Raw genomic sequence first — 56815 nt, forward strand, 5'->3', positions numbered from 1 at the left:
CTGGTCGTTTCTGACTCCGCAAAAGCTACGTTGCTTTCCATGTCTCAGCAACAGATTCGTTGCGCTGAATCTTCATCAGTGCAGGTCAGAGCCTAGATATCGTTGCGAAGGCCTGGAATCAAATGCAATGATGGTCACCTTGTTCGTTGCAATGGATGGGAGTGAACGCTCTGCGGGAGATGCCGCCCGGGATGACTCGCTCCGCTCACCCGGGTGATCCGACGGCCCCGCGCCGCCGCCCGGGGCGTGCTGCCGGATGGCTGGGGATGGCTGGGAAGCCGCTGGGAGTTCGGCCAACGGCTGACCGCGTGGCGGGCAAGGTGAGGGCCCTGAACGGGCGGACCGTGCGGGAATGCCCGGGTTCGGCCGGTCAGGCTTCTCCCAGGCGGCGCCCAGGATGCCGAAAGAGCGTCCGGCGAAGCTGTGCGCCATGAAGGTGCTCCCGCGACGGCGTGGTGCCGTCCTCCTGAACTCCGCGCTCGGCGTGGCCCTGGTGGGCGCCGCGGCCCTGGCGTACACGACGCTGGACAGCGGTACCGGGAAGGCGGCCGGCAAGACCCAGGTCCGTACCGCGACCGTGGCCAAGGGCACGGTCCTGGCCACCGTGTCCGGAACCGGCACGCTCGCCTCGCCGACCGACGCGGCCCAGGACTTCACCACCGGCGGCAAGCTGACCGCCGTCAAGGTGGCGGTGGGTGACACCGTGACCAAGGGGCAGGTGCTGGCCACCGTCGACACCACGGCCGCCCAGCAGCAGGTGGACGCGGCGCAGTCGGCGCTCACCACGGCCAAGGCCAACCTCACCAAGGCCCAGGCGGGGGTCACCACCACGACCACCCAGCAGATCCCGGGGAGCTCGGGCAACGGCTCCACGGGCAGCGGCTCCACCGGCGGCGGCTCCGGCGGCTCCGGTGGCGGGGAACGGGGAGCGGGCGCGAGCAGTGCGCCCGCTCCCCAGGCCACCGTCCCGGTTCCGCAGACCACCACCATCACCACCACCAAGGTGGACGATGCGGCCGTCGCCCAGGCCCAGCAGCAGGTCGCCACCGCGCAGACCAACCTCGCCAACGCCCAGGCGGCGCTGGCCGGGACGACGCTCACCGCCTCGGTGGACGGCACGGTCGCGTCGATCGCCGGCAAGGTCGGCGACACGATGGGCGGTGGCACCGGGAGCGGCACGGGCAGCACGAAGTCCACCGGCAGCACGTCCGGTGCGGGCGCCCCGAGCGGCTTCATCGTGCTGACCAATCCGACCGGGATGCAGGTCACCGCCAACTTCTCCGAGCTGGACTCGCTCAAGCTCAAGAAGGGCGAGTCGGCCACCGTCGCGCTGAACGCGCAGTCCGACAACAAGCTCAACGCCACGGTGCTGTCCGTCAGTTCGCTGCCGGTGAGCAGCGGCGGCAGCGGTGGCGCGGCCGCCGTCCAGTACGCGGCGACGCTGCAGATCGCCGGGGACACCAGCAAGCTGCGCACCGGTCTCAGCGCGACCGTCTCGGTGGTCACCGGCGAGGCCGACAACGCGCTCTCGCTGCCCACCGCCGCCCTGGCCGGCACCGGGGCCAGCCGGACGGCGACCCTGGTGCAGCCGGACGGCACCGGCGAACGGGTCACCGTGGAGGTGGGCGTCGAGGGTGACACCACCGTGCAGGTGCTCTCCGGGCTGAAGGAGGGCGACAAGGTCGAACTCGCCACCACCAGCGGCACCAACGGCTTCCCGAACGGCTCCTTCCCGGGCCTGAACGGCGGCCAGGGCGGCCAGGGCGGCCAGGGCGGTCGTACCGGTGGCGGTGCCGGTGCCGGTGGCGTGGCAGGCGTCGGCGCGGCCGGCGGTGCGGGAGCCGGTCGGGGCGGTAGTCGCTGATGGCGGGTCAGATCATCCCGGGATCAGAGGGATCGGCGCCACCGCCGGTCATCCAGATCCGCCGGCTCACCAAGTCCTACGGCCACGGCGATGCCACCGTGCACGCGCTGCGGGGCCCGTCCGACCCGGGCACCGGCGAGCCGCTGGGCGTCACCCTGGACATCGACCAGGGCGACTACGTGGCGGTGATGGGCAGTTCGGGCTCCGGCAAGTCCACCCTGATGAACATCCTCGGCTGCCTGGACGTGCCCACCGCCGGCCGGTACCTGCTGGACGGCATCGACGTCGGCCACCTGGACGAGCAGCAGCTCTCGCTGGTCCGCAACCGCAAGATCGGTTTCATCTTCCAGTCCTTCAACCTCGTCCCCCGCACCACCGCGCTCGCCCAGGTCGAGCTGCCGCTCGCCTACGCGGGCGTGCGCAGCGCCGAGCGGCGCCGCCGGGCGCTGGCCGCGCTCTCGCTGGTCGGCCTCGCCGAGCGGGCCGGGCACCGGCCCAACGAGCTCTCCGGCGGTCAGCAGCAGCGCGTCGCGGTGGCCCGGGCCCTGGTCACCGCGCCCGCGATGCTGCTCGCCGACGAGCCCACCGGCAACCTGGACAGCCGCTCCACCGGCGAGGTGCTGGCCCTCATCGACGGCCTCAACGCGACCGGGCGCACGGTGGTGCTGATCACCCACGAGGACGAGGTGGCACGGCACGCGAAGCGGGTCATCCGGCTGGTCGACGGTGCGATCGTCGACGACGTCCGGCAGGCCCCGGTGGACGGGCCACCGCCCGCCCTGCTCCCGGCCACCGACTTCCAGGGGGTGCCCGCGTGATCCTCTGGCAGATGCTCCGCTTCGCCGTCGGCGGCCTGGCCGCCAACAAGGTGCGCTCCGGCCTCACCATGCTGGGCGTGCTGATCGGTGTCGCCTCGGTGATCCTGCTGCTCGCCGTCGGCAACGGCTCCTCGGTGGCGGTCAAGGAGTCGATCACCTCGCTCGGCACCAACTCGCTGACCGTCACCGCCGGTTCGTCCTTCGGCGGCTCGCGCGCCGCCTCCACCGCCAAGAAGCTCACGATCGCCGACGCCAAGGCGTTGGCGAGCGACCCGGACGCGACGTCGATCAAGTCCGTCGCGCCGGTGGTCACCACCAGCGGCACCGCGCTGTACGGGGACATCTCGTACAGCCCCGGCTCGATCGTCGGCACCTACCCCGCGTACTTCGAGACCGCCAACCTGAAGGTCGGCCGTGGCGAGTACTTCACGGCCGACGACGTGCTCGGCTCCCGCAAGGTCGCGGTGCTCGGCGCCACCACCGCCAAGCAGCTGTTCGCCACCACCGACCCGGTCGGCCGGCAGATCACCGTCGGCGGCACCCCGCTGACCGTGGTCGGCGTGCTCCGGGCCAAGGGCGGCACCGGCTTCACCGACCCGGACGACGTGGTGATCGCGCCGCTGCCGACCGTGCAGAACGCCTTCACCGGCTTCGGCCCGGTCAGCCAGATCCTGGTGCAGGCCACCTCCGCCGAGAGCACCACCGCCGCGCAGGCCGAGATCACCCGGGTACTGCTCGCCGCCCACGCGATCGCCGACCCGAGCAAGGCGGACTTCCGGATCGGCAACCAGGCCTCGCTGCTCACGGCCCGGGAGTCCACCACCAAGACCTTCACCGTGCTGCTCGGCGCGGTGGCCGCGATCTCGCTGCTGGTCGGCGGGATCGGCATCACCAACATCATGCTGGTCACCGTCACCGAGCGGACCAGGGAGATCGGCATCCGCAAGGCGCTCGGTGCCCCGCGCAGGGCGATCCTCGGGCAGTTCCTCGTCGAGTCCACCCTGCTGTCGGTGATCGGGGCCGGGCTCGGGGTGCTGGCCGGCCTCGCCGGGTCGCACTTCTCCGTCGTCGGCATCAAGCCGGTGGTGATCCCCGAGTCGGTGCTCGGCGCGTTCGGCATCGCCGTCGCCATCGGCCTGTTCTTCGGCAGCTACCCCGCCAACCGGGCCGCCTCGCTGCGCCCGATCGACGCCCTCCGCCACGAGTGACCAAGGACCCGCAGACATGAGCGACGAGATCGAGCCGCGTACCCCCGCCGAGCAGGTCGTCCTGCTCTCCACCGCGCCGGACGCCCGGGACGTCACCGCCGAGCTGGCCGCGCCACCGCGTCGCCGGCTGCCGTGGCCGACCCTGGTGCTGGCCGGCGCCGTGATCGCCACGGCGGCGTTCGCGGGCGGCGTCCGGTACCAGCAGGACCACGGCTCCACCGGCTCCGGCAAGGCGGCGGCCGCCGGGCAGCAGCCCAGGGCGGCGGCTTCCGGCTTCGGCGGCGGACAGAACGGCACGCGCCGGGGCGGCCAGGGGACGGGCCAGGGTGGTCAGGGCGCCGGCCCGGGGGCCCAGGGCGGCTTCACCCGGGGCACCGTCAAGGCCGTCGACGGCACCACCGTCTACCTGACCGACGCCAACGGGAACACCGTCAAGGTGACCACCGGCGATGCCACCAAGATCCAGCTCAACAAGGAGGGCAAGGTCACCGACCTCCAGCCCGGCCAGAGCGTCACCGTGGTCGGCACCCCGGCCGCCGACGGCGGCTACGCCGCCACCCAGCTCGTCGAGGGCGGTACCGGCTTCGGGGCCGGCGGTGCGGGCGGCTTCGGCGGCGGTGTGCCCGGCGGCGCCCGGGGCACCCAGAGCCCGTCCGGCGGCTGACCCCGCAGCCCCGGACGACCGCGCGGCCCGGCCGAACCTCCTCCGGCGGCCGGGCCGCGCGCTGTCCGCACCCGGGTAGCGGGACGATCGTGACCGGGGCGCACGCCGTACGTACGTACCCCGCCCTGATCCCGCCCTGATCCCGGTCCGATCCGGGTCCGATCCTGCCCTGATCCCGGTCCGATCCGGGTCCGATCCTGCCCTGATCCCGGTCCGATCCCGGTCCGATCCCGGTCCGATCCCGGTCCGATCCCGCCCTGATCCCGCCCCCTGATCCCGCCCCCGGAACCCGGTCGGGAGCCGGTCCGATCCCGGTCCGGAGCCGGGCGCGCCGGGGCCCGGCAGCCCGTGCGCACACCATCCAGCCCGACCGTGCGGGCTTGTTCGCCTAAATCCGCCCGATAAGGTGTTAATCCAACATTCATCGATGGCGCATAGCCTCCCCGGGCTAGCCTCAGCTGAACGCCATCGTCCGACCGGGAGGCGGAACCCCCGTGCAAGGCACTGTGTCCACACCTGGCAGCTCCGCCGTGGCCGGCGGCCCGGGCGAGGCGTTCCTCCTCGTCGTCGACGACGAACCCAACATCCGGGAGCTGCTCTCCGCCTCCCTGCGCTTCTCCGGCTTCCGGGTCGCCTCCGCCGCCAGTGGCACCGAGGCACTCGAACTGATCGCCGCGGAGCGGCCGGACCTGGTCGTCCTCGACGTGATGCTCCCCGACCTCGACGGCTTCACCGTGGTCGAGCGGCTGCGCGAGCAGACCAGCCGGGGCCAGATCGCCGGCTCCGCCCACGGCCACCCCGCCGACCACCTGCCGGTGCTCTTCCTGACCGCCAAGGACGGCGTCGGCGACAAGGTCCAGGGCCTGGCCGCCGGTGCGGACGACTACGTCACCAAGCCGTTCAGCCTGGAGGAGCTGATCGCCCGGATCCGGGCCATCCTGCGCCGGGCCGGCGGCCCCGCCGAGGACGGCCGGCTGCTCGTCGCCGACCTCACCCTCGACCCGGTCGCCCACGAGGTCACCCGCGGCGGCACCCCGGTCGCACTCTCCCCGACCGAGTTCAAGCTGCTGCACTACCTGATGGCCAACGTCGGCCGGGTGGTCTCCAAGGCGCAGATCCTCGACCACGTCTGGGCCTACGACTTCGGCGGCGACCTCTCCATCGTCGAGTCCTACATCTCCTACCTGCGCCGCAAGCTCGACTCCGGCCCCGTGCACGGCCCCAAGCTGATCCACACCGTCCGCGGCATCGGCTACGCGCTGCGCCGACCGCCGCAGAACTGACCGCCCCCCGTGTTCCCCCGGTTCTCGCTGCGCGTCCGGCTGCTCGTCCTCGTCCTCGTCCTGGTCACCACCGGCCTCGCGGTCAGCGACGCCGTCGTCCTCGGCACCGTCCGGGTGCAGCTGGTGCAGCGGCTCGACGACCAGCTGCAGCGGTTCGCCGAGCCGCTCTCGCACCGCGTGCCGGGCCGGGTGACCTGGCCGGACAACAAGCAGCCGTCGGTCAGCGGCAAGCGCGCCGCCCCCAACTACCTGGCGGCGCTGCCCAGCCAGTACCTGGTCCAGTACCTCTCGGTGGACGGCAAGGTCCAGCAGGTCGTGCGCCAGCCGGTCTCCGAGAACGACCCGGCTCCGCAGCTGGCCGGCCTCGACCCCGCGGCCGCCGCCCCGGCCACCCCCTTCGACCTGCCCGACCAGCGCGGCCAGCGCAACTGGCGCACGCTCGTCCTGCCGCTCCAGCGGCCGCCCGCCCCCACCAGCGCCTTCGCCGTGCCGGCCCCCACCCCCGCCTACCTGATGGTCGCGGTCTCCCGCGAGGACATCGACGCCACCGTCGGCCGGCTGCGCACCTCGTTCCTGGCGATCGGCGGCGCGGTGCTGGTGCTGATCGCGGCCCTCGGCTTCTTCGCCGTCCGGGCCGGGCTGCGGCCGCTGCGCCGGATCGAGGAGGGCGCCGAGCGGATCGCCTCCGGTGAGCTGTCCCACCGGATGCCCGAGCTCTCCACGCGCACCGAGGTCGGCCGGCTCTCCGCCGCCCTCAACGCGATGCTCACCCAGATCGAGGCCGCGTTCGCCGACCGGGCCGAGTCCGAGGCGCGGATGCGGCGGTTCGTCGCCGACGCCTCGCACGAGCTGCGCACCCCGCTGGCCGGCATCCGCGGCTTCGCCGAGCTGTACCGGATGGGGGCGCTGCCCACCGAGGGGGACGTCCAGCGGACCATGTCCCGGATCGAGAGCGAGGCCGTCCGGATGGGCACCCTGGTCGAGGACCTGCTGGTGCTCGCCCGGCTCGACGAGGAGCGCCCGCTCGACCTCGCGCCGATGGACCTGCGGACCCTCGCCGCGGACGCGCTGCACGACCTCACCGCCCTCGACCCGTCCCGGCCGGTCGCCCTCACCGGCCCGTCCGGCACCGGGGCCCCGGGCCCCGCACCCGTGCTCGGCGACGAGGCACGGTTGCGCCAGGTGGTCACCAACCTGGTCGGCAACGCCGTCAAGCACACCCCGCCCGGTACCCCGGTCCGGATCGGCGTCGGCACCGCCGAGGGCCTCTGCCTGCTCGAAGTCGCCGACTCCGGCCCCGGCCTCACCGAGGAGCAGGCCGTCCGGGTCTTCCACCGCTTCTACCGCGTGGACGCCTCCCGCAGCCGTCACGACGGCGGCGGCGCCGGTCTGGGCCTCGCCATCGCCACCGCGCTCACCCACGCCCACGGCGGCACCCTCACCCTCCACACCGCCCCCGGCACCGGCGCCACATTCCGCGTGGAACTCCCCCACCAGCGCTGAAACCCCCCGTTCGGGTGAGCCGGTGATCGTTCCTCCCGTCGGCTCCTCGGTCGTGTGCGACCGTACGGCTGCTCGGCCCGGACGCCGTACGGCGAGGAGGCCGTGATCCCGGAGCGACCGGACAGGGGGTTCGTGATCGGCCCGGAGATCACCGGTGGGCGGCGGGGGTGACCGCCTCGTCCAGCAGGCCCTGCGCCAGCAGGCCGGCCTGGAAGCGGGAGGTGGCGCCGAGGGTCGTCAGCAGGTCGGCGACCCGGCGGCGGTAGGTGCGCAGCGAGAGGCCGAGCACGCGGGCGCCGGTCTCGTCGGTGTGGCCGGCCGCGAGGGAGCGGAGGATCTGCCGGGCCTGCTCGGTGAGGAGCGGCGGGGTGGCGCAGTCGGCGAGCCCGGTGGCGCTCTCCCAGGCGGCGCGGAACAGTGAGCGCACGCCGTCGACGACCTCCGGCGACTGCACCACGGTGTACGTCCGCACACCGCGCACGGGAGCGCCGGCCAGGATCGCGGTGCGCCGGTCGATGATGATCGCCTCACGCGCCAGCGGTCCGTCGCTGATCCGGACCTCGATGCCGGAGGCGGCGATCCGCAGCAGCCGCCGTTCGGACTCCGGGTCGGCCAGCGCGCGCCGGGTGTACAGCTTGCGCATGGTGAGCCCGGGGACGAGGTGCGGTCGCTTGCCCTCCGCGAAGGCGGCGTTGACGCCGGTGGACCAGGTCAGCAGGTCGGTGGCGGCGACCAGGAACTCCTCACGCGACGCGACGAAGAGGTGGCCGGCCCGCCGGACGAGCTCCTGCTCGCCGTGCAGGGTGATGATCGGGTCGGTGCTCATGGCAGTAACCTGCCAGATCGGTCGGGCGGCGGGCGAGCCGGGCGGAGGCTACCACCATGACGATCACCTCCCCCGCCTCCGCAGACGCCTCCGCGCACGCCTCCGCCTCCGCACACGCCGCCGCGCACGCCTCCGCCGCCGGCTCGCTCCTGCTCGGCGGGGACCTGCCCGTCTCCCGGATGGGCTTCGGCGCGATGAAGCTGCCCGCCCGTGACTGGGACGGCCCGGCCTGCGACCCCGTGCAGAGCGTCGCGGTGCTGCGCCGGGCGGTCGAGCTCGGCGTCGACCACATCGACACCGCCTGGTTCTACTTCCACCAGGACGTCTCCGCGAACGGGCTGATCCGCGAGGCGCTGCACCCGTACCGCGACGGCCTGGTGATCGCCACCAAGGTCGGGCCCGGCCGCAACCCCGACGGCAGCTGGCAGGAGCCGGCCGGCCCGGCGGAGGTGCGCGCGGCCGTCCACCGCAACCTGCGCGAGCTCGGGGTGGACCGCCTCGACCTGGTCTACCTGCGGCGGATGCCCACCCAGGGGTCCGTCGCGGAGGGCTTCGCCGCGCTGGCCGAGCTGCGCGAGGAGGGGCTGATCCGCCACCTCGGGGTCAGCAACGTCGACGCGGCCCAGCTCGCCGAGGCGGAGGCGATCGCGCCGGTGACCGCCGTGCAGAACCGGTTCAGCGTGCTGGAGCACTCCGCGGACGGCGCGGCGCTGCTGGCGGACTGCACCGCCCGGGGCATCGCCTTCGTCCCGTTCTTCCCGCTCGGCGGCTCGGGGGTGCCCGACGAGGCGGGGCTCCGGCGGGTGGCCGAGCGTCACGGTGCCACCCCGGCCCAGGTGATGGTGGCCTGGCTGCTGGCGCTCTCCCCGGCGATCCTGGCCATCCCGGGCACCTCCTCGCCGGTCCACCTGGAGGAGAACGTCGCCGCCGCCGCACTGCGGCTGGGCCCCGAGGACCTCGCGGAGCTGGAGGCGTTGGCCCGGGCGTGACCCCCCTGCCGGGACGGCGGTGTGACGCTCCGGCGGATCCGGCGGGGTGTTCACGCCCCGGTCGGTGGCCCGGCCCGCCGCCGCCCCGGCCCGCGCCCCGGCCCGCGCCGCCGTCCGCCCGCGCCGTCCGCCCGCACCGCCGTCCGCCGCAGGCCGGCAGCCGGTCAGCGGCCCCCGGCGGGCGTCCGCAGGGCGGCGACGGTGTCGGCGACCAGGAGCCGGGCGTCCGCGACGGTCGCGGCCAGCTCCTCCGGGGTGCCGCCCGGGGCGGCGAGCAGTCGGCGGGCCCGGGAGCCGAATCCGGCCGGTGCGCCGGGCAGGCTCTCGGCGACGGCGAACGCGCCCTTCTCGTTGAGGCACCAGCGACGGGCGTGCGCGAAGAGGGCCTGGACCAGGACGCCGACGGCGCGGGAGAGGCAGAGCGCGACGTACAGGACGTCGGCCCGGGCCACGCCCTTGGCGGCCCCGTCGACCAGGAACTCCGCCTCCCAGGCGGCCGCGACCAGCGCCGTCCGCAAGGCCTCGGGGTACTGCGCCAGTTCGACCCGAAGCTCCGTCAGCTCGCCGGTCGGGTCCGCCATGACCTGCCCGAGCGCCAGCTCGCCCGGGTAGCAGGGCGACCAGAAGCCGAGCGGGTGCCCGGCCTGCACGCCCACCTCGTAGCGGCCGGCGCGGCAGTCCGCCCAGATCCGTTCGACCCGGTCGAGGTCGCGCAGGATCCAGTCCACCGCCACGCCGTCGACGGTGAGCCAGGCCCCGCCGTCGACCCATGGGCCCCAGCCGCCCGGGCCCGCGACCTCGACCCCGGGCCCGGCGAGGCCCCGCAGCGCGTCGAGGTCGAGTCCGCCCCGGTAGTAGATGCCGAGGTCCCAGTCCGAATCGGGCCGGTGCTCGCCGCGGGCCCGGCTGCCGCCGAGCACCACGCCGACCACGCCCGGGACCTCCGCCAGCCGTCGCGGCATCGACTCGGTGATCGCTCGTTCCGTCTCCACGGGGCGAGTCTGGCACGGGCCCCGCGCCCGCTCGTCGGGTCGTCGGGGGCTGGCCCGTCGGTACCGGTACGACCTAGGATCCCGGGTACGGCATCGCGTGTCGGTCACCGACCGGGTGAGGCATGGAGGTAGCCCGTGAGTGCCTTACGGAGGCATTCGAATCATGGCAGTCCAGTTCAATCACACCATCGTGCAAGCCCGGGACAACCGGGAATCCGCCGCGTTCCTGGCGGCCATCCTCGGCCTTGAGGTCGGTACGGCCTGGGGCCCGTTCGTCCCCCTCGCCACGGACAACGGCGTCACCCTCGACTTCGTGTCCGTCCCGGCGGAGGCGATCGCCCCGCAGCACTACGCCTTCCTCATCTCCGACGAGGAGTTCGACGCCGCCTTCGCCCGGATCGAGGCGGACGGCATCGACTACTACGCCGACCCGCAGCTGAAGCTGGCCGGCGAGATCAACCACCACCACGGCGGCCGGGGTCTGTACTTCTTCGACCCGGCCGGCCACGGCATGGAGATCATCACCCGCCCCTACGGCAGCCACTAGTGCGGCACTAGGCGCCCAGGCGCCCCGGGCCGGCGCCCGGCTGAGTCGCTCGTGAGCCACTCGTGAGCCACTCGGCCGGGGTCTGAGCCGGGGCCCCGCTGCTCATCGGACGATCCGGCGCCTGTCAAGCGCCGGATCGTCCAAGATCATTTCGCCACCGGCCCGGCCGCTCGTTGTGGCAGGCCAGGGCCGGTGCGCAGACTGTGCGCACGGCATCGCCGATCAATCCCACCCCGCCTGCGAATCACTCGTAAGCATGATGGATACTGGCCCTTGTGAACGTGTTCACGTTCACAAGCGGACAAGCTTGCGTGGGTGTGCAGCGGTCTGCGGATGTAGATGAAGTTTGTCCGGAAAGTGACCTTCGGGGTCGGGTCGGAGAGAGGGCGACGTGGAACTGGCAATCGCTCACGAAACCATCGCGCGATGGCAATTCGGCATCACCACCGTCTACCACTTCCTCTTCGTACCGCTCACCATCAGCCTGGCCGCCGTCGTGGCCGGGCTGGAGACCGCCTGGGTGCGGACGGACAAGGAGAAGTACTTCCACGCCACGAAGTTCTGGGGGAAGCTCTTCCTGATCAACATCGCGATGGGCGTGGTCACCGGCATCGTCCAGGAGTTCCAGTTCGGGATGAACTGGTCCGACTACTCCCGCTTCGTCGGCGACGTCTTCGGGGCCCCGCTCGCGATGGAGGCGCTGATCGCCTTCTTCTTCGAGTCGACCTTCATCGGGCTCTGGATCTTCGGCTGGGACAAGCTGCCGAGGAAGCTGCACTGCGCCTGCATGTGGATGGTGTCGATCGGCACCGTGCTCTCCGCCTACTTCATCCTGGCCGCCAACTCCTGGATGCAGCACCCCGTCGGCTACTCGATCGACCCGGCCACCGGGAAGGCGCAGCTCACCGACATCACGCGGGTGCTCTTCCAGGACACCACCGTCACCGTCGTCCTGCACACCCTGACCGCGGCCTTCCTCACCGGCGCGGCCTTCATGGTCGGCATCGCCTCCTTCCACCTCTGGAAGGCCAAGCGCCGGCCGGAGACCGCCGACCCCAAGCGGGTCGCCGTGATGCGGACCTCGCTCCGGCTCGGGCTGGTCCTCGCCGTGATCTTCGGCCTCGGCACCGCGCTCAGCGGCGACTCGCTCGCCAAGGTGATGTTCCGCCAGCAGCCGATGAAGATGGCCGCCGCCGAGGCGCTCTGGGACAGCCAGGCGCCGGCGCCGTTCTCGGTCTTCGCCGTCGGTGACGTCTCCAAGGGCCACAACTCGGTGGAGCTGGAGATTCCCGGGATACTGTCCTTCCTCGCCAACAGCGACTTCAGCTCCTCCGTGCCCGGCATCAACGACACCGCCAACGCCGAGGCCGCCAAGTACGGCGGCGACCCGAAGGACTACATCCCGAGCATCTTCGTCACCTACTGGGGCTTCCGCCTCATGATCGGCTTCGGGATGACCTCCTTCGTGGCCGGGGTGATCGGGCTCTGGACCACCCGCAGGAAGTGGCTGCTGGCACCGGAGTTCCGCACCGGCGACACCGAAGTGCCCCGGCTGATGCTGACCCCCCGGCGCGAGCTCGGCCCGTTCCTCACCCAGTGGAGCTGGCGGATCGGCATCCTCACCATGGGCTTCCCGCTGATCGCCAACAGCTTCGGCTGGATCTTCACCGAGATGGGCCGTCAGCCGTGGGCCGTCTTCGGGCTGATGACCACCGCGAGCGCGGTGTCGCCGACCGTCGGCGTCGGCACCCAGATCGGCGCCCTGACCACCTTCACCCTGCTGTACGCGATCCTCGCCGTGATCGAGGTGCGGCTGCTGGTCAAGTACGCCAAGGCCGGGCCGGTCACCTCCGAGCGGCCGCCCACCGAGGACCCGACGCTGCGCGGCCCGTCCCCGGACGACGACGCCGCCGACAAGCCCCTCGCCTTCGCCTACTGAGCCCCCACCGAGCACCACCGGCGCACCGGGCTCATCGAGCCCCACCCGCGGACTACCGAGGACTACTGAGGATCCGACATGCAACTCCACGACGTCTGGTTCGTCCTGATCGCCGTCCTGTGGATCGGCTACTTCTTCCTTGAGGGCTTCGACTTCGGCATCGGCATCCTCACCAAGCCGCTGGCCCGCTCCACCGCCGAACGGCGGGTGCTGATCAACACCATCGGCCCGGTCTGGGACGGCAACGAGGTCTGGCTGCTCACCGCCGGCGGCGCCACCTTCGCGGCCTTCCCGGACTGGTACGCGACGCTGTTCAGCGGCTTCTACATCCCGCTGCTGGCGATCCTGGTCTGCCTGATCGTGCGCGGGGTCGCCTTCGAGTACCGGGCGAAGCGCTCGGAGCCGCGCTGGCAGCGGAACTGGGAGGAGGCGATCTTCTGGACGTCGCTGATCCCGGCCTTCCTGTGGGGCGTGGCCTTCGCCAACATCGTCCGCGGTGTCGACATCGACCAGCAGAAGAACTACGCCGGCACCTTCTGGGACCTGCTGAACCCGTACGCCGTCCTCGGCGGCCTGGTCACCCTCACCCTCTTCACCTTCCACGGCGCGGTGTTCGCCGCGCTCAAGACGGTCGGGGAGATCCGCGACCGGGCCCGCGCCACGGCGCTGCGGCTCGGCCTGGTGACGGCCGTACTGGCCCTCGCCTTCCTGCTCTGGACCCAGGCCGACAACGGCAACGGGTGGAGCCTCGCGGCCCTGGTCGTCGCGGTGCTGGCCCTGGTCGGCGCCTTGGTCGCCAACCAACTGGCCCGCGAGGGCTGGGCGTTCACCCTCTCCGGGGCGACCATCGTGGCCGCGGTCGCGATGCTCTTCCTGGCGCTGTTCCCGGACGTGATGCCGTCCAGCCTGAACCCGGACTGGAGCCTGACCGTCACCAACGCCGCCTCCTCGCCCTACACGCTGAAGCTGATGACGATCGTCGCGGCGGTCTTCACCCCGCTCGTGCTGCTCTACCAGGGCTGGACGTACTGGGTGTTCCGCAAGCGGATCGGCGTCCAGCACATCCCCGGGCACGACCCGGCCGCCGCGCTCGACCAGGGCTGAGCCGTGCAGCCCGTCGACCCCCGACTGCTCGGGTACGCCCGCACCACCCGCGCCTTCCTCACCGGCTCGGTCCTCCTCGGCGGCGCGGGGGCGGTCCTGGTGGTCGCCCAGGCGAGCCTGATCGCGGAGATCGTCGTCCGCGCCTTCCAGCAGCGCGCCGGACTCGGCGAGCTGACCGCACCGCTGGTCTGGCTGGCGCTGACGGCGGTCGGGCGCGGGCTGGTCGGCTGGCTCACCGAGCTCACCGCGCACCGCTCCGTCGCCCGGGTGAAGTCCACCCTGCGGCGCCGGCTGCTCGACCACGCCACCGCGCTCGGCCCGGCCTACCTGGCGGGCCGGCGCACCGGCGAACTCACCACCCTCGCCACCCGCGGCGTCGACGCGCTCGACGACTACTTCGCCCGCTACCTGCCGCAGCTGGCGCTCGCCGTGGTCGTCCCGGTGATCGTGCTGCTGCGGGTCGTCGGCGCGGACTTCACCTCGGCGGCGATCATCGCCGGGACGCTGCCGCTGATCCCGCTCTTCATGGTGCTGATCGGGATGGCCACCCGGACCAGGATGGACCGGCAGTGGGAGACCCTCTCCCGGCTCTCGCACCACTTCCTGGACGTGGTCGCCGGCCTGCCCACGCTCAAGGTGTTCGGCCGGGCCCGTGCCCAGGCGGCCGGCATCGCCCGGATCACCGCCGACTACCGCCGCGCCACCCTGCGCACCCTGCGGATCGCCTTCATCTCCTCCTTCGCCCTGGAGCTGCTCTCCACCCTGTCGGTGGCGCTGGTCGCGGTCTCGATCGGCTTCCGGCTGGTGGACGGCACGCTCGACCTGGAGACCGGGCTGCTGATCCTGATCCTGGCACCCGAGGTCTACTTCCCGATCCGCCAGGTCGGCGCGCTCTACCACTCCAGCGTGGAGGGGCTGACCGCGGCCGACGAGCTCTTCCGGGTGCTGGAGACCCCGCTGCCGCCCGCCGGGACCGTCCCCGCCCCCGCCCTGGCCGGCGCCGTCGTCGAGGTCGCGGACCTCACCGTGGTGCCCCCCGGCCGGACCGCGCCCGCGCTGGACGGCGCCGCGCTGACCCTGCGCCCGGGCACCACCAGCGCGCTCACCGGCCCGAGCGGGGCCGGCAAGTCCACCCTGCTCGCCGTCCTGCTCGGCCTCACCGCGCCGGACGCGGGCAGCGTCCGGATCACCGCCGTCGACGGGCGGACGTACGGGCTCGCCGAGCTGGAGCCGGAGAGCTGGCGCCGGCAGATCGCCTGGGTGCCGCAGCACCCGCACCTGTTCGCCGGCACCGTCGCCGACAACCTGCGGCTCTACCGGCCCGACGCCGGCGAGGACGAGCTGTGGGCCGCGCTGCGGTCCGCGCACGCGCAGGACTTCGTGCGGCGACTGCCGCAGGGCCTCGCCACCGCACTGGGCGAGGACGGCTCCGGGCTGTCGGCGGGCCAGCGGCAGCGGCTGGCGCTCGCCCGGGTGCTGCTCGCCGACGACCGGCCCCTGGTACTCCTGGACGAGCCGACCGCCAACCTGGACGGCGCGTCGGAGGCGGCCGTGGTGGACGCCGTCCGGGTGCTGGCGGCCGATCCGGCGCGCACCGTGCTGCTGGTCGCGCACCGGCCGGCACTGCTGGCGGCGGCGGACCAGGTGGTCCGGCTGGACGGCGCCCCGGTGCCGGCGGCGGCCGTCGCGCCGCCGCGGCTCGCGCACGGCGGCCGGCCGGTGCCGGCCGCCGACATCCCGTCGGCGGAGCCCGTCGGGGCGGCGAGCGCGCAGCCCCGGCTCGCCCTCTCCATCCTGCTCGGCGCTCTCGCCCTCGGCTGCGCCGTCGGGCTGATGGCCACCTCGGGCTACCTCATCTCCTATGCCTCCGAGATGCCGCCGGTGCTCTACCTGATGATGGCCGTCACCTCGGTGCGCGCCTTCGGGATCGGGCGGAGCGTGTTCCGCTACGCCGAGCGGCTGGTCTCGCACGACGCGGTGCTGCGCACCCTCGGTACGCTGCGGGCCGCCGTGTACCGCCGGCTCACCGCGCTCGCTCCGGCCGGGCTGCCGGCCTTCCGGCGCGGGGACCTGCTCTCCCGGCTGGTCGCCGACGTCGACGCCGTCCAGGACCACTACCTGAGGTGGCGGCTGCCGGCGGCGGTGGCGGCCGTGGTGGCGTCGGCCGCGACGGTGGCGATGGCCGCCTTCCTGCCCTCGGCCGGCCTGGTCCTCGGGCTGGGGCTGCTGCTGGCCGGGGTGGTGGTGCCCGCGCTGGCCGCCCGCTGGTCGGCCGGCGCCGAGCGGCGGCAGGCCCCGGCCCGCGGCCGGCTGGCCACCGCCGTCGTCGACACCCTCACCGGAACGGCCGAGCTCACCGTGGCCGGGGCGCTCCCGGGCCGGCTGGCCGCCGTCCGCTCCGCCGACGCGGTGCTGACCGGGCTGGCTGCCCGCTCGGCCGCCACCACGGCGCTCGGCACCGGGCTGATCACGCTGCTCACCGGGCTGACGGTGGCTGCCGCCGCAGCCGTCGGCATCCGGGGCGTGCAGGCCGGTGCGCTGGCGCCGGCCTGCCTCGCGGTGGTGGTGCTCACCCCGCTGGCCGCCTTCGAGGCCGTCACCGGGATGCCGCTCGCCGTCCAGGCCCGCCAGCGCAGCCGGGCCGCCTCGGCACGGCTGGCCGAGGTGCTGGACGCGCCGGCGCCGGTCGCCGAGCCGGCCGACCCGGCGGCGCTGCCCGAGCAGCCGCTGCCGATCGCCGTCCGCGGGCTGACCGCCCGCCACCCCGGGCAGGCCGTGGACGCGCTGGTCGGTCTCGACCTCGACCTCGCCGCCGGCCGCCGGATCGCCGTGGTCGGCCCGTCCGGCTCCGGCAAGACCACGCTCGCCCAGGCGCTGCTGCGGTTCGTGGAGCCGACGGCGGGCCGGGTCACGCTCGCCGCCGGCTGTCCACAGGCTGTGGACAGCCGGGCGGTGGCCGGGGACGACGTCCGCCGAGTGATCGGGCTGTGCGCCCAGGACGCGTACGTCTTCGACAGCTCGCTGCGGGAGAACCTGCGGCTGGCCCGGCCCACGGCCGACGAGGACGAGCTGCTCGCCGCGCTCGCCGCCGCCCGGCTGCTGGACTGGACGGACACCCTCCCGGCGGGCCTCGACACCATGGTCGGCGAGCACGGCGCCCGACTCTCCGGCGGTCAGCGCCAGCGGCTCGCGCTCGCCCGCGCGCTGCTCGCCGACTTCCCGGTGCTCGTCCTGGACGAGCCCGCGGAGCACCTCGACCTGCCCACCGCCGACGCGCTCACCGCCGACCTGCTCGCCGCCACGGCCGACCGGGCGACGGTGCTGATCACCCACCGGCTGGCCGGCCTCGACGACACCACCGTCGACGAGGTGCTCGTCCTGGAGGCCGGCCGGGTGGTCGAACGCGGCACCTGGTCGGCCCTGGTGGCGGAGCCGGACGGGCGGCTGCGGGCGATGTGGGAGCGCGAGCGCGAGGCGGACGGACTGGTCGCGGCCGGGGCGGTGCCGGACAGGTCGGTGCCGGACGGCCAGGTTGGCCAGGACGGGCTGGTCGCGGCCGGGCCGGTCGCGGTGGGCGGGGCCGGGACGCCGGGCGCGGAGTGCACTCCGGCGGTCGCGCCGTCCTTCGGCTGAAAAGCGTACAAACTACGCTCGTCACCATGGACCCCACGCCAGACCTGCCGCCCGCCGCCGCTCCCGACCCGGCGCCCCACCGGGTGCCCGAGATCTCCTCGCTCGGGCTGGACACGCTGGTCACCGAAGTGGCGGAACGCCTGCAGTCGGCGGCCGCCGTCACCGACCGGATGCAGCGGCTGCTGGAGGCGGTCGTCTCGGTCGGCTCGGGCCTGGACCTGCACGCGACGCTGCACCGGATCGCCACCGGCGCCGCGGAGCTGGTCGACGCCCGGTACGCCGCGCTCGGCGTGATCGCGCCGGGCGGCCACGGCCTGGCGGACTTCATCCACGTCGGGGTGGACGACGAGACCGCCGCCGAGATCGGCGAGCTGCCGGCCGGCCGGGGCATCCTCGGCGCCCTGATCGACCGGCCCGAGCCGTTGCGCCTCACCGACCTCGCCGCCGATCCGCGCTCCTCCGGCTTCCCGCCGAAGCACCCGGCGATGAAGACCTTCCTCGGCGAGCCGATCCGGATCCGCGAGGAGGTGTTCGGCAACCTCTACCTCACCGAGAAGCAGGGCGGCGGTTCCTTCACTCCCGAGGACGAGCAGGTGGTGCACGCGCTCGCCGCGGCGGCCGGCGTCGCGATCGAGAACTCCCGGCTCTACGAGGAGGGGCGGCGCCGCGAGCGCTGGATCGCCGGCGCGGCCGCCGTCACCACGGCGCTGCTCTCCACCGACCAGGCCGAGGCCGCGCTGACCGTCGCGGCCGAGCAGGTGCGCGAGCTGGCGGACGCGGCGCTCGGCATGATCCTGCTGCCGACCGTGGACGGCGAGGGGGACGGGCAGATGCGGGTGGCCCACGCCGCCGGCGAGGCCGCCGAGTTCGTCCAGGGCGAGCTGCTGCCGAAGGAGAGCTTCGGCTCCCGGCTGCTGCGGGGCGACAGCGTCTACCTCGACGACATGTCCAGCGACCCGACCGTGGTGATCCGCCTGGCACGCAGCTTCGGCCCGTCGATGGCGGTGCCGATGGTCGCCGCCGGGCGGGTGCTGGGCGGGCTCTGCGTCTGGCGCCCGCGCGGCGCGGTGCCGTTCACCGACGCGGAGAAGCAGCTCGCCGAGACCTTCGCCTCGCAGGCCGCGATCGCCCTGCGGCTCGCCGAGGGCCAGCGGGACCAGCAGCGCCTGGCCGTCTTCCAGGACCGCGACCGGATCGCTCGCGATCTCCACGATCTGGTGATCCAGCGGCTGTTCGCCACCGGGATGATGCTGGAGAGCGCCGCCCGGCGCTCGGTCGTGCCCGAGGTGAAGGTCGGCATCGGCAAGGCGGTGGACGAGCTGGACGCCACCATCCAGGAGGTCCGCACCACCATCTACGCGCTCCAGCACGACAACCACGGGGACGCGCCGGACACCCTGCGGACCAGGGTGCTGCGGGAGGGCAGCCAGGCCGCGGCGGCGCTGGGCTTCAAACCCTCGGTGACCTTCATGGGTCCGGTCGAAAGCCTGGTCGGGGAGAAGACCGGACGTCAACTACTGGCCGCACTGCGGGAGATGCTCTCCAACACGGCGCGGCACGCACGGGCCTCGCGGGTCGGCGTGGAGATCGACGCGACCGTGCACCTGGACGACGACGGCCGCCCGGTGAGCGGTGACCCGGAGTCGCTCGACCGGGCCGGACGCCCCGGGGTGCTGCTCACCGTGACGGACGACGGCGTCGGCATCCCGGCCGGCGGCCGCCGCAGCGGCCTGCGCAACCTGACCCGGCGGGCCGAGGCGCTCGGTGGGGACGCCTGGCACGAGCCCGGCCCGTACGGGAAGGGGACGAAGGTCCGCTGGACCGCCCGGCTGTAGGTCTCGCGCGTCCGCTTCTCGCGCGTCGGCTTCTCGCGCGTCATCGAACGGTCTGTGCCGGTCAGGAGGGCTTGTCGAGGGGGCCCGGCGTGGAGTCGGTGTGTACTCGGTGAAAGTTTAACAAGGGAGAACTTCCCGGCCAACGGAGCAAGTTGTGCATTTCCTTCCCTTCCGGCGTGCTTGTGTGCACACATAGCTTTACTCCCGTCTCGGAGAGAACCGGACTGGGGGAGCAGTGGACGCGTCGAGCCGCGGTCACACCGCAGCAGGGGCAGGTCGAGGGGGATTCCGGGTCGAACGGGCGCCGGACGGGCGGTACCGCTGGCAGCTGAAGGCTCCCAACGGCCGGGTCGTGGCGATCACCGGGGCCGCGTACCAGTCGGCTGCCGAGGCCGAGCGCGCCTTCGACGGCTTACGCACCGGTGCCGACGGCCTGGTCGCCCGGATCACCCATGTCCGCGACGGCATCGGGTGGGTCTGGATCATCCCCGGCTCACGCGCGCTCCCCGAGGTGCGTTCCAGCCGTGCGTACGAGCGGTACGCGACCTGCCAGAACGCCTTCCGGCGCTTCGTGGTGCTGCTGGCCAAACAGCCCGCGCTCGAACTCCCGGACAGAGTGGGCCCGTTGAGACCCTCCGATGTCCGCCGCTGAGCGGCGCGGTCCGCGCCTGCTGATCGTCCCCGCCGCCGACCGGTGCCTCGGCTGGGCGCTGCGCGCCGCCAACGGTCGGCAACTCGGCGTCGGTGTCCGGACCTACCGCAGCGAGGACGAACTCGTGGGTGCGGTCAGAGAGTTGATCATCGAACGGGCGGCGCTGCGCTGTACCGTCGGGCAGTCCGAGGCCCGTCTCTGGGTCTGGACCGCCCAGCTGCCGGTGCGCAGCACCCGCCCCGGCGCGGTCGAGGCCGGCCCGATCGCCCGCAGTGCCCGTGGCTACCTCCGGCGCGACCAGTGCCAGGCGGGGGTGGACGGCTTCCTGGCCGGGCTGCAGTGGGTCGGCCAGGAGTTGCGCCGCACCGGCCGGGACAGCCGGCCCTGGTAGCCCCCCGCCCGGCCCGAGGCGATCGCTCCGGCGGCCGTCCGTTCCCCCCGGTCCGGTGAAGGGCAGGTTTCCGGCAACCCCCCGAGCAGCCACCTGGAGAAGAACGTCACCGGCCTCCGACCTGCGGCTTTTCCCCCCGCCACGCCCGGGCTGACCAGTCGCTAAACCTGTCCGAACCGATGAGTCGACAATCGCCGGCCGCCGCTGACGGCCCTTCCGGGGGAACAGCCGCTCCCGACAGGATCAGCTCTGCCGGAGCGGCCAGCGCGGATGCGGCCACCGGCCCCGGACCCCCGACCAGGGTGCGGGCAAAGCGATGCACCTCTCTCCCACCGGAGGAACAGGAACATGCGCAAGACCGCTGCCAAGCTGCTCGCCGTTGCCGCCATCGCCACCTCGATCGCCACCGTCGCCGCCGGTACCGCCAGCGCCGACCCGAGCGTGACCCCGGCCGCCCAGGACATCGTGAGCGTCGGCTCCGACACGACCCAGGCCGTGTCGACGCAGTTCTCCACGGACTACAACGCCTACCTGACCAGCACCGGCAACACCACGTCGCCGCGGTACTACAGCTGGGACGCCACGGGCTCCGCCACCATCACCCCGAAGTCCGGCGCCTCCTCCATCACCCGCCCGAACGGCTCCGGCGCCGGCATCACCGAGCTGAACACGGCCGGCTCCAAGGTCGACGTGGCCCGCTCCTCGCGTGCCCCGAAGGCCACCGACCCGGCATCGGACATCTTCGTCGCGTTCGCCAAGGACGCGGTGACCTGGTCCGCCAACACCGGTGGCCACGCCCCGGCGAGCCTGACCGCCGCCCAGCTCAAGGGCATCTACGACTGCACCATCACCAACTGGACGCAGATCAGCGCCACGCTGCCGAGTGCCACCATCAAGCCCTGGCTGCCGCAGGCCAGCTCCGGCACCCGCTCCTTCTTCCTGACCGCGATCGGCAACCCGACCGTCGGCACCTGCGTCCAGGACGGCCCGGAGGAGAACGAGGGCGTCGACTCCCGCCTCGTCGGCGCCGACGTCGTCTTCCCGTACTCGGTCGCCGCGTACCTGAGCCAGACCGTCGGTGGCCACAGCACCTCCACCTCGGCCCCGGGCAGCCTGACCCTGCGCAACGTCGGCAGCCTGGTGCCGGTCAACACCACCACCAACACCATCAACGCGTCGTTCGCCGGCTCCGCCTTCGGCCGCGTGGTCTACAACGTCGTCCGGGACGCCGAGTGGACCGCCACCGACGCCCACGGCACCGCGCTGCGCGCGATCTTCGGCCCGTCGGGCTGGATCTGCACCAACACCACCGCCGTCAACGACATCAAGAGCTACGGCTTCCTGCCGCTGCCCTCCGCCGCCTGCGGCAGCACCACCCACAGCTGATCACCCGCTGATCACCAGCTGATCGTTCCCGCACCACCGCACCACCGCACCAAGCCGCTCGACCCGGCGGCCACGGGCTCCGGCCCGTGGCCGCCGGCCACACCCGCCCGCTCCTTCGTACCCGCCGGAACCGGGCAGCCCGGCAGCGCGGGAGGGGCGGCCGTCGGGCGGTCGCACGACCGCTCGTACCACCCAGCACGAGTTCGCACCTCTCCCAAGGAGTTCAGCATGACCCGGACCAACGCCCGCTTTGCCGCCACCGGCGCCGCAGTCGTCCTCGCCGTGACCGGTATGAGCGGTGCGGCTGCCGCCGACGTCGCCCCGGCGGCCCCGACCGGCAGCGCGGTGGTGCACGAGAACACCGCCTTCCTGAAGGACTCCGCCCTGAACGGCCTGGTGGTCATCCCGCTGCCCACGGCCACCCCGTCCTACGACTCGACCACGGGCTTCTCCACGTCCTTCCCGGTGACGGGCGGCGAGGTCAACCTCCAGGGCTACTACGGCAACGTCCAGCTGGGCGGCAGCCTGCTCTTCGTCAACCTCTTCACCGGCAAGTCCGCGGTCTTCAAGGAGCTGGCGTTCAGCGCCGACAGCTGGGCGATCACCGGTGTCCCGGTCGGCGGCACCGCCCCGGTGGCGCTGCTCGACCCGGCCGGCACGACCGACATCACCCGCTCCGGCGCCACCCAGACGGTGACGGCCGCCGACCTCCGGGTCGACGCCGAGGGCGCGCAGTACGTGGACACCAAGCTGAACACCACGTTCTTCAAGGCCGGCCAGTCGATCGGCACCTTCTCGCTGAGCTTCACCGCCGGCGGCTGACACCTGCCCGGCTCGGTACGACGGCGGGTCCGTGCGACGACGCGGGCTCGCCGTTCTCTTTATGGAGTTCCCAACTCCGGTACAGAGTCGTCACGTTGGGGTCTCGTACATCGGTACGACCGGATCCGGTCATGTAGGGCTGGCCGAATGGATGCGAACCGGAACCGCCGGCCTGCTCGCCGCCTGATCCACTCTCGCGCCGCGTCACGGCGGTGCGCGTTCGCACGGAGGTGCCCGTCATGAGACTCCGACTACTGCCCGACACGAGACGCGGGAGGTGGCGCCGGAGGTTGCCGGCGGTCGCGCTCGTCTGGTCGGTGGTGGTGGCGCTCGGCGTGGCCCCCATCGGCCTCGGCGCGCTGCCACGGGCCCAGGCGGCGGTCTCGTCCGCGGTGACCAAGCCCGGGCCCAAGGTGTGGGACCCGAACACCTGGGAGGAGGGCGTCGAGGGCAGCGTGACGGTCGCCCAGACCCAGCAGCTGGGCAACCAGGTGCTCCAGGTCTCCTGGAGCGGGTTCACCCCGACGATGGACACCCAGGGCAGCCCGCTGACCGTCGTCACCAAGGGCTCCAAGCAGGCGCTCTACGCCGTCCGGGTGTACCAGTGCCGCGGCGCCGACCCCAGGATCACGGACTGCTACGGCAGCAAGCTGTACAACGCGGACGGCACCAAGGGGTTCAACCAGAAGGCGCCGGCCGAGGGCACCACGACCCCGGACTTCCCCTCCAACATGGCGATCGCGCCGACCGGGGCGGACGGCTCGGGCGCGACCTCCATCGAGGTCTGGACGGCCACCCAGAGCCCCTCGCTCGGGTGCGACGCGACCCACCCGTGCTCCCTGGTGATCGAGCCCAACTACGGCGGCGACACCCAGGACCCGTACAAGGCGCGCGGCGGCGCCGTCGACTGCACCGACCACGGCAGCGACATGGACGGCTTCTTCAACACCGCGAGCGACGGCGGGCTGGAGGCCTACGGGGCGGAGTGGGAGGGCAACCAGAACGCCGGCCTCCAGATCGGTGAGCAGTGCGCCTGGGAGAAGCGGACCGTCGTCCCGCTGTACTTCTCGCCCACCGCGGCCGACTGCGACAGCCGGGCCGCGGAGTTCAAGGCGTCCGGGCTGGAGATGGCCAACCGGGCCGTGCAGCAGTGGCGTTCGGGCCTCTGCCTGGCCGACGCCCCGCTCGCCTTCCAGTACTCCTCCTCCGGCGGTGAGCCGCAGGCCCGCGCCGCGTTCCTGGGCCGGTCCGCCGGGGTGGACGTCGCACTGACCGCCTACCCCGACACCGCGACACCGGCCCGCCCGTACGTCTACGCGCCGTTGGCGACCAGCGGGATCTCGGTGGTGTTCCTCGTCGACGACCCGGACACCGGGCGTGAACTGCGGGACATGAAGCTGACCCCCCGGCTGATGGCCAAACTGCTCACCCAGTCGTACGCGCCGCCGGGCAGCCCGGTCGCGTCGGTGAGCGGCAACCCCAGCTGCATCTTCGCGGACCGGGACTTCCAGCAGTTCAACCAGCTCCCGGCCGGCAGCGGCCTCAAGTGGCCCGCGGCCTGTGCGCCGGCGACCTTCGAGCCGACCGTCGTCGGCGGGACCACCGACCTGATCTACCAGCTGACCTCGTGGATCGCCGCGGACCCGGAGGCCGTCCGGTTCCTGGACGGTGAGGAGGACCCGTGGGGGATGCAGGTCAACTCCTTCTACCGGCGCGGCGCCTTCCCCGGCTACCCGGTGGACGCCGTCCAGCCGCAGGACTTCACCGGCCCGACGGACGCCAGCGAGGCCGCCAAGCACGCCCGGCAGTACGAGTGGAACCCCGTCCTCGGCGGGCTCACCCAGGTCCTGCGCACCATCCTGGAGAACCGGTCCACCTGTCAGCAGTGGATGGCGGACCCCGCCACCGGCAACCACCTCAAGTGCGACCCGATGGCCCGCGGTGACCGCAAGCTGTTCGCCGTCATGGACAGCGCCCAGGCCAAGGCGTTCTCCCTGCCCGAGGCCTCGCTGCGCAACCCGGCGGGCGCCTTCGTCCAGCCGGGCACCAACGGGTTCCAGGCGGCGGTGGCCGACATGCCGGCCGACGCCGCCACCGGCACCCAGCTGCTGCCCTACGGCGTCGCCGACACCGCGTTCTCCCGCGACACCCAGGCCTACCCGCTGACCACCGTCCAGTACGCGATGGTGCCCACCGGCGGCGTGGCGGACAAGGCGCCCGCGATCACCCGGTTCCTGACCACCGTCGCCAACAGCGGCCAGGTCTACGGCGTCGAGCCGGGAAAGCTCGCCCCGGGTTTCCTGAGCCTCTCCGGGCCCCAGCGCCAGCAGACGCTCGACGCGGCGAAGCACGTGGAGAGCCAGGACGGCAAGTGGCCGGGCAACCAGGTCGCCCCGCCGCCGACCACCCCGTCCGGCGGTGACGGCGGGACGACCGGTGGCGCCGGCGGCTCGTCCACCGGCGGCTCGTCCACCGGCGGGGAGTCGGGCGGCGCCGGGGGCACCACCACCCCGGTGACCGGAGGCGGCACGGGCGACAGCTCCGTCACCGGTGGCCCGGTCACCGGCGACGGCTCCTCCACCGGCGGCACCGGCAGCGGTACCGGCGGGATCGGTGGTGGGATCGGCACCGCGGGCACCGGCACCACGGGCGGCACCGGTGGCGCGGCCGCCGGTGGCGCGGTGGCTCCGGCCGCCGCGGCCGGCGGGGCCAAGCCCACCGCCTCGCCGAGCGGCTCCGCCGGTCCGCTCGCGGCCGCTCCGGTCGCCGCCGGCTCCCCGGCGGCCGACCGGGCCGGCACCGCCCGCCTGCTGCTGCCGATCGCGGTGATCGCGGGCCTGGTGCTGCTGATCGGCGGCCCGGCCGCGCTCTTCCTCGGCGGCACGCCCGCCGGCGAGCGCGCCGTCTCCGCTCTGGGCCGGACCTGGGCGCGGGTGCGCCGCCGGCCCTGACCCAGCAGTGGCACCGACTCGGCGGGGCCGCCGTTCCGGCCCCGCCGAGTCCTCCGCCCCGGGCGCCACGGCCCGGGGCCTCCCCCGTACCGAGCACTTCCGTACCGAGCGCGCCGGAGAGCAGACCATGACAGCCGCCGCCGAGCCCGCGGCACCGTACGCCGGGGCTCCACGTCCACCAGAACCCGATGTTCCCCGCGTCATCACCGCCCCAGCCACGCCCGGAGACCGGGTGTTCCGGGGGGTGTTGCGGGTGGCGGGCCTCTCCGTCTTCGCGATCATGGGGCTGATCGCGTTCTTCCTGATCCTGCGCGGCACGACCGCGCTGCGCGAGGTGGGGTGGTCCTTCCTCACCGAGCAGAAGTGGCAGACCCAGGCCCACAACTTCGGGATCGCCGCCGTCCTGCCGAACGGCCTGCTGATCGCGGTGATCGCCCTGGTGATCGCCGTTCCGGTGGCGCTCACCACGGCGATCTTCATCTCCGAGTACGCGCCGACCAGGCTGCGGGCGACGCTGGTCTCGCTCGTCGACCTGATGGCCGCGATCCCCAGCATCGTCTACGGCCTCTGGGGGCTGTTCTTCCTCCAGCCGCGCATCATCGGTTTCGTCCGCTGGCTGACCAACCACCTGGGCGACGCCGTCCCCTTCCTCAAGGTGCGGACCGGCGACATCGGGACCTCCTACACCTCCTCCACCTTCATCGCCGGGGTGGTCGTCTCGCTGATGATCATCCCGATCGTCGCCTCGCTCAGCCGGGAGGTGTTCTCGCAGGCCCCGCAGGGCGAGCGGGAGGGCGCGTACGCGCTGGGCTCGACCCGGTGGGGGATGGTCCGCACGGTGGTGCTGCCGTTCGGCCGCGGCGGTGTGATCGGTGCGGTGATGCTGGGCTTCGGCCGGGCGATGGGCGAGACGATCGCCGTCGCGCTCATCATCTCGCCGAACTTCAAGGCCATCAGCCACATCCTGGAGAACGGCGCCAACTCGATCTCGGCGCTGATCGCGCTGCGGTTCGGCGAGTCGGACGAGCTCTCGCTCTCCGCGCTGATGGCCGCGGGCCTGGTGCTGTTCGCCCTCACCCTGCTGGTCAACCTTGGGGCCGGCTTCGTGATCAACCGGTCCCGCTCCGGCGCGTCGACGGCGGACTGACCATGGCCCACCGCGCCACCCGCCGCCCGTTGCCGCTCCGCCGTGAAGGGACCGCCCGATGACCACCCTCGACCTGCCGCCGGCCACCGTGCCCGCGCCGGCCGGACCACCCGCGGACGCCGCGCAGCCGCGCCCCGAGAAGCGGGTCCGGCTCGGGGGCTTCACCCGCGAGGACGTCCTGACCCTGACCGGTTCGCTGGTCGGCTCGCTGGCCCTGGACTGGATGCTCTACGAGCGGATCCTGCCGTTCAGCGGCGCCCAGGGTTTCCTGCTCTGCTGGTACTCCCTCTTCCTGGTCGGCTACTTCCTCATCGGCCGGCTCCAGTGGGGTGCCCTGATGGTCCGGGACCGGCTGGTCTCGGTCGTCGCCTGGAGCTCCGGCCTGCTGGTCGTCGGCCTGATCGCCGACCAGATCGGCTACGTCCTGACCCGCGGGTACCACGCCGCCCAGCACCTCAACTTCTTCACCGAGTCGATGGACCACACCGCCCCGCTCTCCCCGATCACCTCCGGCGGTGCGCTCAACGCGGTGGTCGGCTCGGTCGAACAGCTCGGCCTGGCCACCCTGTTCGCCGTCCCGCTGGGCATCGCGGCGGCGGTCTTCATGTCCGAGGTCGGCGGCCGGATGGCCCGGCCGGTGCGGACCCTGGTCGAGGCGATGACCGCGCTGCCGTCGATCGTCGCGGGCCTGTTCATCCTCGGCGTCGTGATCATCACCTTCGGTTTCGAGAAGAGCGGCTTCGCGGCCTCGCTGGCCCTCACCGTGATGATGATGCCGATCGTCACCAGGGCCGCCGAGGTGGTCATCCGCCTCGTGCCCGGCACACTGCGGGAGGCCTCGTACGCGCTCGGCGGCAGTCAGTGGCGGACGGTGTGGAACGTCGTGCTGCCCACCGCCCGGCCCGGACTGGTGACGGCCGTGGTGCTCGGGATGGCGCGCGGGGTCGGTGAGACCTCCCCCGTGCTGCTGACCTCGGGCTTCACCTCGCAGTTCAACGGCAATCCGTTCAGCGAGCACCAGGTCTCGCTGCCGCTGTACATCTGGAACTACGTCAAGCAGCCGTACCCCGACATGATCGCGCGCGCCTTCGCCGCCGCGCTGACCCTGATGATCGTGGTGCTCGTCCTGTTCGTCACCGCCCGCGTCGTCGGCGGCCGCAAGCCCGGTCAGCTGACGCGCCGCCAGAAGCGCCGGATCGACCGCGCCGCCACCGTCGTCGAGGCCTCGGCCCGGGGCCGGCGCCGGGCCGCCGCCCGCACCGCGACCGCAGCCGCCGCCCGCACCGCCGCCCGGCCCGCCACCGTGGCCACCGCCCTTGGGGAGCACTGATGTCCCGCCCAACCACCCTCAGTACCAGAGGAGTTCCCATGTCGTGGGAGGCCGCAAGCCGCCCCGTGGCACGCACGTTCGCCGTGCTGCTGTCCCTGATCCTCGCCGCGGGCTCCCTCCTCCTGGGGCAGAGCACGCCCGCCTTCGCGGCCACCGCGCTCAACGCCGACGGCTCCAGCTGGGCCGGCCCGGCCATCGACCAGTGGCGTCAGGACGTCGCTCCGCAGGGCATCCAGATCAACTTCAACCCGGTCGGTTCGGCGGCCGGCCGCAACCAGTGGAGCATCGGCCAGGACGACTTCACCGCGTCCGACGTGCCGTTCCGCTCGCAGGCCGACACCGGCCTCGGCCAGGCCGGCCAGGCCGGCGGGTCCGGCAAGGCCGAGAACCCCCGGTACGGCTTCTCCTACGTGCCGATCACCGCCGGTGGGACGACCTTCATGTACAACCTGGTCGTCGCCGGCAAGCAGGTCCGCGACCTGCGGCTCTCCCCGCAGACCGTCGTCGACATCTTCACCAACAAGATCACCAACTGGAACGACCCGAAGATCACCGCGGACTACGGCAAGCCGCTGCCGAGCCTCCCGATCACCCCGGTGGTCCGCTCCGACGGCTCCGGCGCGACCGCCCAGTTCACCCGCTGGATGAGCCACACCCACCAGGCCCAGTGGGACGAGTACTGCAAGAGCGTCAACGGCGTCAGCTGCGGCGACTACACCGAGTTCTTCCCGCCCTCCGGCCGGATGACCGCGCAGAACGGCTCCGACGTCGTGGCCGGCTACATCAAGGCCCCGGCCGGCCTCGGCACCATCGGCTACGACGAGTACGCCTTCGCCAAGCGCAGCAACTGGCCGGTCGTGAAGGTGCTCAACCCGGCCGGCTACTACACGCTGCCGACCGCCTCCAACGTCGCCGTCGCGCTCACCGCCGCCAAGATCCGCGGCGTGGACGACAACACCCCCGCCGGCGACCCGGACTACCTCCAGCAGAACCTCGACGGCGTCTACACGATGAACGACCCGAGGTCGTACCCGCTCTCCAGCTACAGCTACCTCATCGTGCCGCGGGCCGGGGCGGCGCTCCCGCCACCGCCGCGGTTCACCAACGACAAGGGCAGCGCCCTCAGCCGCTTCCTCGCCTACGTGCTCTGCGAGGGCCAGGGCGAGGCGGACGGCCTCGGCTACTCCCCGATCCCGCGCAACCTGGTCCGCGGCGGCCTGCTGCAGACCCAGCACATCCCCGGCAACGCCAGCCCGGTCGACGCCGACACCCTGGCCAACTGCGCCAACCCGACCTTCAACTCGGCCGGCCGGCTGACCGTGCTGGACAACGCCCCGCAGCCCAACCCCTGTGACGCCAAGGGCACCCCGCTGGACTGCCCCGCGCAGGGCGGCCAGGGGAGCAGGGCCGGGTCCGGCTCGGGCTCCGGCACGGGCGGCTCCGCCACCGGCGGCACCGGCGGCACCGCCGGCGGGACGGGCGGCAGCGCGAGCGGGGGGACCGGGAAGTCCCCCTCGGCGAGCGGCACGGGCAGCGGAACGTCCGGCGGCACCGGCGGCACCGGGGGCACCGGTGGTGCGGCGGGTACCGGGGGCACCGCAGCGGGCGGCGCCGGCGGCGGGGCCGACCAGCCCGCCGTGGGCGACCCGGCCGCGGGCACCGGCGCCGAGGGCGACCAAGCCGCCGTCGAGGACGTCATCGACCCGCAGACCGGCCAGGTGGTCGCGCGCGGCCGCGGCACCACCGCCGGGGAGGTCACGGCCACCGTGGTCGCCGTCGACGAGCGGCCGGACGACTGGATGCTGTCCACCCTGACCGCACTCGAACTGCTCGCCGTCGTGCTCGTCCCGCCGCTGCTCGGCTGCCGCCTGCTGCGGCGCCGCAACTCGGCCGGCGGCCGGTCGTGACCGCCACGGCGCTGGAGAAGCCGGCGCCTTCCACCCCGGACGCCCCGGATGCCCCGGACGGCCCGGCCTCCACGGCGCCCGCCCCGGCCCGGAAGGCGGCCGGGGCCGGCCCCGGTGCCGCCGGGCCGACCCGGCGGAGGTTCCTCCAGGGCGCCTGGGCGGTCAGCCTGCTGGCGGCGCTCACGATGGGGTTCGTCGGGTACCTCTTCACGCTCTCGCACCTCCAGCAGCGGCACTACCAGTCGACCGTGTTCAAGACCTTCCGGGACCAGCTGGCCAAGGCGGTCGCCCCGACCGGCGCGGCCGCCGACGGGGATCCGGTCGCGCTGCTCGACATCCCGGCGATCGGCCTGCACCAGGCCGTCGTGGTGGAGGGCACCACCGGCCGGGACCTCATGCGCGGGCCCGGCCACCGCCGGGACACCGCGCTGCCCGGGCAGACCGGCGTCGCGGTGGTGTTCGGCCGCGGGGCGACCTTCGGCGCACCGTTCGCCGAGCTGTCCAAGCTCCGGGTCGGCGACAAGATCGAGGCGACCACCGGGCAGGGCAGGTTCACCTACACCGTCAACGTGTACGGGGACGGCGACCACCCGATCAGCGACCCGGTCCGCAACCGGCTGGTGCTGGTCACCGGGGACTCCGACTGGATCCCCGGCTCGACGGTGCTGGTCGGCGCCCGGCTGGACGGCGACCCGGAGGTCAATCCCGGCCGGCGGCCCGCCACCGTCCCCTACGACAAGGCGCTGGCCGCCGACAAGGGCGCGCTGGCCGCACTGCAGCTGTGGTCGCTCGGGCTGCTGGGCGCGGTCGTCGCCGCGCTCCTGCTGACCCGGTTCTGGCGCCGCTCGGCCGCCTGGCTCGGCATCGCGCCGGTGATCGCCGCGATCCTCTGGGCCGTGTACGAGAACGCCGCCGCCCTGCTGCCCAACCTCTACTGACCTCTACTGAAGCGCGCCCGGAGGACCGTACCGATGACGGACGTACCGATGACCGATGTACCGACGACCGACCAGTTCGCCGAGCCGGACCGGGGCGGCTCCACGGGCGAGACCACGCTGACGCTGCCGCCCGTCCACCCGGTGGACGCCGCCGGTGCCCCGCTGGCCGGCCTGGAGACCAGGGACGTCTCCGCCTGGTTCGGCTCGCACAAGGTGCTGGAGCGGGTCTCGCTCGGCATGCCCGCCGGGGAGGTCACCGCGCTGATCGGCCCCTCGGGCTGCGGCAAGTCCACCTACCTGCGGATCCTCAACCGGATGCACGAGATGGTGCGCGGCGCGGCGCTGGCCGGCGAGGTGCTGCTGGACGGCGACGACGTGTACCGGCCCGGCCGGCGCCCGGCCGACGTGCGCCGCCGGATCGGGATGGTCTTCCAGCGGCCCAACCCCTTTCCGGCGATGTCCATCCAGGACAACGTCGCCAGCGGGCTGAAGCTGGCCGGCATCAAGGTGTCCCGGGACGAGCGCGCGCACCTGGTGGAGAGCAGCCTGCGCCGGGCCGGCCTCTGGGACGAGGTCGCCACCCGGCTGCACACCCCGGGCGGCGCGCTCTCCGGTGGCCAGCAGCAACGGCTGTGCATCGCACGGTCGTTGGCGGTCTCGCCGGACATCCTGCTGATGGACGAGCCGTGCTCGGCGCTCGACCCCACCTCCACCCGCCGGGTCGAGGAGACCATCGCCGAACTGCGGGGGCGGCTCACCGTGGTGATCGTGACCCACAACATGCAGCAGGCACAGCGGGTTTCGCAGTCCTGCGCGTTCTTCCTGGCCACCCACGACACCCCGGGGCGGATCGTCGAGGCCGGGCCGACCGAGCAGTTGTTCACCAACCCGCGGGACCAGCGGACCTCGGACTACGTCAACGGCCGCTTCGGGTAGGCGGATCGCCGGGCCGGTCGGGGACCGTCCGGATCAGTGGCCGAGCAACCGCTCCAGCACCGCCGCGACGCCGTCCTGCTCGTTGCTCACCGTGTGCAGCGGCACCGCCGCCAGCACCTGCGGGTGCGCGTTGGCGACGGCGTACGCGGTACCGGCCCAGTCCAGCATCTCCAGGTCGTTCGGCATGTCGCCGAAGGCCACCACCTCGCTCCGGTCGATCCCGCGCCCGGCGCACCAGCGGGCCAGCGTGCTCGCCTTGGTGACGCCGGGCGCGCTGATCTCCAGCAGCGGGATCGGCGCGGACCGGGTGATCTCGGCCAGGTGCCCGGCCGCCTCGCGGGCCACCGAGAGCAGCTTGTCGGGGTCGAGGTCCGGGTGCTTCGCCAGCAGCTTGAACAGGCCGTGCACCGGACCACCGGCGCCGAGCAGCTCCTCGGCCGGGCCGATCGGATGGATCTCGTCCTGGCCCCACATCCGCACCTCGTAGCCGGGCTCGCGGGCGAACCCGGCCGGGTACTCGAAGGCGAACGCGGTACCCGGCAGCTTCGCCCGCAGCGCCGCCACCACGGCCAGCGCGGCCTCCGGGGCGAGCGGGGAGGACTCCAGCAGCTCGCCGCGCCGCACGTCGACCACCGCGCCGCCGTTCGAGCAGATCGCCACGCCGTGGCCGCCGATGTGCCTGCTGACCTGCTGCATCCAGCGGGGCGGCCGACCGGTCACGAACACCACCTGGACCCCGGCCGCCTCGGCGGCCGCCAGGGCGGCGGCGGTGCGCTCGGAGACGGTGCCACCGGCGCACAGCAGCGTGCCGTCCAGGTCGGTGGCGATCAGGCGGGGGGTGGTGCGGGGAGTGGTCACCGGTCCATCTTCGCCTACCGCCGTCGGGAGGTCACCGCCGCGACGGCGACCTCCCGACGGCCCGGTACGCCTACCGCGGGGCGACCGGGAGGGTCAGGGCGACGGTGTGCAGGGTGCCGCCGGTCTGGAACTGGAGGAAGAGCCGCCACTGCCCGCCGGCCGGCAGTTCGGCGTGGAAGGACAGGGTCGGGCCGCCCGTGCTGCCCGCCTCGGCCCGCGCCTGCGGGTGCAGGTGGGCGAAGGCCTGGTCGCCGGCGTGGAAGGCGGTCAGATGGGCGAAGGTCTCCAGGTACGGCTGGAGGTCGGTGACCGGCCTGCCGTCCCGGCTGACCGTGACCTTCAGCTCGCCCGCCCGCCCGGCGGCCGGAGCGCCCTCGACGGTGACGGTGTACCCGTCCACGGTCGCGGTGCCGGTGGCGGCGGGCAGCTCGGCGGCGGCCGCCGCGCCCTCGCCGGGCACGTCCACCGTCCGGCTGAGCACCAGGCCGGTGCCCTTTCCGGCGCCGCTGTCCGGGACGAACGAGGCGTAGACGCGCCAGCTGCCGGCGGTGAGGGCGGCCAGCGGGGCCGTCCAGGTGCCGTCGGGGGCCATCTCGGGGTGCAGGTGCTGGAAGCCGGTGAGGTCGGAGCGGATCGCGTAGAAGTGCATCCGCTTGGTCTGGTCGGTCTCGAACCCGGTGACCGGCCTGCCGTCCGGGCCGGTGACGGTGAAGCGGTACTCGGCGGGAGCCCCGGCGGTGAGCGTCCCGGCGGCCGGGGTGAGCCGGTAGCCGTTCCGTTCGGCGGGGGGTGCGGCGGGTGCGGCGTCCGCCGGGCTGGCGGCGTCGGTGCCGGGCATCCGGTGGCCCTGGTGGCCGTCGGCCGCGGTGGACGGCGCGCCGGTGGCCGCGGTGCTCGCGCCGTGGTCCATCCCGGCCATCCCGGCCATGCCGCTCGTGTCGCCGGTCGGGTCGGAGCCGCAGGCGGTCAGGGTGAGGGCGAGGACGGCGGCGCCGGCGGTGAGCGCCAGGGCGCGGGTACGGGTACGGGTGTTGAGGGACATCTGGTCGGTTCTCTTCCGGTGGGTACGGGCAGGACGCGGCGCGCCCGGGGCCCCTTCGCTGGGGTGTCCGGCGCGGGCCCGGTCACGTCCGTGCGACGCACACCCGGAGCAGCAGTCGGCGTCCGGCGTCCGGCGGTGCCCGTGGACCGGTGGCCCGCCGCCCCTGCGGAGCCGAGAGCCGCCGCACCTCGGGCAGGACGGCCGCAGCCCCGGCGGCGGGCGGTGCGGCGAGGGGGCGGCCGGCGTCCTCACGGTCCCGGTTCGAAACACAGGAGACGGCTTGCGGACCTCCGCCCGGGGCCCGCCACCCGTCCAGGCTCGGGCCGTCGACGGGGGCGCCGTGCGCGCGGTGGTCCGATGACGCCGTCACGGTCGCGGGCTCGTGGCAGCCGCCCGCCGCCGTGGGCGAGCCGTGCATCAGGAAGAGCCCGGCCAGCAGCCCGCAGAGCAGCAGCAGCCGGGCCGTCGCCCCGCCGTCGCGCCCCTGGTCCGCCGTCATGGGCGAGACAATACCCCCAGGCCGTATCCGATCGCCGTAAGCGCCCGCCCGCGCACCGGGTTTCGGCCCCCGAGCCGTCCTTTCCGGCCGATTCGCCCCCACTCCGGGTGTCCTGCTTCCGGTTCCCGGGCATGACTGTCCTCGGCCACCCCGTCGGCAGGAAGAGCCATGCGAACTCGCCACGCCCAAGACGAGCGCCCACCGACCACCACGCCGGATGCCCCGCGCGAGACGCGCGACCCGGTCCTGATCGGCGACATCATCTTCGACACCATCGCCGACCTGGCCCGCCGCACCACCCCGGCCCCGACCCCGCACGTCCCCAACCAGCGCACCCGCCCGCACCCGTGACGGCCGCCGGCCGGCCACCGCCCGAGGAGTGACCGGCCGGGGACGGGCGCGTCGACCGACTCGGCGGAGCTGGGCGAGGCCCTGGGTGACGAGCCGCTCGAACCCGGCCAGGTCGTTCTCGAAGATCGAGTCCCTGTGCCCCGTGCGATCCGGGGCAGCGGCAGAATCGCCCCGTGAAGATCCTTGGCATCAACGAGATCACCGGCACGGAGACGACTGCCTACGGCAGCACTGGTGTCCGACGTGTCCGTGTCCATGGCGGCGGCGGCCCTGCCGCCGTGAACATCATGCACCTGGCTTCAGGGGGGCGCCTTGGTCGGCATGTCGCGCCAGTGCCGCAGGTCCTCATCGTCACGGACGGCCAGGGTTGGGTGAGCGGCACGGACGGCGAAGCCAAGGCCCTGGCACAGGGGCAGGCCGCGTGCTGGTCCGCCGGCGAGGAGCACGAGACCTGGACGGACACGGGCATGACCGTGCTGATCGTCGAAGCCCAGCTTCCGCCCCAGGACAGCATGCTCGGTGAAGCCGCCCAGCAGCAGTAAGAACTGCTGCCCACAAGTCCGGGTGAGACCCGACACCGGTGACCGGGGCGGTCCGCTGGACCCTCCTTCACGGGGCGAGAAATCCGTGGACGGACCCGCAGACGATCACATACCGTGTGGCTTCACGCCTTGAGACGGACGGAAGGAGGCGAGTGTCGTGCGGTTCACACCTTTCCAGCGCTCCCTCTTCTGCTGTCCCGGCGTGGTTCGTCAGTTCTGACCGGGGGCGCTCCAAGCAGCCTGCATCCCGGAGGAATCCATGACCGGTCCGGTCATCCGCGCGCTCTCCGCGAGCGACGCTCATCTCTTCGACGCGCTCCCCGACCCGCTGGGCGCCCGTGAGAGCCATCGGCGTACCAGGTTCCGCCCCGACTGGAAGCGCGTCGCCCTGCGCGACGGCGAGGTCGTCGCACGCGGTGCGTGGTGGGGCGGCCCCGACGACGCGGAGCCCGTCAACATCAACTGGTTCGACGTGGCCGACGGGGAGGAGGAGGCCAGGGCCGAACTCCTGCGCTCCGCTCCCTGGAGCGTCGAACTCGAGATCAACCTGCCCGGCGGCTGGCGGGAGAGGACCGACCTGCGCGCTGCCGCCGAGGCGCGCTTCGACGCCGCACGAGCCGCGGGGTACGAACTCCTGGTGGAACGCTTCCTGTACCGCTGGACCCCGGAGCGGGGCCTGCCCGAGCGGCCCGGCCGCCTGCGCTTCAGCGCCGAACCCGACGACGCCGTGTTCTTCGACGCGTTGCGCCGCATCCACTCCGCCACCCTGGACGCCCACGCGCTCAGGGCCATCGAGGAGGGCGGCGTCGACCAGGTCGCCCAGGAGGAACTCGACTTCTTCCACTGGTGCCCCTCCCCGCGGGAGTGGTGGCAGGTCGCGCACACGCCGGGGGGCGACCTCGCCGGCATCCACATCCCGGCTCACAACCCCTCCGGCCCGACCGTCGGCTTCATCGGGGTCGTCCCGGAACAGCGCGGTCGCGGCTACGCCTACGACCTCCTCGCGGAGTGCACCCACGTCCTCGTCGAGCAGGGCGCGGAGTTCATCGGCGGAGCGACGGACCGGGCCAACGTCCCCATGGCCGCGAACTTCGCCAAGGCCGGCTTCCCCGTCGTCAGTGAACGCATCAACTTCCACCCGGCGGGCGAAGCCGCCTAGCGAGGAGTAACACGCGGTGAGCGGTCCGGTCCGGAGGCAGGCCCGGACCGCTCGCCGCGTGCGCTGTGCGAGCGGTCGGGGCGAAGGCGGTCGGCCACGCGGTGCCGTCGTCGAAGCCGGCGGGTTGTCACTTCCTTGGATGCGGTGTTGCAGCCGGCCGGGCGGGAGTCCGCAGGATGTCTCGCCAGTCGGCGGGCCAGTTGGCCAGCGCGAGGACGCCCATGATGACGAGGTGGGTCGGCGCGGCCCAGCTTTCCACCGACGGGTCGTGGTTGACGATGTGGGTGGTGACCGCGCCGGTGAGCACGAACATCAGCGTCGTGGCGCTCAGGAAGCGTGTTCGCTTGTCGGGGATCACCAGCAGGGCGGCGGCTGCGCCTTCCAGGGCACCGACCACGAAGCGCATCCAGGACGGGTACCCCCACTCGGCGAACTTCGCGGAGTACGCCGAGCTGAACATCGTGTCGCCTGGCCAGTACTTGGTCACGGCGCCCAGCGCGAACTCGAAGGCCAGGAACCAGTACAGACCGGTCATGAGGCGTTTCGACATCGTTGTTCCTTCGGGAGGAGGTGGGCAGGGTGATGTCTCCGCACGGCGATCGCATCGCCGCCGGCGTCTCGCTGTCGGGGGTCAGCCCCGCAGGGTGGCGATGGCCTTCTCGATGCGCCGTTGGCGCGTCTCGGGCTTCTTCGCGCTCTCGACGGCGCGCACGTGCTCGCGCTTGTGGCTGTACGTGAGGGTGTCGTAGGCGGCGCGGGCGACCGGGTCGTCGTCCAAGGCCCGGGCGAAGTCCGCGGGCTCGACGACGACGCGGGGCTCGGTGTCGAGCTCCAGTTCGACCTCGACCTCGTCGCCGATCGCCACCTCCGCGGCCAGCCGGTTGGCGTGGCTGAGGCCGAGCAGGTGGCGGCCGCGCAGGAGGGCGACCCGGCTCTTCCAGGAGTGCCCGTTGACGGTGATCGTCACCGGCGGCCGCGCGCCCCCGCCGAGTGCTGCCACCACCTCGGGCGGAACTTCCAGACCCCGCATGGGCTCAGGCGGCTCGACGCGGGTCCGAAACTTCATGGTCTTCTCCTGTTCGTCCTGCCGGTTCACCACGGTTCCCGCGCGCCCGGCTCCGATCGCCGCTCCCGCTTCCCGCATCCGGAGGGCTGTGAGACGGAGGTCGCGGCTACTCTGCGTAGGGCTGGTCGGTCCCGGGGCGCTGTAGCCGAGGCTCCAGACGTAGCCGTCCGGGTCGGCGAAGGCGCTGCCGTCCCCACCCCACGGCAGAGCGCCGGCGGGCCTGAGGACCGTGGCGGCGGCCTTCGCGGCTGTAGAAGCCCCCCGGCGAGGCGCCGTCCGAAGCGCAGAACACCGAGATGCGAGGAGCGAACTACGCCGCTGCCTCCCAGGCGAAGCCGTCCGGGTCGGTGAAGGCGCCGGCGGTGCTGCCGAGGGTGATCCGGTGGGAGCCGGTTCCGTCGGCGGGGACGCCGAGGTCCTTGGCGAGGGCGCGGCGCTTGTACAGGGCCAGCTTGACGGGGCTGGAGGTGTCGGAGGCGAACTCGGTGTACTTGCCGCCGAAGCTCTTGGCCACGGTCAGGCCCCGGTCGACGTAGAACTGCTTGGTGGCCTTGACGTCCTCGACGCCGATCAGCAGGACGACATCGTCGATCTCGCGGGTGGCGGGGCCGGTGTCCTTCTTCGCCGAGGTCGCGATCTTCCAGATCGTCCCGTCCGGGGCCTGGACGACGCCGCTGTAGCCCCACAGCGACTTCGCGGCGGGCTTCAGCACCGTGGCGCCGGCGTCCACGGCGGCGCCGAGGAAGTGGTCGACGGTGGCCGGCCCGGACACCGTGAGCGCCAGGGTGAAGCCGCGGAAGCCGGTGGAGTGCGCCTCGGAGGCCCGCAGGCGCAGGTAGGCGTCCACGCCGAAGGCGGTGTAGAAGCCGGTCGCGGCTTCGAGGTCGGCCACCTCAAGGGTGACGGAAGCGATGGACGTGGGGGCTGCGGTGGAAGCGGTGGTTGCCATGACCATCACGCTAGGGGCTGGGCGCCGGTCGGGGCTTCTCGATTCCTGACCGGTCTCGTGACCTGCTTCGCGACACACGCCGGCATCCCCTCCACCCTGATCGCCGAGCCCGGATCGTGCGCCGCACCCGCGGCATCGGGATCGACCGCCGCCGCAGCGGCCGCACCCGCCGCCTGGCGCCGGAAGGCCCCGGGCGGCATGCCGACCAGCTCGGTGAAGCGGGTGGTGAACGTGCCCAGCGACGCGCAGCCGACCGCGAAGCAGACCTCGGTGACGCTGAGGTCGCCCCGCCGCAGCAGTGCCGTCGCCCGCTCGATGCGACGCGTCATCAGGTACGCGTACGGCGACTCACCGTAGGCTGCCCGGAACTGCCGACTCAGGTGCCCGGCGGACACGTGCACATCGCGGGCGAGCGCCTCCACGTTCAGCGGCTGCGCGTACTCCCTGTCGATCCGGTCGCGAACGCGGCGCAGCCGCGCGAGATCGTCCAGGCGCTGCGCCTGGACGAGGGCACGCCGCCATTCGGAGTTGCACATGGGAACCCTCCCCTTCGTCGTTCGTCTTCCAGCGCCGGAAGGCCCGGACGCGGCCCTGGCGGGCGACCGGCAGGGCAGGCACGTCCGCTCCGGTGCGCCGCCGCGTTCCTTGTGGGTGGTCGCGACGGCGGCCGGCATGGCCGCACCGATACCCGCAGGGCTCAGCGCAGCTCCTGGATGCGGACCAGGTTGCCCGCGGGGTCGCGGAAGGCGCAGTCACGGACGCCGTACGGCTGCTCGGTCGGCTCCTGGACGACCTCGCTGTCACCGGCCTGCACCTTCTCGAACGTGGCATCGAGGTCCGGGGTGGCCAGCAGGATCCAGCCGTACGTGCCCTTGGCCATCATCTCGGTGATCATGCGCCGCTCGTCCTCCGTGATGCCGGGATCAGCGGCGGGCGGCGCCAGAAGGATCGACGTGCCGGGCTGACCAGCCGGACCGACCGTGATCCAACGCATCCGGCCCTGCCCCACATCGCTGCGGACCTCGAAGCCGAGGACGTCGCGGTAGAAGGCGAGCGACGCGTCCGGGTCGTCGTGCGGGAGAGTGGTCGTGTGAATGGTGATGTCCATGGTGGGCAGGCTAGACGCGACCCGTGAGCCGCGCTTCTCGATTCCTGATCGATCCGGACGCGACCGGAGGTTCACGGGTCCGCCGTACGGTGCGACTCCGTCAGGCGGAAGAGGTCGGACTGGGACATGCCATCGCGTACCTCCCTGATGAACTCGCCGTTCCGTTCAGGGAGTTGTGTCATGGCCGCACCATGGCCAGGGGCTGCTCCAAGCTCCCTGCCGCACCAGGGGACGCCGTCCCCGCTCCGTCGCGGGCCCGGGCTTCGGGCAGGTCCCGAGGAAGGTGCCTGGCAGACCTTCTGGCGCCCGATCAGCCGTCAGGGGACGACGGGTACGGCGCAGACGGCATTGGTCGGGGCCCGCTCCGCCCGCCGGCGCGGGCGGAGCGGGGCTGCCGTTCAGGAGCGGAGGCGGTTCAGTGCCGCGGTGACGATGCCTTCGACGTGGCTCGTGGCGTCGGTGGGCCGGCCGGTGAGCTCGACGATGGCGACCCTGGTGCCGCTGCGCAGGACCGCGGCCGCGCCGCTGACGGTGCCGTCGCCGTTGTAGGACGGGTACCAGTGGGCGGTGCCGCCGGTGACGGTCAGGGTGTGGGCCGCGCCGTAGTGCCAGTGGCCGGCGGGCTCGTTCTGGCAGGCCTGAACGAGCGTGACGAGCTGCTTCTCCCAGGCGTCGGCCGCGGTCCCGGTGGGAGCGCTCGCAGCCGACTCGATCAGCAGGCCGTCGGTGTCGAAGGTCCAGGTCACGGACGCGTACGCGGTGGCATTGCCCTTGGTCAGGTCGCGCATCGTCTCCTCGCCGGAGCACGCGGACAGCCCCTGGCGTCCGGTCAGCGAAACGGTCGCGCCGACCGGGTTCAGGCCCTGCTGGAAGTAGTCCTCGCTCTGGACGAGGTCGGCGGAGCCGAGGCCGGACGCGGCGACCGCGGCCGCGGCCGGCTGGGCGGCGGGGACCGGGGTGGCGGCGACCGGGGTGGCGGCGACCGCGGTGCGGTGCGTGGCGTTGGGCGCGGCCCCGTCGGCGGTGGCCGACTGGGTGCCGACGACGCTGACCGTGATCAGTGCGGCGGCGAAGCAGGCCGCGGCGGCGATCCGGTTGCGGCGAACGGACTTCGGCTGGACGGTCTGGTTCTCGGTCATCTGGTCCCCCTGCTGGTCGGGACGCCTGCTGCGTCCTCGTACAACCGGGGAGATGCCGCCGGAGAAGCGAAAGTTGGAGCCCTGACCCGCTGTTTCACAGCTGTGACAGAGCGGTCCTGACGACGCGGTCCATCGCGGCCGTCCCCAGGCAGGCATCGACCTCCAGCACCCCGTAGTGGCTGCCGCTGCGCAGCACGGCGATGCCGCCGCAGGGCTCCTTCCCCTCGGGCGCCCTGCCGGTGGTGTTGAGCAATCCCTGGTAGGTGCCCATCCAGCTCGCGGTGACGTCCGGGGCGAACCGCACCGTCGTGGTCCTGCCGTAGACCCAGTGCCCGGGCGGTGCCTCCTGGCAGGGCACCTGCTCCAGCAGCAGGCGCTCGGCGAAGTTCTGCGCCAGGGAAGAGCTCTGGGCCTCGGCGGCGACCTCGCGGGCGACCTGGGCGACGCGCTCGGCGGCCAGCGTGGGGTCGCTCGGGTCGGTGCGGGGGCTGGTCATCAGCCCGCGGTAGTGGGCACCGGGCCCGCCCAGGGTCTGGCCGAGGGTCTTCTCGCCGGAGCAGGCCGAGTTGGCGTAGAGCCCGTCGCCGTACCGGTCGGTGACGCGGATCCGCCCGATGTCGATGTCCGGGCCGAACGCCAGAGGTGCCAGCAGGTTCGCGGTCGTCACCGGCCCGCTCTCACCGGTCGGCGAGGCGGAGCCGGAGCCGGCGGTCGAGGAGCCGGGCGTCGGGACGGACCCGCCGGGCGTCGCGGGAGCGGACGCGCCCTGGGAGGCCCCGCCGGCCGCGGCACCCGACCGCGCTGCCTGGTGCGGAGTGGTGGCGGGAGGCGGTGGCAGGACGAATCGGCCGGTCGCCAGCCCGAGCGCGGCGGCTGCCACCAGGGCGGCGACGGCGGACCGGAACCGGACGACGGCGTGGCCGCCGCCCGCCGCGGGACCGCCCTTCACGGACCGGTGACCAGGCGCTCGCGCATGAAGCGGCGGGCCTGGTGGATACGGTCCTTGACCGTGCCCAGCGGGGCGTCCAGCTCCTCGGCCACCTGAACGTAGGTCAGGTCGCCCAGGTCGCGCAGCACGAAGGACTCCACCAGGGCGGGGTGCTGCCGCTCCAGCGCGGCAAGCGCCTCCATCAGGTCGAGCCTGGTCCCGGCGATGACGCTGGTGGTGCGCGGGTCGACTGACTCGGGGAGGTCGGCGTGGCTGTCCTCGGCGCGCCGGCGCATCGAGCGGTAGGTGGACCGGGCGGCGTTCGAGGCGATCACCGTCACCCAGCCCAGGAAGGAGCCGTGACCGCCGTACTCGCCGAGGTGCGTGCTGATGGACAGCAGCGCGTCCTGCGCGGCCTCCTCCGCGTCGGCGTGGTGGGGCAGGAAGCGCGAGCAGCGGCGCAGCACCACCGGCCGCAGCTTGACCAGCAGGTACTCCATCGACCCCGGCTCCCCCGCCTGGGCCGCCGCCACGAGCCGTTCCAGCTCGCCGTCCTCGAACACCCGGATCCCCCCGTTTCGTCCCGCCTGGCATCCCACCCGTCGAATGGGAGTTCCGCACTTCCCCCGACTCCGGCAGAATGCTGCCACATGCGCAAGCTCGGCCGTTACCTCCTCATGGAGCGGCTCGGAGCCGGCTCCTTCGCGACGGTCTGGAAGGCCTACGATCCGGAGCTCGACACCGAGGTCGCGGTGAAGGTGCTGGCCGAGAACTGGGCCGCCAACGCCGATGTGCGCGAGCGGTTCCTGGCGGAGGCGAGGCTGCTGCGCCGGATCGCCAGCCCGCGGGTGGTCCGGGTGCACGACGTCGGTGTGCAGGAGGACCAGCCCTACTTCGTCATGGACTACGTACGCGGCGGCACCCTGGCGGAGCGGGTCGGGCAGTGCGACCCGCAGGAGGCGCTGCGGCTGGCCGCGGAGGCGGGCTACGCGGTCCAGGTCCTGCACGAGGCGGGCGTCGTGCACCGCGACGTCAAGCCGTCCAACCTGCTGCTCGCCGCCGACCCCGCGCCCGCCGCGGTGCTGGTGGCGGATCTGGGCAGTGCCAAGCAACTGGCCGACGCATCCGGGCTGACGGTGACCACGGGCACGCCCGCGTACATGGCACCGGAACAGGCCTTCCAGACCGGCGGGTTCGACGGGAGGGCCGACGTGTACGCGCTGGCCGTGGTGGCCTACGAGCTGCTGACCGGGCAGAAGCCGTTCGGCCCGGGCGGACGCGCCACCGCCCTGATGACCGACCGGCAGACCGCCTCGACGCTGCCGGCGCTCCCGGCCGGAGTGGAGCTCCCACCGCACCTCGCCGTGCTGCTACGGGCCGCGATGTCCGTCGAGCCGGCGGACCGGCCGCCGACCGCCCAGGCCTTCGCCGACGCGCTGCTGGCTCCGGTCCCGCAGTCCCAGCCCCTGGAAGGCCCCGGGTGGCTGACCCCGCGCGCGGTCTGGCTGGCGTCGGGCACGGTGTTCACGGCGACGGCCCTGCTGAGCTGGCTGCAGCGCTGAATCCGACAGGGCGCCGGTCCGCACCGGTGGTCGTGTCCTGGAGAGGAATCCGGCCGCGAACGCGTGAAGGATCACCCCGGTCCTCTTCGTCACCGGAGGGCGGACCGAAGCGCCTGCAAGAACGTGCTCGATCTCCATGCGTTCCAGAGGGCCGGGCCGGTCGGCGGCGAGACCACCCCGGACCCAGACCCACCAGCGTCCCGGCTGTCGCGAATCCCGCAGGCCGGGGCTCGGCACCGGCTTCATTCGGGGCGAAGAGGACGTCAGGTCGGAGGGCGCCGGCCGCTGACGGCTACCGTAGGGTCGCCGGTATGCGACTGAGCACGGTGATCCTCCCCATCCACCGGTGGAGCGAGGGGCAGAAGATCTGGCGGCGGGCCGAGGACCTCGGGTTCCACGCCGCCTACACCTACGACCACCTGTCCTGGCGGTCGTTCCGGGACGCGCCGTGGTTCGGTGCGGTGCCGACGCTCACGGCAGCGGCCACCGCGACCGAGCGGATCAGGCTGGGCACCCTCGTGACCTCGCCGAACTTTCGCCACCCCGTGACGCTGGCGAAGGAGTTGATCACGCTGGACGACGTGTCCGGCGGGCGGGTCACGCTCGGGATCGGGGCCGGCGGGACGGGCTTCGACGCGACGGCGATGGGGCAGGAGGCGTGGTCGCCGAAGGAGCGGGCGGACCGGTTCGGGGAGTTCCTGCCGCTGCTGGACCGGCTGCTGCGCGAGGACGCCACGACCGACGCCGGCGCGTACTACTCGGCGGTCGAGGCGCGGAACATCCCGGGCTGCGTGCAGACCCCGCGGGTGCCGTTCTACGTGGCCGCGACCGGGCCGCGCGGGCTGCGGCTGGCGGCGGAGTACGGGCAGGGCTGGGTGACGTACGGCGACCCTCGCGGCCCGGCGGACGTGCCGGTCGAGCAGGCGCCCGAGGTGATCGCCCAGCAGATCGAGAAGCTGACGGCGGCCTGCGAGGCCAAGGGCCGGGACGTCGGCGAGCTGGAGAAGGTGCTGCTCCAGGGCTCGACGGCGGAGAAGCCGCTGCGGTCGGTGGATGCCTTCGTCGACTGGGCGGGCCGGTACCAGGAGCTGGGCATCACCGAGCTGGTGGTCCACTGGCCGGTGCCGGACTCGATCTTCGAGAACGACCTGGCGGTCTTCGAGAAGATCGTCACCGAGGGCCTCTCCCAGCTCGGCTGAGGGTTGCCGCCGGAGCGAGCCGTTTCACCGAGCGGGCTTGCTCCGGCGGTGGCCGCGTCCGGCTCATCGCGGTTCGGTGAGGGTCGGGGACGGGCCGAACCGGAGCTCGTCGCGGAACCCATCGGTGTTCCGCTGCACCGGGGCTGACGGTGCGGGAGGTGTGGGAGGGAGGCGCTAGTCTTTCCGCCGCACAGCCTCACAATCTGATCATGTGTTAAACGGGGGTTCTTTCGTCATGCCCATCTTCCGGAGAATGCTCGGCGCCGGTCTGGTCGCCACCGCCGCCCTGGGGCTCACCGCCTGTGGCCCGGACAACGCGTCGGACCAGGCGGGCGGCGCGCCCGCCGCCGCGCCCACCGCCGCCGCGTCCACCGCCGCGCCGTCCGGTGCCGCACCGTCCACGCCCGCACCGTCCGGTACCGCGCCGGCGGGTGGCAAGAGCGCCAAGCCCTCGGCGGGTGCCAGTGACGAGCCGGAGGGGTTCTGCGACGCCGTGCCGCTGCCCGCCGGGCAGAAGTGGATCTACCCGGCCAAGGGCACCACCACGACCACGCTGGTCTACAAGGACACCAAGACCGCCTGTGGCGTCAACGACGTCGCCTTCGAGCCGGTCGGTGCCGACAAGACCGCGGCGTTCGCGCCGACCGCCAAGGGCCACCTGAACTCGGTCCTGGCCAAGTCCAAGGACGTCAACGTCGCCGACCTGGTGAAGCACATCAGCGAGTGCCTCGCCGACCCCACCAACATCAAGGGTTCCTACCCCTGTTCGGCCGGGGACTACAAGGTCGTGATCGACTCCGTCGGCAAGGTCGTCGAGATGACCGAGCGCGCGCACCCGTGAGCGGCACCGGTTGACCGGGAGGACCGGCGGTCATCCGGACGGGCGGGTCGGCACGGGGTGCCGGCCCGCCCATTGCGGTTCGGTCACGGCATGTCCGATTGATTGATCATTGGGTGCAAGTGCGGTGATTGATTTTGTTGGCACCGGTCTCATCCGGCTCTCATAATTCCTGGTGAGACGCGTGACGGTCGGCCTGGAGTGCCACGGGGGGTGGCCCGCGAGGGGCCCGCGCGCGATATTCCACATTCCCCGGGGGAGCTCCTTGTCCGCGCCCGAAAACGTGCCGTCCGCCGCCGAACCGGCGAACGGTTCGGCGCCCGAAGCCGTAGTCCTGCCCACGGCTGAACCCACGGCCGATCCCGCCGCCGCCGTCCCCGCGCCGGTGGCTGCCACCGGGCGGAGGCTGCCGCGCGCCGTCGGAGTGGCCCTGGCCACCGCCGGTCTGCTCGCCGTGACGGCGACCAGTGCCGCCGTCACCGTGGCCGTCGGCAAGCCGGACCCCCGGCCGGCCGTCGCGGCCGCCCCGGCCAAGACCTCGCCGAGTGCGAGCGCGAGCGCGAGTGCGAGCGTGGGTGCGAGTCCGACCGCCGCCGCGTCGGCCGTGCCCACCGTGCCCACCGTGGCGCCGACCACCGCCGTGCCCACCCCGGCCGCACCCGCGCCCAGGCCGACGAGCACCCTCAAGGGCAGCGTCAGCGGCGGCCGGCACGACGGCGATCTGCGCTACTTCCTGCTCCCCATCCCCGACGGCGGCGAGTCCTACGGGCCGCCGGACGGGATGAAGCTGACCGACGACGAGGTGGCCGAGCTGTTCGGCAACCAGGACGGCATCATGCGGATCCTCGGCTCGTACGGGTACAAGGACGCCGCCAGCAGGATGTACCGCACGGCCGACGGAAAGGCCGAGGTGACGGTCACCCTGCTGCACCTCGGTTCGACCTCGTCGGCGAGCGAGTTCGTCAAGGGCTACACGATGAAGCTGGACCCGATCGAGATCGACGGCGACCGCAACGCCCACGGCTATGTCCGCAAGCCCAAGCAGCAGGCGTACACCGGCTCGATGACCGGCATCTCCAGCCAGGGCGACGTCCAGTACACGATCGACGTCGACGTGAAGGGGACTCCCGACAAGGCGCTGCTGAGCGAGCTGATGAAGCGCCAGCGCGAGTGGCTGTCCTCCGGCGGCTGAACCGCACCGCCGCCCACGCCCGACGTCACCTTCCCCTCTCTGGAGCCACTCCGTGACCACCCGACCCGTGGAGCCATCGCCCGCCGACGCGTCCGCGCCGGCGGAGGCGCCGCTGCCGGCCGCGCCCGCCGTACCCGCCGCGCCCTTCGCCGAGGCGGCCCCGCCCCTCCACCGCCCGCGCCGGCCGCGGCCGGTGCTGCTGCTGGTCTCCGGCCTGGTGCTGGGCACCGTGATCGGCGGCGCCGTCGGCTTCGCCGTCCAGGCGAACCGGCCGCCGACCCCGCTGCCGCCGATCCAGGTCGCCCTGCCGTCCTACCCGGCCGAGGCGGTGGATCCGGTGGCCGTCGCCGAGGCGGCGCCCAAGCCGCCGGCCGTCGACGGCGACCTGCGGAAGCTGCTGATGACCGTTCCGACCGGTGGCACGGCCTGGGCCGACTACCCCGACACGCCCACCTGGATCACCGTCGGTGAGCTCGCAGAGCGCAGCGGCCGGTCGGCGGAGGCCTTCAGGAGGCTGAACAGCACGGACTTCCGGCGCGCCGTCGAGGTGAACTGGAAGAAGGACGACCTGAAGGTCCGGGTCGCGCTGATCCAGTACGCCGCCGACCGCGCCGCCGAGGCGAAGACCCGCGCGTCCGGCTACCGCCTCAAGCCGTTCGCGGACGATGCCAACGGCGGCGTCCAGGTCGACAGCGAGCCCCTGTACTGGGCCGAGACGACCGAGCAGTACTACCTCGGGACGGCGCTGGCGCAGCGCGGCACGCTGGTGATGCAGGTCGAGGTCTTCGGCACGCGTCCGGTGAATCCCGATGTCGTGAAGGACATCGCCAAGCAGCAGTGGGAGCGGCTGGTATGAGCGACAGCACCGTGACCGGGGCCACCGCCCCCGAACAGGTCCACGAAGCGGCCCCCGCCCCCGCCGGTCAGCCCGCCCCTGCCGGTCAGCCCGCAACCACCGGCCGCCGGCTGCTCCGCGCCACCGGCGCGACCGTGGCGGCCGCGCTGGTCGGCGTGGTCATCGGCATCGGTGTCATCGAGACCCGGTACGACGACCCCGCGCCCGTCATCGCCGCCGCACCGACGGCGGTGGCGCCCGCCCCGAGCGCCACGCCCACCCCCTTCGGCGCCAAGTCCAACGGCAACCACTTCGGTTCGCTGCGCGACCTGCTGCTGCCGGTCCCGGCCGGCTACGCGCTCGGTCCGGACGAGGGCGGCTACGGCAACGACGCCGAGCTGTCGGCGGACCAGCTCTCCGCCGAACTGGACGACGACCTCCAGCAGATCCCCAAGGAGAAGCGGGAGAAGCTCCGCCAGTACTGGGAGGGCCTGCACGTCAAGGCCACCGGGGTGCGCACCTACAAGGAGCGGGGGAACAGCCTGGTGATCGGTCTGAAGCTGCGCCAGTTCAACCAGCAGGAGGTGCAGAAGCTGAACGAGTACACGGCCGTGTTCACGGGCGACACCGGGCTCTTCCGCATCGGCCCCGAGGTCCCCGGCCATCCCGAGGCGCACTGCTACCTGATGCCCGCTCCGCCGTCCGCGCCGATCGACTACCTGGAGTGCTCGGCCGCCGAGGGCGACCTCCTGGTGATCATGAGCGCCGAGGGTGTGGCACCGCTGCCCAAGGACAAGATCGTCACCCTTTTCACCCAGCAGCTCGACCGCCTTGCCAGCCCGGGAGCGTCCGTATGACCGACAGTGCCACCCCGCACGACAGCGCGGCCGCCTCCACCGACGCGCCTCCGACACCTCCGGCATCCCCGGCATCCCCGGCACCGTTCGCGTCGCCCGTCGCACCCCCGGCCGCCCCGGCCGCCCCGGGTACCCCGGCCACCCCGGCCGTCCCGGCCAGCGAGGGTGCCTCCGGGGCCGACCCCTGGGCCGTCCCCGGGGCGGGGTCTCTGCCGCTCCTTCCGCCGCCGGGCCCCGAGGAGCTCGCGGCCCGCCGCACCCGCCGGCGCAACGCGGCGCTGCGCTGGGGCGCGGCCGCGCTGGTCTGCGCCCTGGCCGGGACGGGCGCCGCGGTGGCCGTCACCACGCCCGAGCGCACCGACATCCCTGGCCTGGCCACCAGGAGCGACGGCCGCTACACCTTCCCGGCGCTGGTCCTGCCGCCGCTGCCCTCCGGCAAGGCCGTGCCCAGGGAGAGCAAGAGCCGCCACGCCGCCGACCTGCGGTACCTGCTCCTGCCCGCGCCCAAGGAGGCGGGCGGCTCGTCGAGCCCGGTGGTCTTCCCGACCCCGACCAGGCTCCCGGCCGGTCCGTCGACCACCTGGCCGACGGCGTCCGGCAGTCCCACCGCGAGCGCGTCGGCGAGCGCCGGCCCGTCCGCGAGCCCGAGCGCGAGCCCGTCCGCGAGCCCGAGCGCCGGCGCCACGACCGCCGGGGCGCCCACGGCCGAGTGGGTGGCCTGCGACGCGATGGCCGCCGAGCAGAAGGAGCCGGGCGCACTGCGTTCCCTGCTGCTGCGAGACGTCTGCCGTGCCGCCACCGTCCGGGAGTGGACCGCCGCCGACGGCACCCGCACCCAGATCCGGCTGCTCCGCTTCGGCTCCTCCGTCGAGGCCTGGGACGTCTTCGCCGAGCTGCGCGCCAACGGCGAGCCGAAGGACCTGCCGGGCCTCAAGCCGGGCTCCGTCCAGGGCTGGGACTCGGTCTCCGGCGTCGACCTCGCCACCCGGGAGAGCCCGGCGCTCGCCGCCGACGGCCGGAGCACCGGCTGTCTGGCCTACCTGGGCGCCGGCGATGTCATCGGCGTCGTCACGATGACCAACGCCCGGGGTGTCCCGGCCGCCGCCTTCCGACAGGTCGTCACGCTCCAGTCCGACCTGCTGGCCTGATCGGGCCGCCCGGTGGGCGGCGCGCCCTTCAGCGCCCCGCCCACCGCCGCCCACCGCGACCCGGCCTGGCCGGCCGTCGGTCACACCGCCGATCGGGCCGGCCGACCCTCCGTCACGCGGCGGTGCCGGACGGAGTCGCCGTGGCGCCGTCCGTCGGGCTCGCCGGGGTGAGTACGGGATCGCCGGTCGGCCAGTCGACCGCGGCCTTGCAGCCGAGCGGACCGCGCGCGGCACGCTCGGCGGTGGCCGCGGCGAGGCGGGCCCAGGCCTGCGGCGTCCAGCGCGGCGAGGCCGCCTGCTCGCCGCCCCCGGCCGGCGGGGTCGGCCCGGCCTGGACGGTGAAGTACAGCGCCTTGGCGCCGGCCCTCAGATAGCTGCCGTCGCAGCGGAAGGTGAGGTCGGCGCCCCAACGGGTGGCCCCGCCGCGGTCGCCGAGGCCGAGCGTGTAGACCGGCTCGCCGGCCGGCGGGGCCGGGGCCCGGAGGCCGCCGGCCGGGGTCTCGCTGCCGGTGAGCCGGACGGTCAGGCCCAGGCCCTTGCCGGCCTCGACGGAGCAGTCCAGCAGCTGGAGCCCGGGCTGCTGCGCCGCGTCCAGCTGCCGGTCGAGGCGGTACGAGGCCTTGGCGCCCTCGTCGAGCAGGGCTTCGGCGTCGCCGGTGCGGACGATGCCGTCGCAGGCCGTCCCCGCCGCCGACCCGCCCCCGCCGTTGCCGCCACCGTCGCTGCCGCAGCCGGCCAGGCCCGCGGCGGCGGCCAGCGCCAGCGCGGCCGCCGCCGTCCGGCGCCTCACCGCCCTCACCCGGAGACCTTCCCGTTGGAGCTCTGGCTGCCGGAGGAGCCGTCGGTGTAGCCGTCGAGGGCCCGGTCCCCGGCGCTGTCGGCCAGCCGCTGGATGTCCTCGGGGCTGAGCTTGGTGCCGTTGGCGGCATCGATGACGGCCTGCTTGGCACCGACCGCCGCGCCCTCGCGGCCCTCGGCGACGAAGTCGCGGCCCTCCTGCCGGCCGTCCTCGCTGGTGTCGCGCTCGTTGGCCTTGACCACGCTGTCGGTGATCTGCTCGACGAGGAAGTTGGCCGCCTCGCCCGCGATCGGGACCCGTTCGGTGGCCAGGCCGATCGTGGTGGTGAACGCCGTCGACGCGTAACCGGCGTTCTTCTCCAGGGCCTCGTTGTACTCCTTGTCGGAGGAGGCGTGCTCCTGGTGGACCTCGTTGACCCGGGCCTCGTTGAGGATGCCGCTGATGACACCGCCGGCCCGGGAGGTGGAGTCGATCTCCGACTCCAGCCGGGCGAAGTCGGTCTGCCCGCTGTCGATGTGGCCGCGCACCACCGCGGTCGAGTACGCCTGGTTGGCGTTGACCACGGCGCCGTACGCGTCCGGGTCCCGGCCGAGCGCGTCGAGCAGCCCGCGCACCGGAGCCTCCTTCAGCCCGGCGGGGACGCCGTTGACCGGCAGGTCGTCCTTGTGCGGGGAGAGCGCGCGCTGGGTGTCGCCCATGTACTCGGCGGTCATGTGTCCGAGGCTGTCCCGCAGCGGCGCGAACTTGGCGTCCTCACCCTTGAGGTCGTCGAGCACGCCGCCGTTGCCGTGGGTGCCGAAGGTCTGCACGACCCGGTTCATGACCTCGGCCTGGTCGGCGGTGTGCTTGGGCGACACGCCGGAGTGGTCGTCGTACGGCCGGCCGGTGGTGGCCGCCTCCAGGGCGTGGCCGAGCGCGTCCGGACCGCTGCGCATGCCCTGCTGGCGCAGCTCGTTCTTCTGCGAGACGGTGTCCGGGGTGTACTCCTTGTCGTGCGTGAAGTAGGTGAGGTAGTCGGCCGGCTTGGCCTTGCCGTTGGGGTTGACGGTGCCGTCCGTGTTGTACGCGGTCGGCTGGTCGTGGAAGAACTTGGTGGCCGCCTCCGGGCTGTGGCCCATCGCCTCCAGGATGGCGGTGGTCGGCTCCCAGCCCGAACCGCCTTCCTGGCCGAGGAGGTTGTAGCCGCGCCGGTCGCTGCGCGGGCCCATCACCGGGGCCGGCCAGTACTTGTCGTCGGTGTCCAGCTGGGTGATGTGCTCGGCGATCGGGTTGAGGAAGTGCGGGTCGTAGTCGCCGGTCCGCAGGATGCCGGAGAGGACCTGGTAGCCGTAGGGCGAGTAGTCCAGGCCGCTCTGGCGGTAGGGCTTGTCCCACATCGTCTCGGAGCCGGCCTTGCGCAGGTCGGCGGCCCACTGGTCGGACAGGTGGGGCTCGTTGGTGGTGCGGGTGGCGGTGGCCAGGTTGAGGCCGAGGTTCTTCTGCAGCTCCTGGTACTGCTTCCACCGGGCGTCGCTGGCGCCGTTGAACTGCTGCTCGTCGCCGACCATGCTGTTCCAGGACTGCAGCGTCCCCTTGGGGCCGAGGTCCTGGTAGAAGCGGGTGGAGAACTTCGGGTCGTTCGAGTTGGCGGCCAACAGCGAGTTGAGCTCGGTGAGTTCGGCGTCCGAGATCTTCCCGCCCTTGCCGGCGAGCTGGGCGGCCCGGATGCCGTCCGCCTCGGGGCCGCCGCCGACGGCCTTGGCGTTGAAGGACTTCACGTTGTCGGTGGCGGTGTCGGAGCGCAGCGCGTAGGCGGCGCGCTCGTCGGCGGCGGTGGCCTCCTGGACGGCCGCGTCGATCGCCTTGCGGGCCGACTCGGCCTTGCCGCGGTACTCGTCGTTGTAGGACCGGCTGGCGTCCGGGTCGTGCCTGGTCGCCGAGTCGGCCGGCGGCCAGCTGACGGTGCCGTCGTCGGTGACGGTCAGTCCGGCGGCCCTGGCGTCCGCGACAGCCTTGTCCAGCTTGGCCTTGGCGGCCTGGAAGTCGTGTCCGGCGTCCTTGAGGATCGAGGCGATCGCGCCCGCCTCGGTGGCGGCGGCGGTCAGCTGCTCGTTGGCCCGCTGGAGCTTGGGCCGGGCCTGGTCGGCGGTGGGTCCGCTCCAGTTGGCGGAGTTGACCTTGGCGATGACCGCGCTGTCCCACTCCTCGTCCATGGACTTCAGCTTCTTGACGACGTCTTCCCAGGCGGTGGCGGCGGTGCCGAGGACGTCCAGCTTGGCGGTGCTCAGTTCGTGGAAGTCGACCATGTCGTCCGCCCCCTCAGCCCTTCATGTCGTGCTTGACGGCGGTTTCGTTGTTCCGGTAGTTGGTGGCGCTCTCCCGCAGGGCCTGGGTGAGTTCGCCGATGGTGCTGTTCAGGGCGGCGATCTGCTGGTCCCAGGTGGCGGCGGTCTGCGCGGCCGCCTTGCCGGTGCTCCAGTTGGCCAGCGAGGTGGCCACCTGGGTGGTCTCGTCGTCGGCGGCCCGGCCGTCCCCGTTGAGCCGGCCGTGGATCTGGTCCGACGAGTTGGCGGCGGAGTCCAGCGCCGCGGGATCGACCCCGACGGTGCCGCCGTCGCCGGGGGCGTTCGCCGAGTTGATCCGGGTGCGGGCACCCTCCTGCTGCCTGGCCGCGGCGGTCAGGTTCCCGTCGGCGTCGTACGCCCAGGGGTTCATCATCCGGTCAAATGCGGTCGCGCGATCCGACATGCTCACGTCCCTCCCTGCCGGGCACTCTCCCCGGCGGCCCCCGTGTTAGGAATTCGCAAAGAATACAAGGGAGGTGTTGCGCCGGAACCCCTAGGGGATCATCGGGGCGATGTCATACCGCAGCATCACGGGGCGTCGTCATTCGAGCTCATGACCTGCACAGGGCGGCCACACTACGGTGGGGGACGTGTCCACTGTCATCAAGACGGACGGCCTCACCAAGAGGTTCCCCCGGGTCACTGCCCTCGATCAGCTCACCGTTGAGGTGGAGCCCGGGGTGGTCGGCCTGGTGGGGGCGAACGGGGCGGGCAAGTCCACACTCATCAAGATCCTGCTGGGGCTGGCCCCGGCGACCTCCGGCACGGGGCAGGTCCTCGGGCTCGACGTCGCCACCCAGGGGTCGCGGATCCGCGAGCAGGTCGGCTACATGCCGGAGCACGACTGCCTGCCGCCGGACGTCTCGGCGACGGAGTTCGTGGTGCACATGGCCCGGATGGCCGGGCTGCCGGCCGCCGCCGCCCGTGAGCGGACGGCCGACACGCTGCGCCACGTCGGGCTGTACGAGGAGCGGTACCGGCCGATGGGCGGGTACTCGACGGGCATGAAGCAGCGGGTCAAGCTGGCCCAGGCGCTGGTGCACGACCCGAAGCTGGTGCTGCTGGACGAGCCCACCAACGGCCTGGACCCGGTCGGCCGGGACGACATGCTGGCGCTGATCCGCCGGGTGCACACCGACTTCGGCATCTCCGTGCTGGTCACCACCCACCTGCTCGGTGAGCTGGAGCGGACCTGCGACCACCTGGTGATCATCGACGGGGGCAAGCTGCTGCGCTCCTCGTCCACCGCCTCGTTCACCGGGGTGACGGCCACGCTCGCGGTCGAGGTGACGGACTTCCCCGACGACCACACCCGCGACGCGAGCGCCGCCGTGCGCGAGCGGCTGGCCGCCGCCGGGCTGTCGGTGCAGTCGGAGGGCGCGCGGATCCTGCTGGTGCGGCTCGCCGGCGACGACACCTACGACACCATCCGCGACACGGTCGCGGACCTCGGCCTCGGGCTGGTCCGGCTGGAGCAGCGCCGCCACCGGGTCGCCGAGCTGTTCACCGACACCAGCGGTACGCAGAGCAAGGGAGGTACCGCAGATGGCGCTGCCGTCTGAGGCCAGGCCGCTCGACACCGGCGTCATCCACGACATCGGTTACCGCGGCTACGCCGGTCCCCGGCTCGGCCGGGCCTACGCCACCCGCTCGCTGTTCACCCAGAGCCTGCGCGCCGCGTACGGCCTCGGGCGTTCCGGCCGGTCCAAGGTGCTGCCGATGCTGCTGCTCGGTGTGGTCACCGCGCCGGCCGCGATCATGGTGGCGCTTGCGCTCACCCAGCGGCAGGACGAGCTGCCGGTCGACTACCCGGAGTACCTGGGGATGCTCGGGCTGCTGGTCTCGATCTTCCTGGCCGCCCAGGCGCCCGTCCTGCTCTCGCGGGACCTCCGGCACCACACCGTCCCGCTGTACTTCTCCCGCCCGATCACCCGGGGCGACTACGTGCGGGCCAAGTTCGCCGCGATGGCCTGCGCCCAGCTGCTGCTGATGGCCGCGCCGCTGCTTGTCCTCTACCTCGGTGCGCTGCTCGGCGGGCTGGACTTCGGGCACAACACCGCGCACTTCCTCTACGGCCTGGTCACGGCCGTGCTGTACGCCCTGGTGCCGACCTCGGTCGCGCTGGTGATCGCCGCCACCACGCCGCGGCGCGGCTTCGGGGTGGCCGCGATCATGGGCTACCTGGCGATCAGCACCGCCGTGGTCGGTGTCGTCGTCGGCATCAGCGGCGGCGGTCCCGGCATCGTGCCGGACTCCGCGCAGTGGGTGTCCCTGCTCTCGCCCGGCGGGCTGGTGGAGAGCCTGGTGAACCAGCTCTTCGACCTCGGGAGCGACCCGGGCCGGATGCACGCGCCCGGCGTCCTCGGTGTGGTGGTCTTCGCCGCCACCGGCGCCGCGATGGTGGCCGGCTCGTACGCGCTGCTGCTGCGCCGCTACCGCAACATCTGACAACCGCAGGATCTGAGAGGGCGTCATGGCCACCATCACCATCGACAAGGTCTCCCGCTGGTTCGGCAACGTGGTCGCCGTCAACGACGTCAGCATGGCGATCGGTCCCGGCGTCACCGGCCTGCTGGGGCCCAACGGCGCGGGCAAGTCCACCCTCATCCACATGATGAGCGGCTTCCTCGCCCCCTCCACCGGGGCGGTGACCCTGGACGGCGCGCCGATCTGGCGCAACCAGGAGGTGTACCGGCAGATCGGGCTCGTCCCCGAGCGGGAGTCGATGTACGACTACCTGACCGGCTGGGAGTTCGTGCTCGCCAACGCCGACCTCCACGGCCTCGCCGACCCGGCCGCCGCCGCCCGGCGAGCGCTGTCGCTGGTGGAGATGGAGTACGCCCAGGACCGGAAGACCGGGACGTACTCCAAGGGCATGAAGCAGCGCGTCAAGATGGCGTCGGCCCTGGTCCACGACCCCTCCGTGCTGCTGCTCGACGAGCCGTTCAACGGCATGGACCCGCGCCAGCGCTTGCAGCTGATGGAGCTGCTGCGCCGCTTCGGAGCCGACGGACGCACGGTGCTCTTCTCCTCGCACATCCTGGAGGAGGTCGAGCAGCTGGCCCGGCACATCGAGGTCGTGGTGGCCGGCCGGCACGCCGCCTCCGGGGACTTCCGCAAGATCCGCCGGCTGATGACCGACCGGCCGCACCGCTACCTGGTCCGCTCCAGCGACGACCGCCGGCTGGCGGCCGCGCTGATCGCGGACCCGTCCACGGCCGGCATCGAGCTGGACCCGCAGGGCCCCGACGGCGGGGCGGTGCCGGGCGAGGCGGGCGGGCTGCGGATCCAGGCGGTCAACTTCCAGGGCTTCACCACCCTGCTGCCGAAGGTCGCCCAGCAGGCCGGCGTCCGGCTGTACACCGTCGCTCCGGCCGACGAGTCGCTGGAGAGCGTCTTCTCCTACCTCGTCTCCGCCTAGGCCCGCTGTCCTGCACCACCACCGGAACCGGACCCCAGGAAGGCCGACCAACCATGAACCCGACCGTCGCCAGGCTGACGCTGCGCGGCCTGCTGGGCCGCCGCCGCAGCATCCTGCTGCTGGTGGTCCCCGCCCTGCTGCTGCTCGTCTCGGCGATCGCCAGCGGCTCCAGCGGGGACAAGCACGACCTGACCGTCAAGATCCTCGGCCAGCTGGGCCTCGGCACGCTGCTGCCGATCCTCGGCCTGGTCGTCGGCACCGGCGCCATCGCCACCGAGATCGACGACGGCTCGATCGTCTACCTGCTGGCCAAGCCGCTGCCCCGCTGGAAGATCATCACCACCAAGCTGGTCGTGGCGGTCGGCACCACCTGGGTCTTCTCGGCGATCCCGATCCTGCTGGCCGGCCTGCTGCTGTACGGCACCCAGGACGGCCTGGCGCTCGGCTACACCGTCGCCGCGCTGGTGGCCGGGGCGGCGTACAGCGCGCTGTTCCTGCTGCTGGGCGTGGTCACCCGGCACGCGGTGGTGGCCGGTCTGGTGTACGCGCTGATCTGGGAGTCCCTGATCGGCAACTTCGTGAAGGGCGCCAAGACGCTCAGCGTCCAGCAGTGGGGGCTGTCGGTGGCCGAGGCGGTGGCCGGGAAGGGCGCGATCACCGCGGACGTCGCGCTCGGAGTGGCCGTCCCGCTGCTGCTGGTGCTCACGGTGGCGGCCACGGTGCTCGCCTCGGTACGGCTGGCCGGGCTGACCCTGGCCGCCGAGGAGTAGCCCGCTGCCGGGCGGGCCCGGCCCGCCCGGCAGCACGGGCACCGCAGCACGGGCACCGCAGCACGGGCACCGCAGCACGGGCACCGCAGCACGGGCACCGCAGCACGGGCACCGCAGCACGGGCACCGCAGGACGGGCGCCAAAGGCCTGGTACCGCAGACCGGGTACCGCAGGCCGGGTGCCCGGTGCCTCAGAGCGTCCGGTTGCGGCCCGCGCCCCAGCCGGCCACGGCGGCGACCGCCGCCAGCACCAGCATCAGCACCAGCGGGATGTTCCAGCCACCGGTCAGCTGGTGCAGCGCCCCGGCGCCGACCGGTCCGGCCGCGGCCACCAGGTAGCCGACCGCCTGCGACATGCCGCCCAGCCGGGCGGCGCCGGCCGCGCTGTCGGTGCGCAGCACGATGAAGGCGAGCGCGAGGCCGAGCGAGCCGCCCTGGGCGATGCCCAGGATGACGGCCGACACCCAGGCGCCGGGCACCGGCGAGACGAGCAGGATGGTGATGCCGACCGCGTTCAGCGCGGCCATCACCACGGCCAGCGTCCGCTGCCGGGTCATCCGGCCGG

General features: G+C 73.2%; 53 protein-coding genes (1 of these 53 cut by a window edge). 36 read left to right on the plus strand and 17 right to left on the minus strand.

Annotation, left to right across the window (positions count from 1 at the left end; translation table 11 throughout):
* Positions 1–430: 430 nt before the first annotated feature.
* The 6 genes from AB0J08_RS21310 to AB0J08_RS21335 all read left to right on the plus strand — a co-directional run bounded on the left by AB0J08_RS21310 (position 431) and on the right by AB0J08_RS21335 (position 7340).
* The gene (locus AB0J08_RS21310) at positions 431–1864 is read left to right on the plus strand and encodes a biotin/lipoyl-binding protein (protein WP_360636282.1); all 1434 of its coding nucleotides are present in this window, start codon (positions 431–433) and stop codon (positions 1862–1864) included.
* Positions 1864–2682 carry an ABC transporter ATP-binding protein gene (locus tag AB0J08_RS21315; RefSeq protein ID WP_360636285.1) on the plus strand — a complete coding sequence of 273 codons (819 nt, stop codon included), beginning with the start codon at positions 1864–1866 and terminating at the stop codon, positions 2680–2682. Before AB0J08_RS21310 ends, AB0J08_RS21315 begins: the two co-directional genes overlap by 1 nt.
* Positions 2679–3890, plus strand: coding sequence for an ABC transporter permease (locus tag AB0J08_RS21320; RefSeq protein WP_360636288.1), 1212 nt, complete (start codon positions 2679–2681; stop codon positions 3888–3890). The genes AB0J08_RS21315 and AB0J08_RS21320 overlap by 4 nt, the downstream gene beginning before the upstream one ends.
* Positions 3891–3906: 16 nt before the next feature.
* Positions 3907–4554, plus strand: coding sequence for a DUF5666 domain-containing protein (locus AB0J08_RS21325; RefSeq protein ID WP_360636291.1), 648 nt, complete (start codon positions 3907–3909; stop codon positions 4552–4554).
* Between the two features lie 530 nt (positions 4555–5084).
* Positions 5085–5837, plus strand: coding sequence for a response regulator transcription factor (locus AB0J08_RS21330; RefSeq protein WP_360636536.1), 753 nt, complete (start codon positions 5085–5087; stop codon positions 5835–5837).
* Positions 5838–5846: 9 nt separating this feature from the next.
* Positions 5847–7340, plus strand: coding sequence for a HAMP domain-containing sensor histidine kinase (locus tag AB0J08_RS21335; protein ID WP_360636294.1), 1494 nt, complete (start codon positions 5847–5849; stop codon positions 7338–7340).
* Between the two features lie 148 nt (positions 7341–7488).
* Here AB0J08_RS21335 and AB0J08_RS21340 read toward each other — a convergent pair whose 3' ends face one another.
* On the minus strand, positions 7489–8166 hold the full coding sequence (locus tag AB0J08_RS21340) for a DNA-binding response regulator (protein WP_360636297.1): 678 nt from the start codon (positions 8164–8166) through the stop codon (positions 7489–7491).
* A gap of 56 nt (positions 8167–8222) precedes the next feature.
* Between AB0J08_RS21340 and AB0J08_RS21345 the strand changes: the two genes are divergently transcribed.
* A complete protein-coding gene (locus AB0J08_RS21345; protein ID WP_360636299.1) occupies positions 8223–9155 on the plus strand; it encodes an oxidoreductase in 933 nt (310 codons plus the stop codon).
* A 164-nt stretch (positions 9156–9319) separates the two neighbouring features.
* Here AB0J08_RS21345 and AB0J08_RS21350 read toward each other — a convergent pair whose 3' ends face one another.
* Positions 9320–10117: a DUF4037 domain-containing protein gene (locus tag AB0J08_RS21350; protein WP_360636539.1), complete on the minus strand. Its 798-nt coding sequence runs from the start codon at positions 10115–10117 to the stop codon at positions 9320–9322.
* Between the two features lie 193 nt (positions 10118–10310).
* On the opposite strand from AB0J08_RS21350, the gene AB0J08_RS21355 reads away from it, so the two are divergent.
* The 15 genes from AB0J08_RS21355 to AB0J08_RS21425 all read left to right on the plus strand — a co-directional run bounded on the left by AB0J08_RS21355 (position 10311) and on the right by AB0J08_RS21425 (position 31665).
* Complete coding sequence (locus AB0J08_RS21355) at positions 10311–10694, plus strand: VOC family protein (RefSeq protein ID WP_360636302.1); 384 nt, start codon at positions 10311–10313, stop codon at positions 10692–10694.
* 391 nt (positions 10695–11085) lie between these two features.
* Entirely contained in the window at positions 11086–12633 is a 1548-nt protein-coding gene (locus AB0J08_RS21360; protein ID WP_360636305.1) for a cytochrome ubiquinol oxidase subunit I, read from the plus strand.
* A gap of 78 nt (positions 12634–12711) precedes the next feature.
* Positions 12712–13737, plus strand: coding sequence for a cytochrome d ubiquinol oxidase subunit II (cydB, locus tag AB0J08_RS21365; RefSeq protein WP_360636308.1), 1026 nt, complete (start codon positions 12712–12714; stop codon positions 13735–13737).
* A 3-nt stretch (positions 13738–13740) separates the two neighbouring features.
* Positions 13741–17370: a thiol reductant ABC exporter subunit CydD gene (gene cydD / locus AB0J08_RS21370; protein WP_360636311.1), complete on the plus strand. Its 3630-nt coding sequence runs from the start codon at positions 13741–13743 to the stop codon at positions 17368–17370.
* 26 nt (positions 17371–17396) lie between these two features.
* The gene (locus tag AB0J08_RS21375; protein ID WP_360636314.1) at positions 17397–19205 is read left to right on the plus strand and encodes a GAF domain-containing protein; all 1809 of its coding nucleotides are present in this window, start codon (positions 17397–17399) and stop codon (positions 19203–19205) included.
* Positions 19206–19440: 235 nt separating this feature from the next.
* Entirely contained in the window at positions 19441–19857 is a 417-nt protein-coding gene (locus tag AB0J08_RS21380; RefSeq protein ID WP_360636317.1) for a DUF1508 domain-containing protein, read from the plus strand.
* Positions 19844–20248, plus strand: a complete 405-nt coding sequence (locus tag AB0J08_RS21385) for a hypothetical protein (protein ID WP_360636320.1) — start codon at positions 19844–19846, stop codon at positions 20246–20248. Before AB0J08_RS21380 ends, AB0J08_RS21385 begins: the two co-directional genes overlap by 14 nt.
* A gap of 348 nt (positions 20249–20596) precedes the next feature.
* Positions 20597–21634, plus strand: a complete 1038-nt coding sequence (locus tag AB0J08_RS21390; protein ID WP_360636323.1) for a substrate-binding domain-containing protein — start codon at positions 20597–20599, stop codon at positions 21632–21634.
* Positions 21635–21862: 228 nt separating this feature from the next.
* On the plus strand, positions 21863–22456 hold the full coding sequence (locus tag AB0J08_RS21395) for a hypothetical protein (RefSeq protein ID WP_360636327.1): 594 nt from the start codon (positions 21863–21865) through the stop codon (positions 22454–22456).
* A 290-nt stretch (positions 22457–22746) separates the two neighbouring features.
* Positions 22747–25407: a hypothetical protein gene (locus tag AB0J08_RS21400; RefSeq protein WP_360636330.1), complete on the plus strand. Its 2661-nt coding sequence runs from the start codon at positions 22747–22749 to the stop codon at positions 25405–25407.
* 127 nt (positions 25408–25534) lie between these two features.
* On the plus strand, positions 25535–26554 hold the full coding sequence (pstC, locus tag AB0J08_RS21405) for a phosphate ABC transporter permease subunit PstC (protein WP_360636333.1): 1020 nt from the start codon (positions 25535–25537) through the stop codon (positions 26552–26554).
* A 58-nt stretch (positions 26555–26612) separates the two neighbouring features.
* Positions 26613–27884: a phosphate ABC transporter permease PstA gene (gene pstA, locus AB0J08_RS21410; RefSeq protein ID WP_360636336.1), complete on the plus strand. Its 1272-nt coding sequence runs from the start codon at positions 26613–26615 to the stop codon at positions 27882–27884.
* Positions 27885–27949: 65 nt separating this feature from the next.
* Positions 27950–29791, plus strand: coding sequence for a substrate-binding domain-containing protein (locus AB0J08_RS21415; RefSeq protein ID WP_360636339.1), 1842 nt, complete (start codon positions 27950–27952; stop codon positions 29789–29791).
* Positions 29788–30729: a class E sortase gene (locus AB0J08_RS21420; RefSeq protein ID WP_360636342.1), complete on the plus strand. Its 942-nt coding sequence runs from the start codon at positions 29788–29790 to the stop codon at positions 30727–30729. Before AB0J08_RS21415 ends, AB0J08_RS21420 begins: the two co-directional genes overlap by 4 nt.
* Positions 30730–30762: 33 nt before the next feature.
* On the plus strand, positions 30763–31665 hold the full coding sequence (locus AB0J08_RS21425; RefSeq protein ID WP_360636345.1) for a phosphate ABC transporter ATP-binding protein: 903 nt from the start codon (positions 30763–30765) through the stop codon (positions 31663–31665).
* A 33-nt stretch (positions 31666–31698) separates the two neighbouring features.
* Here AB0J08_RS21425 and AB0J08_RS21430 read toward each other — a convergent pair whose 3' ends face one another.
* The 3 genes from AB0J08_RS21430 to AB0J08_RS21440 form a co-directional block, all read right to left on the minus strand.
* Complete coding sequence (locus AB0J08_RS21430) at positions 31699–32523, minus strand: HAD family hydrolase (protein ID WP_360636348.1); 825 nt, start codon at positions 32521–32523, stop codon at positions 31699–31701.
* A gap of 70 nt (positions 32524–32593) precedes the next feature.
* Positions 32594–33565 (minus strand): hypothetical protein, encoded by a 972-nt coding sequence (locus AB0J08_RS21435; protein WP_360636351.1) that lies wholly within the window; start codon positions 33563–33565, stop codon positions 32594–32596.
* An 82-nt stretch (positions 33566–33647) separates the two neighbouring features.
* Positions 33648–34064, minus strand: a complete 417-nt coding sequence (locus AB0J08_RS21440) for a hypothetical protein (RefSeq protein ID WP_360636354.1) — start codon at positions 34062–34064, stop codon at positions 33648–33650.
* Between the two features lie 168 nt (positions 34065–34232).
* On the opposite strand from AB0J08_RS21440, the gene AB0J08_RS21445 reads away from it, so the two are divergent.
* The 3 genes from AB0J08_RS21445 (at position 34233) to AB0J08_RS21455 (ending at position 36116) form a co-directional block, all read left to right on the plus strand.
* Positions 34233–34415 carry a hypothetical protein gene (locus AB0J08_RS21445; RefSeq protein WP_360636357.1) on the plus strand — a complete coding sequence of 61 codons (183 nt, stop codon included), beginning with the start codon at positions 34233–34235 and terminating at the stop codon, positions 34413–34415.
* A 173-nt stretch (positions 34416–34588) separates the two neighbouring features.
* A complete protein-coding gene (locus AB0J08_RS21450) occupies positions 34589–34957 on the plus strand; it encodes a hypothetical protein (protein WP_360636360.1) in 369 nt (122 codons plus the stop codon).
* Positions 34958–35216: 259 nt separating this feature from the next.
* A complete protein-coding gene (locus AB0J08_RS21455) occupies positions 35217–36116 on the plus strand; it encodes a GNAT family N-acetyltransferase (RefSeq protein ID WP_360636363.1) in 900 nt (299 codons plus the stop codon).
* 127 nt (positions 36117–36243) lie between these two features.
* Here AB0J08_RS21455 and AB0J08_RS21460 read toward each other — a convergent pair whose 3' ends face one another.
* The 8 genes from AB0J08_RS21460 to AB0J08_RS21495 all read right to left on the minus strand — a co-directional run bounded on the left by AB0J08_RS21460 (position 36244) and on the right by AB0J08_RS21495 (position 41869).
* Positions 36244–36666, minus strand: coding sequence for a DoxX family protein (locus AB0J08_RS21460; protein ID WP_360636366.1), 423 nt, complete (start codon positions 36664–36666; stop codon positions 36244–36246).
* Positions 36667–36747: 81 nt separating this feature from the next.
* On the minus strand, positions 36748–37182 hold the full coding sequence (locus tag AB0J08_RS21465) for a YdeI/OmpD-associated family protein (RefSeq protein WP_360636369.1): 435 nt from the start codon (positions 37180–37182) through the stop codon (positions 36748–36750).
* A 310-nt stretch (positions 37183–37492) separates the two neighbouring features.
* Entirely contained in the window at positions 37493–38137 is a 645-nt protein-coding gene (locus AB0J08_RS21470) for a glyoxalase (RefSeq protein WP_360636372.1), read from the minus strand.
* Positions 38137–38667: an AraC family transcriptional regulator gene (locus AB0J08_RS21475; protein ID WP_360636375.1), complete on the minus strand. Its 531-nt coding sequence runs from the start codon at positions 38665–38667 to the stop codon at positions 38137–38139. Before AB0J08_RS21475 ends, AB0J08_RS21470 begins: the two co-directional genes overlap by 1 nt.
* 161 nt (positions 38668–38828) lie before the next feature.
* The gene (locus AB0J08_RS21480) at positions 38829–39239 is read right to left on the minus strand and encodes a VOC family protein (RefSeq protein WP_360636378.1); all 411 of its coding nucleotides are present in this window, start codon (positions 39237–39239) and stop codon (positions 38829–38831) included.
* 398 nt (positions 39240–39637) lie between these two features.
* Positions 39638–40378 (minus strand): hypothetical protein, encoded by a 741-nt coding sequence (locus AB0J08_RS21485; protein WP_360636381.1) that lies wholly within the window; start codon positions 40376–40378, stop codon positions 39638–39640.
* A 94-nt stretch (positions 40379–40472) separates the two neighbouring features.
* Positions 40473–41327, minus strand: a complete 855-nt coding sequence (locus AB0J08_RS21490) for a hypothetical protein (RefSeq protein ID WP_360636384.1) — start codon at positions 41325–41327, stop codon at positions 40473–40475.
* Positions 41324–41869: an RNA polymerase sigma factor gene (locus AB0J08_RS21495; protein ID WP_360636387.1), complete on the minus strand. Its 546-nt coding sequence runs from the start codon at positions 41867–41869 to the stop codon at positions 41324–41326. The genes AB0J08_RS21490 and AB0J08_RS21495 overlap by 4 nt, the downstream gene beginning before the upstream one ends.
* A gap of 87 nt (positions 41870–41956) precedes the next feature.
* On the opposite strand from AB0J08_RS21495, the gene AB0J08_RS21500 reads away from it, so the two are divergent.
* From AB0J08_RS21500 to AB0J08_RS21530, 7 genes are all read left to right on the plus strand, one after another.
* Positions 41957–42868 (plus strand): serine/threonine-protein kinase, encoded by a 912-nt coding sequence (locus tag AB0J08_RS21500; RefSeq protein WP_360636390.1) that lies wholly within the window; start codon positions 41957–41959, stop codon positions 42866–42868.
* Positions 42869–43179: 311 nt separating this feature from the next.
* On the plus strand, positions 43180–44067 hold the full coding sequence (locus tag AB0J08_RS21505; RefSeq protein ID WP_360636393.1) for an LLM class flavin-dependent oxidoreductase: 888 nt from the start codon (positions 43180–43182) through the stop codon (positions 44065–44067).
* Positions 44068–44302: 235 nt separating this feature from the next.
* Complete coding sequence (locus tag AB0J08_RS21510; RefSeq protein ID WP_360636397.1) at positions 44303–44908, plus strand: hypothetical protein; 606 nt, start codon at positions 44303–44305, stop codon at positions 44906–44908.
* A gap of 262 nt (positions 44909–45170) precedes the next feature.
* Positions 45171–46097, plus strand: coding sequence for a hypothetical protein (locus AB0J08_RS21515; RefSeq protein ID WP_360636400.1), 927 nt, complete (start codon positions 45171–45173; stop codon positions 46095–46097).
* A gap of 52 nt (positions 46098–46149) precedes the next feature.
* Complete coding sequence (locus AB0J08_RS21520; RefSeq protein WP_360636403.1) at positions 46150–46953, plus strand: hypothetical protein; 804 nt, start codon at positions 46150–46152, stop codon at positions 46951–46953.
* Positions 46950–47789, plus strand: coding sequence for a hypothetical protein (locus AB0J08_RS21525; protein ID WP_360636406.1), 840 nt, complete (start codon positions 46950–46952; stop codon positions 47787–47789). The genes AB0J08_RS21520 and AB0J08_RS21525 overlap by 4 nt, the downstream gene beginning before the upstream one ends.
* Complete coding sequence (locus tag AB0J08_RS21530; protein WP_360636409.1) at positions 47786–48937, plus strand: hypothetical protein; 1152 nt, start codon at positions 47786–47788, stop codon at positions 48935–48937. Before AB0J08_RS21525 ends, AB0J08_RS21530 begins: the two co-directional genes overlap by 4 nt.
* A gap of 112 nt (positions 48938–49049) precedes the next feature.
* Here the strand turns inward: AB0J08_RS21530 and AB0J08_RS21535 are convergent, their stop codons facing one another.
* The 3 genes from AB0J08_RS21535 to AB0J08_RS21545 are packed head-to-tail and all read right to left on the minus strand — an operon-like array spanning position 49050 to position 52463.
* Entirely contained in the window at positions 49050–49736 is a 687-nt protein-coding gene (locus AB0J08_RS21535) for a hypothetical protein (RefSeq protein ID WP_360636545.1), read from the minus strand.
* On the minus strand, positions 49733–52021 hold the full coding sequence (locus tag AB0J08_RS21540) for a DUF6571 family protein (RefSeq protein WP_360636412.1): 2289 nt from the start codon (positions 52019–52021) through the stop codon (positions 49733–49735). Before AB0J08_RS21540 ends, AB0J08_RS21535 begins: the two co-directional genes overlap by 4 nt.
* A gap of 13 nt (positions 52022–52034) precedes the next feature.
* The gene (locus AB0J08_RS21545; RefSeq protein WP_360636415.1) at positions 52035–52463 is read right to left on the minus strand and encodes a hypothetical protein; all 429 of its coding nucleotides are present in this window, start codon (positions 52461–52463) and stop codon (positions 52035–52037) included.
* A gap of 187 nt (positions 52464–52650) precedes the next feature.
* On the opposite strand from AB0J08_RS21545, the gene AB0J08_RS21550 reads away from it, so the two are divergent.
* From AB0J08_RS21550 to AB0J08_RS21565, 4 genes are read left to right on the plus strand one after another with little or no spacing between them, the layout of a single operon-like run.
* Positions 52651–53622, plus strand: a complete 972-nt coding sequence (locus AB0J08_RS21550; protein ID WP_360636418.1) for an ABC transporter ATP-binding protein — start codon at positions 52651–52653, stop codon at positions 53620–53622.
* Positions 53606–54508 (plus strand): ABC transporter permease, encoded by a 903-nt coding sequence (locus AB0J08_RS21555; RefSeq protein ID WP_360636421.1) that lies wholly within the window; start codon positions 53606–53608, stop codon positions 54506–54508. The genes AB0J08_RS21550 and AB0J08_RS21555 overlap by 17 nt, the downstream gene beginning before the upstream one ends.
* 25 nt (positions 54509–54533) lie before the next feature.
* Complete coding sequence (locus AB0J08_RS21560) at positions 54534–55481, plus strand: ABC transporter ATP-binding protein (RefSeq protein ID WP_360636424.1); 948 nt, start codon at positions 54534–54536, stop codon at positions 55479–55481.
* Positions 55482–55534: 53 nt separating this feature from the next.
* Positions 55535–56251 (plus strand): ABC transporter permease subunit, encoded by a 717-nt coding sequence (locus AB0J08_RS21565; RefSeq protein WP_360636427.1) that lies wholly within the window; start codon positions 55535–55537, stop codon positions 56249–56251.
* Positions 56252–56441: 190 nt separating this feature from the next.
* Here AB0J08_RS21565 and AB0J08_RS21570 read toward each other — a convergent pair whose 3' ends face one another.
* A protein-coding gene (locus tag AB0J08_RS21570; protein ID WP_360636430.1) for an MFS transporter crosses the window boundary here: on the minus strand, positions 56442–56815 show its final stretch. The gene runs 859 nt beyond the window's last position; only the last 374 of its 1233 coding nucleotides appear in the window; its start codon lies beyond the right edge, outside the window; it ends in the stop codon at positions 56442–56444.

It is taken from the genome of Kitasatospora sp. NPDC050463 (assembly GCF_040655255.1).
GTDB lineage: Bacteria > Actinomycetota > Actinomycetes > Streptomycetales > Streptomycetaceae > Kitasatospora.

Excerpts from the sequence above, each read along its gene's own strand:
- AB0J08_RS21310 (WP_360636282.1), top strand. The coding sequence starts at position 431 with ATGAAGGTGCTCCCGCGACGGCGTGGTGCCGTCCTCCTGAACTCCGCG.
- AB0J08_RS21315 (WP_360636285.1), top strand. The coding sequence starts at position 1,864 with ATGGCGGGTCAGATCATCCCGGGATCAGAGGGATCGGCGCCACCGCCG.
- AB0J08_RS21325 (WP_360636291.1), top strand. The coding sequence starts at position 3,907 with ATGAGCGACGAGATCGAGCCGCGTACCCCCGCCGAGCAGGTCGTCCTG.
- AB0J08_RS21340 (WP_360636297.1), bottom strand. The coding sequence starts at position 8,166 with ATGAGCACCGACCCGATCATCACCCTGCACGGCGAGCAGGAGCTCGTC.
- AB0J08_RS21345 (WP_360636299.1), top strand. The coding sequence starts at position 8,223 with ATGACGATCACCTCCCCCGCCTCCGCAGACGCCTCCGCGCACGCCTCC.
- AB0J08_RS21350 (WP_360636539.1), bottom strand. The coding sequence starts at position 10,117 with ATGCCGCGACGGCTGGCGGAGGTCCCGGGCGTGGTCGGCGTGGTGCTC.
- AB0J08_RS21355 (WP_360636302.1), top strand. The coding sequence starts at position 10,311 with ATGGCAGTCCAGTTCAATCACACCATCGTGCAAGCCCGGGACAACCGG.
- cydB (WP_360636308.1), top strand. The coding sequence starts at position 12,712 with ATGCAACTCCACGACGTCTGGTTCGTCCTGATCGCCGTCCTGTGGATC.
- AB0J08_RS21375 (WP_360636314.1), top strand. The coding sequence starts at position 17,397 with ATGGACCCCACGCCAGACCTGCCGCCCGCCGCCGCTCCCGACCCGGCG.
- AB0J08_RS21385 (WP_360636320.1), top strand. The coding sequence starts at position 19,844 with ATGTCCGCCGCTGAGCGGCGCGGTCCGCGCCTGCTGATCGTCCCCGCC.
- AB0J08_RS21390 (WP_360636323.1), top strand. The coding sequence starts at position 20,597 with ATGCGCAAGACCGCTGCCAAGCTGCTCGCCGTTGCCGCCATCGCCACC.
- AB0J08_RS21395 (WP_360636327.1), top strand. The coding sequence starts at position 21,863 with ATGACCCGGACCAACGCCCGCTTTGCCGCCACCGGCGCCGCAGTCGTC.
- pstC (WP_360636333.1), top strand. The coding sequence starts at position 25,535 with ATGACAGCCGCCGCCGAGCCCGCGGCACCGTACGCCGGGGCTCCACGT.
- pstA (WP_360636336.1), top strand. The coding sequence starts at position 26,613 with ATGACCACCCTCGACCTGCCGCCGGCCACCGTGCCCGCGCCGGCCGGA.
- AB0J08_RS21425 (WP_360636345.1), top strand. The coding sequence starts at position 30,763 with ATGACGGACGTACCGATGACCGATGTACCGACGACCGACCAGTTCGCC.
- AB0J08_RS21435 (WP_360636351.1), bottom strand. The coding sequence starts at position 33,565 with ATGTCCCTCAACACCCGTACCCGTACCCGCGCCCTGGCGCTCACCGCC.
- AB0J08_RS21440 (WP_360636354.1), bottom strand. The coding sequence starts at position 34,064 with ATGACGGCGGACCAGGGGCGCGACGGCGGGGCGACGGCCCGGCTGCTG.
- AB0J08_RS21445 (WP_360636357.1), top strand. The coding sequence starts at position 34,233 with ATGCGAACTCGCCACGCCCAAGACGAGCGCCCACCGACCACCACGCCG.
- AB0J08_RS21455 (WP_360636363.1), top strand. The coding sequence starts at position 35,217 with ATGACCGGTCCGGTCATCCGCGCGCTCTCCGCGAGCGACGCTCATCTC.
- AB0J08_RS21460 (WP_360636366.1), bottom strand. The coding sequence starts at position 36,666 with ATGTCGAAACGCCTCATGACCGGTCTGTACTGGTTCCTGGCCTTCGAG.
- AB0J08_RS21465 (WP_360636369.1), bottom strand. The coding sequence starts at position 37,182 with ATGAAGTTTCGGACCCGCGTCGAGCCGCCTGAGCCCATGCGGGGTCTG.
- AB0J08_RS21470 (WP_360636372.1), bottom strand. The coding sequence starts at position 38,137 with ATGGTCATGGCAACCACCGCTTCCACCGCAGCCCCCACGTCCATCGCT.
- AB0J08_RS21475 (WP_360636375.1), bottom strand. The coding sequence starts at position 38,667 with ATGTGCAACTCCGAATGGCGGCGTGCCCTCGTCCAGGCGCAGCGCCTG.
- AB0J08_RS21480 (WP_360636378.1), bottom strand. The coding sequence starts at position 39,239 with ATGGACATCACCATTCACACGACCACTCTCCCGCACGACGACCCGGAC.
- AB0J08_RS21485 (WP_360636381.1), bottom strand. The coding sequence starts at position 40,378 with ATGACCGAGAACCAGACCGTCCAGCCGAAGTCCGTTCGCCGCAACCGG.
- AB0J08_RS21500 (WP_360636390.1), top strand. The coding sequence starts at position 41,957 with ATGCGCAAGCTCGGCCGTTACCTCCTCATGGAGCGGCTCGGAGCCGGC.
- AB0J08_RS21505 (WP_360636393.1), top strand. The coding sequence starts at position 43,180 with ATGCGACTGAGCACGGTGATCCTCCCCATCCACCGGTGGAGCGAGGGG.
- AB0J08_RS21510 (WP_360636397.1), top strand. The coding sequence starts at position 44,303 with ATGCCCATCTTCCGGAGAATGCTCGGCGCCGGTCTGGTCGCCACCGCC.
- AB0J08_RS21525 (WP_360636406.1), top strand. The coding sequence starts at position 46,950 with ATGAGCGACAGCACCGTGACCGGGGCCACCGCCCCCGAACAGGTCCAC.
- AB0J08_RS21530 (WP_360636409.1), top strand. The coding sequence starts at position 47,786 with ATGACCGACAGTGCCACCCCGCACGACAGCGCGGCCGCCTCCACCGAC.
- AB0J08_RS21540 (WP_360636412.1), bottom strand. The coding sequence starts at position 52,021 with ATGGTCGACTTCCACGAACTGAGCACCGCCAAGCTGGACGTCCTCGGC.
- AB0J08_RS21545 (WP_360636415.1), bottom strand. The coding sequence starts at position 52,463 with ATGTCGGATCGCGCGACCGCATTTGACCGGATGATGAACCCCTGGGCG.
- AB0J08_RS21555 (WP_360636421.1), top strand. The coding sequence starts at position 53,606 with ATGGCGCTGCCGTCTGAGGCCAGGCCGCTCGACACCGGCGTCATCCAC.
- AB0J08_RS21560 (WP_360636424.1), top strand. The coding sequence starts at position 54,534 with ATGGCCACCATCACCATCGACAAGGTCTCCCGCTGGTTCGGCAACGTG.
- AB0J08_RS21565 (WP_360636427.1), top strand. The coding sequence starts at position 55,535 with ATGAACCCGACCGTCGCCAGGCTGACGCTGCGCGGCCTGCTGGGCCGC.